Here is a 57,671-nt window from a genome sequence, read left to right as displayed (position 1 = left end):
ATAAGGCCCCGGCCACATCAAATAACCCGCTTTTGAAGATATGATAAGTTCGTCTCGATGCGCTGCAAAGTCTTTTTTAAGAAGTATCCCGAAGTTTTCTTCCGCAGACCCTGGAGGCGGGCCATAATTGTTGGCTAAGTCAAAATGAGTAATACCCGCATCGAAAGCCGCTCTTAAAATGGCTCGATAGTTTTCAAAAACATCAACCCCGCCAAAATTATGCCATAGCCCTAGCGAAATAGCGGGTAAGCTCAGGCCACTTTTGCCACACCGACGATAAGTCATGTGGTCATAGCGAGTATGATTAGGAAGATAGGTCATAGGTTAATCTTTGTTATTTTTAAGAACTTCGTTTTTATACACTTGATTGTTACCCCTCAAAATCGTTTTTGAAAAGCGCGTGTATTTTATTCAAATTTTTTACCTACTGTTTTTCCTGCCCAATTGTCGGTTCGAAAAGGGCTAGCCGGGAGTCCTTCGCTGTTGAAAAGATTGGCATCTTCTGGGGCATCTGCCCATGAGTAGCGCACAGCAATAGGTTTTTGACCTTTGGGATGATATACTTCTACTTTATCACCGATGATTTCGGCTTTGGCATAATAAAATACCTTGTCTTCCCCCGCAATTTCAAAGCCTTTTACGTACCCAAATTTATCTTTGACGCTCAAGCCGTCACCCGCAAAATTGAAAGAAATGATAGCCTTATCTTCATCAAACTGCACCGACTCATACATAGGTCCCGAATGAAGTACCTCTTGCCCGTAGTCAAACTTGAGGGCATTGAGTGCGAGGCGATGCCCTACGTCTTGTTTGTTGGTAGGGTGAATATCCTTGGGATTTCCGACATCAATCGTCACGGCCATGCCTGTTTTGGGTACCGACAAAGTCATGGTTTGAGCTTCCCGAAGCTCGGCCCAGCTACTACCATTGTTGCTATTTTGATAGGCCCCAAAGCTTGATAATTGTACAAAATAAAATGAAAACGTGTCATTCCATTTTTTGCGCCAATCCTGAATCAGCAGTGGGAAAGTTTGGCGATACTGGTAAGCCCGTCCTGCGTTTGATTCCCCCTGATACCACAAGGCTCCTCTTATACCAAATGGAAGAAGCGGTTCTATCATCGCATTATAGATAGTAGTACCGACATTGTTGCTGCTATGATTGTAGGTGTGAGGCTCTGCAAAAGACGGCATCAAATACCATCCCGATGCCAAGCTTACTTTTGTGTCTTTGGTACTTACATACAAATCGTCGGGACTGCCATTTACTCCCAAACCATACCACGGAAATTGTACCATATTTCCGAATTTGACCACCAATTGATTTTTGCCTTTTTTCCAACTTTGTGCAGGAATTGTAATCTTGCGTGTCCCTTCTACGATTCCTTCCGAGACCAATTGCCCATTGATGTAGATTTCGTTGAAACTATCTTGAATTCCGAGTCCTAGTGTAGTAGGCTGAGAAATCATCTCATCAAAAACCTCTACCTCACAAGCCATAAAACCTTTACCTCTAAACATCCAAATGCCTTTCCAATCCCACTGCCCCAAAGGGCTTCCTGCTTTTAGCCACTTTGAAAAATCATATCCCGCTTCAGTGTAATTTTTCTCGTCAGCTGGAGTGGGAACCCCTTCGCTTCCGAGCAATTGTTTACGCGTTTTTTTGTCCAAAATCGCATCCGCTTCTTCCCAAGTTTTGGGCAATGCCTGGGCATAGGCTTTTAGTTCATCATTTGTAAGCATGGCTTCTTTGCTAATCCATCCCTCTACCTGCGAGCCCCCCCACGACGAATGTAGTAATCCAATAGGCACTTTAAGTTTTTGGTACAATTCTCTCGCAAAAAAGAACCCTATCGCCGTAAAATTCCCGACGTTTTCTTCATTACAGATTTTCCATTCACCCGCTGCCAATTCTTTTTGGGGAGTAATCGTGACTTCATGCCCCACAAAAAAGTGCCGTATTTGGGGAAAATCAGCGTTTTTCTTTTCTTCTTTATAATTATCGGCCTGCTTCACGGGCCATTCCATGTTGGATTGCCCCGAACACAGCCATACTTCTCCCATCAAAATATCTTTCACTTCGATTTTTTCAGATTTGGTCGTCACCACCATTTGGTGAGGCCCACCTGCCTCCATAGGCGAAAGTTTTACTGTCCACTTCCCTGTAGCATCGGCTGTTATTATTTGTTTTTGGCCTGCTAGGGTGATGGTTACTTTTTCTTTGGGCTTAGCCCACCCCCACACAGGAATCGGTTTTTGACGCTGCAATACCACATGGTCAGAAAAAAGACGCGCAAGCTTGAGTTGGGCAGAAGCAGAAAATTGAATAATAAAAAGGCCAAAAAGTAGAAGTTTTTTCATTGATGGTAATGTATAAAATGATGCCTTTATGAGCAGAAGGCACTGCCTAATCATTTATTATACTCTAAAAGCACTTTTTTGAAATATTTTCCTTGTCTTGTAGGCGTAAAATCCCAATCTGAAAACATACGAGGCGCCCAACGATCATCAAAAACCCACACTACCCAGCTAATTCCAAGCTCTGCGGTGTATTTTGTGATGGCATCTCCATAAGACTCATCGCTTATTACAGGTACGTGAGCGCCTGCTTCGTCGGCAGTACAAAAACCAATTTCAGTCAAAATAAGAGGATACTTTTGGGCTACAAATCCCCAATCAGCAGTCCACTTTTCTTCCCAAGGTTTTTCTCTTTTCATGGGGTAAGGATGACTCACATAGCCAATGCCCTCGGCTTGAATCGGATTGTCTTTGACGGGCGTGAGGTCATAGGCCCAATTGAACCCTGCTACCAAGACCACCGTATCGTTGCCATGCGCCCTGATGATACCAATCATCTCCTCGTTGAGTTCTTTCCACTGCGCCCACGAGCAGGTCCCTAGCTGTCCTTTAGCGATGGTAGGCTCGTTGAAAAGTTCAAAAAAAGCAACCGTATTGTTTCCCTTATAATGCTGCGCCATTGTCCGCCAAAACTCAAAGGTTTCTTTTTGGGTCGTTTCATAGTTATCAGATTGGTACATTTCGGTCCGCAGATTCCCGATTGTGTGCCAATCAATGATGACATACATTCCCAATTCGGTCGCCCATTGTACGCCATCATCAAGCAATTTTAAATAATTCTTTTTGCCATGGCGCCGCCAAGCAGAAGGATGCACCGGAAAGCGGAGTACATTCGCTCCCCAATTTTTAGCCTCCTGAAATATTCTTTTGTCCCAATGCCCGCCGCTAAAAAGTTTGTCGGGGTCGCTCATATTTAATCCACGAAATACGATTGCTCTGCCCTGCTCTGTTACAAACTGATTTCCCTTTACTTTTATTTTTGGCAAAGAAGATTGTGACTGTGCGAGGTTGGAAAAACAGGCAAAAAGCAGTAAAAGGAATAATAATTTTTGCATCATTCGGCATTTAATTTTGATTCGATTTTTTTGAGTCTCATCAAGATTTGCATACAAGCTCGGGCATTGTGATAAGGGCATTTCCAAAAACCCATGCGATCTTCCTCCTTCATAGGCGACATATCAGGATGCACTCCCCAATCCCACTCACCTTGCTCTGTATTGATGAGATGATTTTTTGCAAAATCCCAGAGTTTTTGCACATACTCCCAAAAACGGGTGTCGTTGCTTATCATAAAAGCATTGAGATAGCCTACCATACCCTCCGCTGTCACCCACCACTCCCGGTGAGCGTCCCAATGATTTGTTTCGGGGTCGTATTCATGATTTAAACTACCGTCCTGGTTCCTCCCTTCGATAGTAGCGGCGGCCAAGGTAAGGGCGATTTGCTTCCACTTATCTACCAGAGGCTTATCGTCCACTATTTGGGCGGCTTCGTACAATAGCCACGAAGCTTCAATATCATGCCCAAACGAAATAGCTTGGGTTTGGGGCTGCCAAGCAGCATCAAAAAAAAGACGCAGGTGTTTGCTATCAGGCGATAAAATATACTGCTCAAAAATCCAAAGAAGATAACGAATGCGTTGTTTTACTTTGATATTTGGCCAAGCTCTATAAAGATTGACATACGCTTCTACAATGTGTAAATGCGTATTCATGGTTTTGGGGTCATTGCGGTCTTTTTGGCTGAGTCGCAAGTCCTCCAATCGCTGCCAATCTCGGCTAAAAGCTTCGCAATATCCTCCATTGACAGTATCAAAGCTATGTTTTTCGATAGTCTCAAACAGTTCAATCGCAAATTCTAGTGCCGCTTCCTGTTTAGTAGCGCGGTAGTATTCACTTACGCCGTAGAGGCCGAAAGCAAGGCCGTATATTTGCTTTCGGGTAGCAGAAGCGCTACCATCGGCATTCACAGCCCAATACACTCCTCCGTAGGTAGTATCACGAAAATGAGCAAGGAAGTATTCAAAGGCACGGGTAGCCGTTTGGAGTAATTCCTGTGAAGATATTTTGGAAAATTTATGATCAATACTCAATCGATAAGCCGCCGCAAACGTCCATAAAATACGAGCATTGAGTACGCCTCCTTTGAGTGCATCAGTATGCTTTTGAGCGTCATAGGTCATTTTTCCAATAAAACCCCCATGAATAGAATCAGGAGCATTTTTGAACCAAAACTGGAGAATATTCCCCAATTCTTCTTCTATTTCTTGGAGGAAATAAAACTGCATTGTTTGTTAACTACCTGTTTTACCAATAAAAGACAAATTGCTATTAATCAAACCCTTAACTATCTCGACAGACGTAGCTGACCGAAACCCATCTGAGGGAGTATGGGTACAGTAATCCAGTAGTTTTTCGATGGTACTTGTTGCTACATGCATACGGGTATCAGAAGAAGCATAGTAAACAAAAACCGTACCGTCGTCGTCCAAAATCCAACCATTAGAAAACGTCACATTGGAAACATCTCCTACTCTTTCTTCGCCTTCAGGTGCGATAAAATAACCCGCAGGCTTGTAGATAACTTTGGTAAGGTCATCAAGAGAAGTCATAAACATATAAAGCACATAACGCAATCCAGCGGCGGTATTGCGCACTCCATGCGCTAAATGCAGCCAGCCTTGAGGGGTCTTAAGGGGCGCAGGGCCTTGTCCATTTTTGACTTCATATACGGTATGGTAGCGTTTTTCGTCAATAATAAACTCTTTATCAATCACGGCATTTTCCATAGAATCGGTAAATCCTAAGCCAATCCCTCCTCCTGCCCCTGCCTCAATAAACCCATCCTGCGGGCGGGTATACAAGGCATATTTTCCATTCACAAACTCTGGGTGTAAAACCACGTTTCGTTGCTGAGGCGAGGGTGTTTTGAGGTCTGGCAGGCGCTCCCAATGCGTCAAGTTTTTGGTACGTGCGATGCCACATTGAGCTACCGCCGCGCTTTCGTCTCCTTTTTGGGCGTAGGGGTCTTTGCGCTCGGTACAAAACAATCCGTAGACCCAGCCGTCTTGGTGCGAAATCAAACGCATATCATATACGTTGCCATCGGGCAGGTCTGTTTCGGGCATGGTGATAGGAAAATCCCAAAAGCGAAATTGGTCAATTCCATTGGGACTTTCGGCAATGGCAAAAAAAGACTTGCGATCACTTCCCTCCACCCTTACGGCCATCAAGTATTTCCCTTCCCATTTGATAGCACCGGCATTGAAAGTAGCATTGAACCCAATACGCTCCATCAAAAATGGATTGGAGAGAGGATTGAGGTCATATCGCCAAAACAAAGGTATATGCCCCGCCGTCAAGACTGGATTTTCGTAGCGATCATATATGCCATTTCCCAATTTTTTGGGGAGATTTTTCTTAGAAATCAACTCTTGATGAGCCTCCTCTAGCAAAGAAAGGCGTTCGTTAAATGTAGTCATCTCAATAAATATCTAAAGTTACTGTTAGAGCAAAATCATTTTTGTGATTAAGTAATTGCACCGCAGCAAGCACTTCAATAGTTTTTGGGTAATTCAAATGGGGTAATACTTTAGTTTTGAACAACTAATCGAAACATTGGGGGCGATTAAAATACTTCACTGCTGTCACTTAAACTTTGGGTAGCTTTTGGTACCAAGTTTTCCATAAAATACCCACACTCACCGCCAATACCACCGCCGTTATTAAACTATGCGTGGGCATCAGCAATACCACGTATACTGGCAGAGAAGTAATGGCCGTTTGAGCTACAATGCCAATGAAAACATTGAACATATCTAAACCAAAATTTTTATTGGGTTTAAAATCAGGTTCTTCTTTTACTATTTCCTGATGAATGGGTTCCCAAAAACCCCACGGACGTACATCTCGGTAAAATTTCTTGAGAACTTGCCTATCGGTAGGCGGTGTAAGAAGTGCCCCTCCCACTGCCCCTATAAACGACAACACCAGAATCAATGGAAAGTAAAACAAAGGCAGGGTATTAGGAAAAATATAGGGCAAGGCCATCGCCGAAACAATGCCCGCCGCCATTCCCCAAAAAAATCCAGAGCCATTGAAGCGCCACCAATGCCATTTTAGTACATTGGCTGCTACGTATCCCCCATACAATGCCCCCACAATCCACTGTAATACACTATTGACATCTTTAGCAAAAACCCCAAAAATGATGCTAATTCCTACGAGCACAATTCCTATCATATAATTGGCACGACTCACCTCTTCATTGGAAGCTTGGGATTTGATTGATTTGAGATAAATATCATTGACAACGTATGCCTGTGCGGCGTTAAGAGTGCCAGCAAAACTTCCCATAAAAGCAGCCAACAATTCGACCAAAAACAACCCTAATAAACCAGCAGGGGCAAATTTGAGAATAGTGGCGGGCAAAATTTTCTCAAAATCTACGCCTCCCTCTAACGAGTGAATATCAAGCTGATGATAGTATAAAAGCCCTAGCACCGTGACCCCGATAACCATAAAATAACGCGTTGGCAGTAATACTACATTGACAAACATACTCATCAAAGAAGCTTCCCGAGGCGAACGCGTCGAAAGGATTTTTTGCATATCATAGTTGGGAGCAGGGCCCGCCAAACTTGCCAATATGCCCTTAGTCAACATCAACGAAAAAAACATACCAAAAGGGCTATATTTATCGTCCACTATTTTTTGATTAACTTCAGAAATAATACTTGACCAATCCAAATGTAAGTCCCACCCAAAGAAAAGATTAGACCAATCCGCTGGTACAGGAAGGGTATGCCCCGCCAACTCACTCATGGCTACAATCCCAATCGCTACCGCTCCAATCGCCATAAGGCTATATTGTACCACATCGGCCCATACGATACTCGACATCCCTCCCATGACTGAGTAAAAGACCGCAAAAAATGTAAAAACGATACCATACAAATGTGGCACAAACTCAGCTGAAACCGTAAATGGTAAGTAGGGCGCAATCGATGAAAATGGGATAAAAATCTCTACAAACTTGCCTAATCCAATAAATCCATAAGCCATAAACCCAAAACAACTCAGCAATGCAAAAGCTATGATGATTTTGTGAGCTAATTGGGCATCTTTTTTATCACCAAACCTAGTTAGCATCCACTCAGCACCTGTAGCTGCGCCTGACTTCCGCAACCAACTAGCCAAGTAAACAAACATAAAAACTTGATTAAAAACAGGCCATAGCCATACAAGCCAGATACTTTTGAGACCATACACAAACATGATCGACACCATCCAAATCGTACCTGATATGTCAAACATTCCAGAGGCATTTGAAATACCCAACATCCACCAAGGCAGGTTGTTTCCGCCAAGCATGTAGTCTTTTTTACTTCGTTGCGCACGCTTTTTTGTAATTACTCCAATGGATGTGATAGCTACCAAATAGAGTACAACTACCAAAATATCAAGTTCTTTAATTTTCATTTAAGTCGGCTAGGGAGCAGCAAGGCATTATATTGAAGGTCATTTTTATTGCATCATACAAAAAGCTTTTAGTTGGAGGAAAATAGCAGAATATGCCATATTTACGTTTCTACAAAGTTCGCTTTTTGAAGCTAAGAGTATATAATACTATTTTGCTCGTTTTTTGCATTTTTTCTACAAAAATAATTTAAAAAAGGTGTGGTAAATTTTGTAAAAGACCTCTACCACCCCCACTTCAGTTACTTCTTATTAGGCTAATTATTCTTTCTTATAAATCGATGATTTACCCGAATTAACTCCCACAATCAACTGTTTTCCAGCCATTACCACCGAGCGAGCATCCCCTCTCACATACAATCCCGATAGATAGGGAGGTATGTATTCGAAACCACCTTTTTTATTATTCATAAAAATCTGACCAAAATTAGCATCTATGTTGCCAATTCTGACCCTTGAGTGAGTTTGATTTCCAGCCAAAACCAAATCTTTAAAACCATCTCCATTTATGTCTTCGCACAAGATGGCATAAATGGGCGCAAATTGGGCTTCGATAGGGAAAGTTTTAGGCGTAAAACGCCCATTGTCATTGACCAAATACAGGGTAGAAAGTGTCGTAATTTCCCGTTTTTCGGGTGTTTTATCTTTAAAAACAGCCAAAATATCCTCTGTTGTAGCGATGGAATACTTTTCATGATTATTGTACGCTTTTTTGAGCGGTACCAACTGATCCGATAACTCATCTTTGCTGTAAGCAGGATAACTCTTTCCTTCAATAAAATAAGAAATGAAAGGATCTATTCGGCCATTTCCGTCAAAATCATCAGTGTAAAGTGTCATTGGTTGCGTAGCGGAAGCTTTCCATTGGGAGTTTAAACCATAATTTCCCACCACTAAATCTTTGTCTCCGTCGTTGTCAAAATCGGCGGCTGATACACTTTGCCAAAGTCCCGTTGTTTTGTCTAGCTCATCCGTGACACGTTTGAAAGTACCTTTTTCGTTTTTTAAGCGTACGATACCTGTCCACTCCCCTACTGCCACAATATCCTCATAGCCATCTTTGTCCATGTCAAGCACACAGGCATCGGTGATAATTCCTAAGTTTTCGAAGGCTTGATTTTCAACTTTGGTAAACTTACCGTTGTCGTTGCGATACAATCTAGAAGGGTTAAAACGAGGATACTCTTGAGGCACTACCCCACCCGAAACAAACAAATCCAAATCACCATCTTTGTCAAAATCAAGAACTTCGACGTCGTTATCGGCAAAATTTTCGGCTACCAATGCATCAAAGTTTTTGGTAAATCCTCCCTTACCGTCATTGAGATAAAGACGATTTTGAAGCATCAAATCATTGGGCAAATACTCATAGCCTCCACTCGTGACGTACAAGTCCAAATCCCCGTCTTTGTCAACATCAAAAAATACAGCATCAGTATCTGTACAAAGCTCGTCTTGTTTGAATACAGTTAGTTCTTTTTTAACAAACTTACCCCCTGCCTGCTGCAAAAACAATTGCCCTGCTTGGCCTTTTCCCCCTCCCAAATAAATATCGTCAAGGCCGTCTTTGTTGACATCCCCTTTGGCCAAACACGGCCCTTGATAAGAGTACATATGAGGTAGCAGCAGCTGCCGACTGAAATCATTGAACGGAATTTGCTGATGTTCAAAAACAAGATTGTCAGAAGGTTTGAAGAGCGGCTTGATGTTAGGTTTTACTAGGCTGTGATTCGGACTATATTTGATTTCTAATAGTTGATTGGAAGCGACTTTGGTCAACTTTTGGGCTTTTTGATCTGGCCATATCACCACCACACTGTCTATTTTAGGGTAAGTTCCTAACCCAAAATGCAGCGGAATCATCATGCTGCTTTGATAACCATGCGTAGGCGTAAAAGCCCGGTATTGTTCCAAATCATTACTATAAACATACACTTTCGTTCCAATTACTGACTTAGTTGGCATGCCTATCAGCTTTACATCTAAGTAATTAATCTTCCCTTCATCGTTGGACAAATTCTGATAAAGGGAAGCTGCCTCGTTGATGTTGTTGGTGATGATTTCTAGGTCGCCGTCGTTGTCCAAATCTGCATATACTGCCCCATTTGAAATCACGGGGCTATCAAATCCCCAATCGGCCTGTTTGTTAGAAAATGTCAAATCATGATTGTTTCTAAAAACATAGTTGGGCGTTTTGGTAGAAGGCATTTTTTTGATGACCTCCATTACACTTTCTTTATTGTTTTCGCCGATTTCGGCATAGTATTTAATAAAATCGTTGTTGGTATAATCGCGCAAGTAGCCATTGGTCACAAACAAATCCTGAAAACCGTCATTGTCATAATCGGCGAGCAAAGCCGACCAAGACCAATCGGTATTGGAAATGCCCGCTAGCTGCCCTATTTCTGAGAAAACTGGTATAGAAGCCTTAGGATTTTTGGGGTTTGAAGAGACTTGATTTCCAATGTTTAGCTGTAGCATATTCCGCATGGTTTGGTTGTGTAAGCCATAGCGAAGCATCGAAAGATAAGCTTCATATTTGTCGGGTCCAAAGAGCAATTTTTGACGTTTGTTATCTTCTGGAAGCATATCCATGGTGATAATATCAGGCAATAAATCATTGTTGACATCACCCACTTCATTGCCCATCGAAAAATAACTCACGTGATTGGTCGCTTGGGCGATTTGATCCGTAAAAGTCCCGTCTTGGTTGTTGAGATAAAAATAATCGTTTTCGATATAATCATTGGATACATAAATATCCATCCAACCATCACCGTTGAGGTCTGCGGTGCTAATTCCGAGGCCAAATCCAATAGGGTTTCCTTTGATACCTGCATTGACACTCACATCTACAAACCTCCCATTGTCGTTGCGTAGAAGTCTATCGCCAGCCAACGAATCTCTCATAAAATGTACCGCTTCTACATCAAAACGTTTAAAATCTTTGACGTTGTGATTTAGCACATAGGCATCTAAGTCACCGTCGTTGTCATAATCAAAAAACGCCGTTTGAGTAGTGTAAGTAGGTAAGTCTAGGCCATATTCTACCGCCTTTTCTATAAACTTAACATCGTTTTTGTCTTTGGTTTGATTGATATAAAGTTTGTTTTTTCGCAATTCAGGACGATCTATATTACTTGATACCGACACGTAAATATCTTGCCATCCGTCATTGTTGATATCTACCACAGTCACTCCCGTTTTCCATTCGCCTTTCCACTCAATTCCCGCACTTTGGGTAATATCTTTAAAATGTAACTTTCCTTCATTGAGATAAAGTTTATCAGAGCCTTGGTTGGCCGTAAAGTACAAGTCTACTAGGCCGTCGTTGTTGAAATCTGCTGCTGCTACCCCTCCTCCATTGTAGAAATACTCATAATTAAGCACATTATCTTGCTCAGTTTCTTCGATTTTATTGACAAAATCTAAACCTGTCTTATCTGATTCTAATTTTTTGAACATAGCAGATTGCTCTTTACAAGCGCTCAAGCCCAAAATTCCTAACAAAATAATTCCTAAATTTAATTTTAACATTTTAATGTGTGTAATGTCTTTTCTCATAAGGATTTCTTTAATTAAGCTACCCCCAGCCGTTGCCGGGGTCAAGTTAATCAAAAAAGGACACCTCTTTAGGAAATGTCCTTTTTTGATAATCATTGAGCCTAGCCTTATTTATTGTTTATCCCACCATACCCGAGTGGTAAACAAGTCAGCACCTTGACGTGCTACGGCAGCATCGATGTTAGGATTGACTCCGTATTCGCCTTGCGAATAGCGCAAACGACGCGGAATTTGTCCATTGGTTTCATTGCCAGGATAGTTGACAGGTGTCAATTTAGGATAACCCGTTCTGCGCCAGTTAGCCCATGCTTCGATATGTTGTAACAATGAACCAGTCGACATCCAGAATTCGGTATGAATGGCATTCATTTTAGCATCAAGCGTACCAGCCGTTGGATAAGGGTTAGCAGCCAAATAGGTTTCTGCATCGGCATCGGTGAGGGTTCCTCCGTAAGAATTGATTTGTTTGATACCTGCTTTTACGCCGTTGTCATAAGCGGTTTTGGCAGTACCAGTGACCCAACCTCTTTCGATAGCCTCAGCTTTGAGCAACTCTGACTCAGTATAAGTCATTACAAATTGCGTATTGCCAAGGTTATACATATTAGGTGCAGGACGTGAATAATTGGCGCGATCATTTAGCGGAGCCGACAATGCCGCAAGCATCGTAGCATCGGTGCCGATTGGCAATCCGATTTGTTTATCGGGGGTTTTATCTCCTGATTTAAGTGCCGATACTACGCCCAAACGAGGGTCTTTGCGTGCTTTCATAGCCTCAATGTAGGTTTTGCCCCACTGAATATTGTCAGCAGTCACAATACCACGCCCCCCTGGAAACATATTCCAAGAGTTAGGGTTGGCGTTGTTTCCAGCACCAGTATTAGCAAATTTTACCCCGAAGCTATCATCGATGCTTGTCATCAAACCACGGTCAGCGGCTTTTTTGGCCCAAGTCTGAGCAGCCGCAGCGTCTACTTTTTGCATACGCATTGCAAAACGAAGCATCAAAGAGTTAGCAGCACGTTTCCATTTGTTGATATCTCCTCCAAACACCAAGTCGGCAGTAGTAGGAATGTAAGCCGAAGCACTCAAAGCATTTCCAGCTTCTTCGAGTTCTTTGAGCATATCCGCATAGATGTCTTTTTGGGCATCATATTTAGGGGAGAATGTACCCGTCAAAGCAGCATATCCCGCTTCTGAGTAAGGGACATCACCATATACATCCGTCAATACCCCAATTTCAATCACTCTCAAGATACGCGCCATCGACAAGATATTTACTTGTTTGGCATCAGCTTTAGAAAGTTCAATCAAATTGACTAAGTTTTTGATAGAATTTGGATAAGCTCTTTCAAACCAAGCGGCACTCAAATCTCCCTGAAAAGTGTAGACAGTACCACGGTAAAAACCTACTTCTACCGACGACATATGTTGCATCATCATAGCAGCGTAGATAAAATTGGTACGCCACGAACGATAGCCCGGGTCGCCACCTTCTCCCGTAATGAAGAGGGTCGATTGGGCTAAAAGGTAATCAAGAGGTACTGAAGAAGGAGCGTTGGGGTTAACGTTGATGGTTTCAAAATCTTTCGTACACGACCCCAAGGTACCTATTAGACAAAGAATTAATGCTATTTTACGTATCATGGTCAAAATTTCTTTTAATGTTAAAACTTCAAGTTAAGGTTTACCCCAACTGTTCTGGTAGCGGGTACACCTGCCAATTCAAGACCTTGCGCATTTGAGTTGTTGTAAGTAGACTCAGGGTCAAGGTTAGGAGTGTGTTTCATCAAAATAAGCAGGTTACGTCCTACGATAGAAACCGACGCACTTTTGAACGGCGAACGGCCCAACACTTTCGAAGGAATGCTGTAATCAATGATAATTTGGCGCAACTTGAGGAAATCTGAACTATAGACGAAAGGAGTAGCGATGTTGTTGGCAATACGGCTTGCGTAATCTTGGGCAGATACTTTTACGGTATTAGGCTCCCCTTTTTCGTTAACACCTTTACCCACTAAGCCACCTTCACGTCCTTCAAGCGTTTCGACTGTCAAACCTCTACGATAAGCAAACGCATTTGTTCCTGAGAATAGATGACCTCCAAATTTACCATCAATCAAGAAGCTCAATCCTACGCCTTTGTAGCGGAAGGAGTTGTTGAGACCCAGTGTAAGTGGCGCTACCCCAGTACCATAGTTAATAAGATTTCCTTGAAGAGGAAACCCTTGAGCATCATGCACGATATTTCCAGCGGCATCTCTCTTAAAATCAAAGCCTTGTACTTGGCTATAAGGCAATCCTACCACATGATTGATGTAGGCTGTTCTGGTGCGGTTTTCATCCACCCGAATCGTGGCTAAATCTTTATAAAGCGTCACAACTTTGCTATTGTTGTAGCCCATGTTGTAAGAAAGATCCCAAGTAAAATCTTTTTTCTTCAACACGTTGAAATTAACCAACAATTCAATCCCTTTATTTTCAATTTCCCCTACGTTGAATAAAGCACTGCCATAACCCGAAGTAGCCGAAATAGTAGCACCTACGATATCGTTGGTGGTTTTACGAGTGTAAAATGCAAAATCAATACCTACCCGATTGTTGAACAAACGGGTATCAAATCCAGCCTCAAAAGTAGTTGAAGTAAGGGGTTGAAGCGATGCATTAGGTACTTGGCTAGTGCTAATTTGAGCCAACGGCGCACCTAAGTGAGCTCCTGAAAGACTATAATACAATGAAAGGTTGTAAGGGTCGGTATCACCACCTGCCTGCGCCCAAGAAGAGCGTAGTTTTAGGTAGTTGATGGCCGAAGGCAACTTCACTGCTTCTGACAATACAAAACTAGCTCCTACTGAAGGGTACAAAATGCTGTTGTTGCCTGAAGCTAGTGTAGAAAACCAGTCGTTACGACCTGTAGCAGTTACGTATAAGTAGCCATTGTACGAAAATTCAGCAGAACCATATAATGAATTGATACGTTTGCGTACGAGTTGTTCGCTTAGACCACGTCCTGCGGGATCGCTATTGGAGATATCATAAAAGAAGGGGATATTGAGCGCTCCACTACTATAGTTTGAATTGACGTAGGTTTGTCTCATTTGGTTACCTCCTAAGAGAACATTGAGACCGATTTTCTCAGAGAGCTTTTTATCAAAGCCCAACATCAAATCTGCGTTGGTTTCGGTGAAATTACGGTTGTTGACGCCATAGCCACCACGAAGGCTAAATGGAGTTCCGTAAGGGGTAATTTCTTGATAACGATAGTTGAAATTATCGAATCCAAGGCGTCCTTTGATATATAGCCAATCGGTGATATTGAAACGAGGCTCAAAAGTACCGATAATACGATTCTTCTTATCAGAGTTTTTCCATTCAGCTGCCGCATAGTAAGGGTTCTGAATGTAAATATTGTCAGACCAAGTGAGTTCATAGTTTTGGGGTGTCACTTGGCTTTCTTGCAAAGCAGCCACGCTCAAAGAGGTAGGCATGGCATTGATTGCATAAGTAGCACTTCCTGGAGAGTCAGACAAACGAGGGCGATTGGTGGCTTTTTCGATGATGTATTTTACATTCGATACAAACGACAGTCTTTTTCCTAAGTTGCCATTGACATTCAAAGCAAAGTTGTTTCTTCTTAGTCCCGAGTGAGGAATGACACTTTTGCTGTTGAGGTCATTCATTGAGAAGCGATACGTAACACTTTCAGTTGCTCCTGTCAAAGCAACAGAATTTGTGAAAGTACTTCCCAACTGATAGAAGTTTTCTTGATTGTCTTTTACAGCCGAATAAGGACGCGACTTACCGTCAAACTGAATCACGCTTGAACCATCAAGCTTTGCTCCCCAGCTATTAGAAGTCAATGCTTCCTGCACAGTAGTAGGTTTGAGGCCATTGTTCCCTGCACCGTATACGTACTGATAATTCTCAAACTTTTTGATAAGTAGGTCTTCTGCTACAAAATTGCTGTTGACTTCTACTCCGATGCCTTTACCCGCTTTACCTCCTTTGGTAGTCACGAGAATCGCTCCGTTTGAGGCACGTGATCCATAAAGAGCGGCAGCAGTAGCTCCTTTCAATACACTTATGTTTTCGATTTCGTCGGGGTTAAGGCTTGAGATACCATCTCCGCGGTCACCACCGCCCCACATACCCGCGTTTCCGAGGTTGTCGTTGTTGATAGGAATACCATCCACCACAATCAAAGGTTGGTTGTTTCCTGAAATAGAGCCATTTCCCCGAATCACAATCCGCGTAGACCCCGCTGGTCCCGAAGCAGGGGCCGAAATATTAAGACCTGCCACTTTTCCTTGCAAAGAGTTGGCCATGTTGTTGGTACGGGCTTGTGTCAAATCTTCTCCTTTGATTTCTGACACCGCATACCCCAATGCTTTCTTTTCCTTTTTGATACCCAAAGCCGTCACTACGACTTCATTCAATACATTGTCTTGGGCTTCTAAAGCCACGTTAATAACTGAACTGTTACCGACAGCTACTTCCTTGGCTGCAAAACCAATATAGCTAAAAGTCAGAGTAGCGCCTTTCTTTACATTGATGCTGTAGTCCCCCTTATCGTTGGTTACTGTCCCCTGATTCGTACCCTTGACTACAATGTTGACGCCATAAATTGGCTCTCCGTTACTGCTCGTTACTTTTCCCTTTACATCCACATTTTGAGCAAAGCTCAGCGTAGAAAGGAAAGAAAGTACAAGCAACTTAAAATAGAGTAGCTTTCTTTTCATTTGTAATAATTAGTTTAAATTAAGAAATAAAAAACGGAAAATATATTATTGCAAAGTAAATATTATTTTGGACAAATCGAATAGTACAATTTTTACCATTTATGATACTATAATTTCAAAAATGATATAAATTATCAAAATTGTATCCTTTCATTTGGGTTTTCAAACGACTTCAATCTTTATTTTAAAGGATTATATCTACAAACAAAAGGGATTAATCGCAAGCACAAGTGACCTCATACCTACTTTCAATCCCTCAACAATAGTAATACAATTTAAACCTACCCTATTTGATTATAGGGGCACTAGCAAAGCAGTAAAGTGACGTAAAAGGGGAGCTTCGTATGCTATTTTATAGCCTTTTATGTGTTGTTTTTTGCGGTAAGTTTCTATAATAACCTCCGCTACATAATCAATATGACTCTGGGTATATACCCTTCTCGGGATTGCCAATCTGACAAGTTCTAGAGGTGGTGCCACATGCCGCCCCGATGCATCATATTTGCCAAACATCAATGAACCAATTTCTACCCCTCGTACCCCTCCTTCGAGATAAATTTCGTTGCACAAAGCCACTCCTGGAAATTGGTGCGGCGGAATATGGGGCAGAAAAGCCTTTGCATCCAAATAAACAGCATGCCCGCCCGTAGGCATCATAATAGGCACTCCTGCATGGTGAATTTTTTCGCCTAGGTACTCAATGCTTCTAATACGGTATTTTAAGTACTCTTCGTCAAGCACTTCTTCAAGTCCTTGGGCAATCGCTTCTAAATCACGCCCTGCCAACCCTCCATAGGTCGGAAACCCTTCGGTCACTATCAACATGTTTTTGGCTTGCTGCGCTAAGTGGGTATCATTTAGAGCCAAAAAACCTCCGATATTGACCAAAGCATCTTTTTTGGCACTCATCGTGCAGCCGTCGGCATAACTAAAAAGCTCTTGCACAATCGAAACAATCGAGGCATTTTCGTAGCCTTTTTCTCGTGTTTTGATAAAAAAAGCATTTTCTGCAAAACGACACGCATCTATAAAAAAGGGAATACCATAGCGACGACACAGCTCGCTCGTTTCTCTAATATTTTGCATCGATACTGGCTGCCCTCCTCCCGAGTTGTTGGTCACGGTAAGCATACACAAAGGGATATTCTCCGCTCCTTTTTCTGCAATGAAATAAGCCAAAGCATCGATGTCTATATTACCTTTAAAAGGAGCTACTAATGCGGGGGTTTTGCCTTCTAAGGTCAAAAAATCTACCGCTTCGGCACCCGTAAATTCAATGTTGGCGCGAGTAGTGTCGAAAAATGTATTACTGACAAAATATTTGCCTGCGCCTCCCAATAAACTAAACAGAATCTTTTCGGCGGCCCTGCCTTGGTGAGTTGGGATTATAAAATCAAATCCTGTAAGTTTCTTGACCGTATGCTCAAATCTAAAAAAGCTACGGGAACCCGCATACGACTCGTCGCCGTCCATGATACCCGCCCACTGCTTGGCACTCATGGCCGACGTACCGCTATCGGTAAGTAAGTCAATAATTACACCTTCGGCTTTGATTAAGAAAGGATTGTAGCCCGCTGTCTCTAATATCTGCTGACGCTGGGCACGGCTAGTGAAGTAAATCGGCTCTACCGATTTGATTTTGAAGGGTTCAATGATGGTTTTCATTGTGATTGAATTTGAATTAATAAACTAAAATACCTGCCCGTTACAGGGCCGCATTCGTCTATAACGAGCTTCCTCGGTCTTTCAAAATCACAAACAAAAGCCACATTTCGTAACTCATAGATACCTTCGTTGGAACCGCAAAAATAACGAATTTTACTTATTTTAAAAGATGACAAAATCTGGTAGTCGATGCGGAAATATATCTGCAATTATCTATCTTTGGTTTCCTTACCTTTCGATGTGAAATGCCATTATGAAAAAACTGCTCTTTTCTATCTTCGTCTTGTTGTTGAGTATTGGAGGTCTCCAAGCTCAAACCAAATTGGATACCCTACTGCCCGTGCGAGGTTTTTGTATTGCCGCCCCGGAAAGCAATGAAATAGAGAATTTTATCAAGTTTATTAATGAAGAGCTAGCGCCGCGCCAAGTCAATACCATCATTTTGAGGGTTGATTACAATTATGAATTTAAGAGTCATCCTGAAATAAGGGATAGCTTGGCGTTGTCTCGAAAAGACGTAAAAAAATTGGTAAAAGCTTGCCAACAACACAACATTCATCTTATTCCTCAAATCAATCTTTTTGGGCATCAAAGCTGGGCGACCAAAACCTACAGTTTACTGAGGGTATACCCAGAATTTGACGAAACACCTCATGTCAAAATGCCCGCAAAATATGCTTGGCCCAACGATGATGGGCTTTACTGCAAAAGCTACTGTCCGTTGCATCCTGAAGTTCATAAAGTAGTACTAGCGCTAGTAGACGAAATTTGTGACGCGTTTGAAAGCAAAGCATTCCATGCAGGAATGGATGAAGTATTTTACATTGGTCACGACAAATGCCCTCGCTGCAAAGGCCACGATAAAGCAGAGCTTTTTGCGGGGGAGGTCAATCTTATCCGAAATCATTTGGCTCAGCAAAATCGGAAACTTTGGATTTGGGGCGACCGCCTCATCGACGGCAAAACCACGGGTATAGGCGAATGGGAAGCTAGTATGAACAATACCCACCGTGCGGTAGATTTGATTGCGAAAGATGTAGTAATCTGCGACTGGCACTATGAGCGCCCCGACCCCACTGCTGTCTATTTTGCTATGAAGGGTTTTAATGTAATCACCTGTCCTTGGCGCAAGCCCAGAATAGCCGTCACCCAAACCCAAGACATGCTACGTTTTAAGGAGATTGCCCCCAAAGATATGAAACCCCGTTACTTCGGGATGATGCAAACGATATGGTCGTCAAACAAATCGTTTTTGGAAGAGTTTTATGGTATAAAAGTAAACGAAAAAGCGGGAGAGAATACCTCTGCTCAATGTTTTAGGGCCATGTTTGACGAAATTAAGAAAGTAAATACTCCTTAAATTTGACTTACTTTTTGTCTTAATTCACTCAAGGTTTATCTAACTCCTAACCCATTCTTTCTGTGCAAACACCCCCTCTCAAGCGCATTCAATCTGTTGATACTTTTCGAGCCCTCACGATGGTTGCCATGATTTTTGTCAATGATTTTTGGACACTCACGGGCATTCCCTATTGGCTCCAGCACGCCGAAGCAGACGTAGATTTCCTGGGCGTATCAGATGTAGTTTTCCCTTGTTTTTTGTTTATTTTGGGCATGGCTATTCCTTTTGCGATACAAAATCGCCTTGCCAAAGGAGATACGCACCCTCAAATTCTTGTGCACATTATCAGTAGGTCGTTGGCATTGATTATCATGGGATTATTTACGGTCAATGTCCCCGACATCAACGAAGAAGCCACAGGCATGAGCCAAGAATTATTCAAAATTTTGATGGTAGTGGCGTTCTTTTTAGTATGGAATCTCTACCCTAGCCAAGAGCCTTCTCCCAAATACCTATTTAAGGGGTTTCAAGTGCTTGGCTTGGGCATTTTGATATATTTAGCATTTATTTTCAAAGGAAATTCTGACGGTAAACTGGTAGGTTTTGAAACCAAATGGTGGGGAATTTTGGGACTCATTGGCTGGACTTACCTTAGCTGCGCTATCATCTATCTATTGGCTTTTCCTAAACCCATTGTATTGGTAATTTCATGGGTAATCTTCAGTTTTTTACCCATTGCGGGTCATGCAGGTTGGCTCAAAAATCTCTGGCCTAGTGGCCCTCAAGATTGGATTTTGGCCAATGGAGCTTTCCATAGTTTTGCCTTTATGGGCATTATGGCCACTTTATTGTTAGAATGGTTTCAGGCAAAAAACCGAAAAATACAAATACCTTCGGTGTTTACCATCATCGGAATTGGACTTATCGTGATTGGCATTTTGCTGCACAACTTTTTTATAATTTCCAAAATCCAAGCTACTCCTACTTGGGTTTTCTTGTGTAGCGGTATTGCATTCATTCTTTATGCTTCGCTATTTTTTTTGTTGGATTTACAAGACAAAGGTCGTTGGTTCCAATTTATCCGAACTGCTGGTACCAGTACTCTTACCTGCTATGTACTTCCGTATGTATACTATAGTGTAGTAAGTTTTATACCTTTTCGTTTACCCTCCTTTTTGACGACGGGTAGTGTGGGATTGGTAAAATCCTTTTTATTTTCGCTAATGATTGTCGGCATCGCGACTTTGCTAGGACGTCTACAAGTAAGATTAAAAATATAAAGGTGTAGCAGCGTTGCAGTGCAACGATGTCATTCCGTAACAGCGTTGCCATTCCGTAACAGCGTTGCCATGCCATTCCGTAACAGCGTTGCCATTCCGTAGCAGCGTTGCCATGCCATTCCGTAACAGCGTTGCCATGCCATTCCGTAACAGCGTTGCCATGCCATTCCGTAGCAGCGTTGCCATGCCATTCCGTAGCAGCGTTGCCATGCCATTCCGTAGCAGCGTTGCAGTGCAACGCTGCTACACCTGTTTCAATCCATCTCTTATTGGAAATTGCTCTGGAAGAGATTACGCAAACCAATGGAGAATGGGACATAGACATGTTTCAATCCATCTCTTATTGGAAATTGCTCTGGAAGAACTACGTCAATTGAGAGGGCATCATATTGACTTAATGTTTCAATCCATATCTTATTGGAAATTGCTCTGGAAGACTCTTCTCCCATAAGCAGCCAGTCAAGACTTACATTGGTTTCAATCCATCTCTTATTGGAAATTGCTCTGGAAGCTTTATTTCTTTCATTATCTTTAATAACTTCGATTCGTTTCAATCCATCTCTTATTGGAAATTGCTCTGGAAGATGAAGACGGCGTAGGTGGTGGAGTTGTTGATATTCGTTTCAATCCATCTCTTATTGGAAATTGCTCTGGAAGTGGCCATGTACTGGTGCTGTGCATCTTGCCATATGAAGTTTCAATCCATCTCTTATTGGAAATTGCTCTGGAAGCCGTCAGCTTTGCTAATGACCTGATTACAAATATAATAACTGCATTTTGCTTTTGCTCCTTTTCTTAAAAATAGTACGTCAATGAACGCTTTTTTTGCCATTTTTTTTACTTTTTCCGAATCCATAACTCACTTACTATAAATCACTTACTCTTTATTTTTGAGCCTCTAAAAATAAATTCCCGCTCGGACTTCCCCGTCCCTATCGAATACACAAGTTTCGGTAGGTACATTCCACACAACGAGCTTTGTACTTTGTCGCTTTGGGGTAAAAATTGTTACCAATAATATGTTCTATTGCTTTGGCGGCCTCTTTTACGCTTTGAATATTTTCTTCCGAAATAGGTACTTCCACCAATTTATTTCGACTGCGGGTGTAAACTAAATACCCTTTCTCAACTTTCTTCCCAAAGTTTTCTTCAATCAACCACGCATAACAGTACAATTGTGTTTGGTAGGTTTCATAGACCCTATCTTTGTACTCGGCAAATTTGTAGTCCAATGGAGTCATTGTTCCGTCAGCCAATTCCAGTACTTCATCTACCCTACCACGTATCAGATCATTGGTAAGATACTGGTCAATGTATTTTCCTACTGCACCAATACGTCGTCGCAAATAGTCCTTGTTTTGCTCCAATTTCAAATCGTGCAACTCACGCCCTCGCATCACTTTGTAGTTTTTCTCCTCATATTGCGGAATCGCCAGCACGTACTCAAAATAAGTAAATCTCGGACAGTAAAGATACTCAATAATATGAGACGGTGTCAAGGTCATTTTGAATTAGCCGCCGCTGCGGTCAAGTTTTAAAGTGACGAATATCGAATGAATCCAATTTGCCTTCTTCACTCAAAAAAACAGTGCTCTCACTTGGTCTGTCACAAGGTCTTTGTCAAAGGCTTGTCCCAACAAATCCGTTGACCGAAGTTCGTCTTTGCTCATCGGAAAAATATACACCTTGTCTTTGACTTCATCTATCAACTCCTCAATTTTGAGACGTAGTGTGTCTTTTTCGTTGGCCGTGAGTGTTCCTAAAAAACACGAATACTGTACTCGGTACAGACCCGCTTGCTCGCAAAGTTTGGCTACTTTGGTGCGACTGCGGTCTTTTTCGATGTCATACAAAACCCAAATAATCATAAATAAAAGGAGTTTATAGGTCCCTCTCCAGTGAGGAGAAGGCTAGGATGAGGTTATTAAGGCATTAGCAAAATTGTGTGCATCAAGTTGGATAATGTGGCTTCGAACCAGATTTCGCCCACGGTATCTGATAGGCTCATCGTCCACAAATTTGGAAAAACTCATCACTAATAGTTCTTTTCCCGTTTTGTTGAGACTCACACCGTTTTGCAATTCGTCCAAATGAGACTTGTTTACTTTTTTGGCCGAAAACAACCGAAATACCACCTCATCTGCAAAAGCACGGTATGGCTCAATAAAGTCAAACACCATGCTGAGTTGGTTGTAATCGTCGCGGTGCATAAAACCAACGTACGGATCCACTCCTGCCACAATCAACGCTTTTTCGATTTTGCTGTACAAAATTCCGTACGCATAGTTCAAAAACGCATTGAAGGCATCTTTGGCGGGGCGCATGCTACGCCCATTGAAGGTATTTTCTTTGGGCAAAACGTAACTCAACGTCTCAAAATACAACCGTCCTGCCGTGCCTTCCAAACCACGTAACGTATCTGCAATCTCGCTAACCGCTGACGCATCCAAACTTGAAATAGAAACCGAAAGAGCCTCAATACGAGTCACTTTATCATTCAGATAATCAAGATGTTGGGGGCGGTGTTTTTTCAAATCTTTGATAAACAATAACTGGTTATCCAACTTCGCCATGAGCCAACTTTTCACCCACGTCACCCCTTCTTTCCCCAGACTTGCTTCCAGTTGTCGCTTTCGGATTTTGGTCGTACTGCCTAGCTTACTGTGCCATACCCTACCAATAGGGTCACCCGATTGTTCAATAAACAAAATGTCCACGTTGTGCATCATCGCCAGTTTGATGGCATCAGTACTGAGCGCTGAACCAATCGCCAAAACAATCCCTGTCACTTTCAACGCCGAGTAATGCTTCTTTTCAAGTTCGCCTTTTTCATTCTTTTTCCGAATCTCAAACATATCGTCTTTGACGTGGACGTAGGTGCCGTAGGTATTGATGTGGAGTTGCATATTATTAATTGAGTAAGACTTGTGCGGGTATTCCAAGCCGTTCGTGAAACAGTTTTGCCAGTTTTAATGTCAGCGGTTTTTTACGATTTAGTAAGGCTGACACATAACTTTTGCTTCCAATCCAGTCTGCTAAGTCTTTACTTTTCAGTCCCCTTTCTTCCATTTTTAACTTTATAGCATCAATCGGGTCAGGAACAGGGATTTGAAAATGAACGTCTTCATAGGCCTTCACCAACAGCAAGGCTACCTCCAGACGATCTCCTTCAGTCGTATTGAGAGCAGGTTTACTGTCAAATTGCTCATCAATCCACTCCATCATTTGTTCGTATTCTGCGTCATTTTTAATCGGCTTGAGTTCCATAGTTCAACAGTTTCAATTCTTATTCTAGTGGAATGTGTTTTTAAAGTTTTTTTTCATTAGCAAATTCTCCAAATCTATCTCTTTGTTTCAATCCTTATTCTATTGGAAGTTGCTTTGAAAGCCTTAAAGCCCGCCGTTAGAAGAGCGGGGGTAATTTGTTTCAATCCTTATTCTGAATTGAAACCAAAAGGGCAATTTTGGATGTACATTGGATTAATATATTACTTTATTTAGCCTTGAATCTTATCGTTTTTACGTCTATTAAATCGTATTCGGTATGGGTGCCAAACCACTTTATCTGAATGACTTTATACTCAAAAACAATCCTGACCACTAGCCGATAATGGTTTCCCATAATGTTAAAAACAACGCGGTCATCACCCACTAAACTGGCATTTCCGTAAACCGTCTTCAATTCCTGAAAGTTTTTGAACTCATACAGAATCATTTCATTGTACCATTCCTGCAAAGCATTGGTAGCTTTTGGATACAGAAGACAATAAGTAAGTAACGTTTTACGTGCAATGATATTAAACATATCTATTTGTCTAAAAGCCAAAAATACAACAATGTTCTCTAAAAGTGAACTTTTGTTGCTTAAAACTAAAATCTGCTGATTGTTCCAAACCCCCGCGCTACCGATTTTCCCAATCCAATACCATCGGGCAGGGTGGCATTTACCACAAAATCGCCCGTAAAGGCCAGCATGGTTTGGTTTTTAAATTGTGTGGTGGTTTGACTCTGAACATTGAGCAAAATCATGAGTCGTGGCAAATCGGGTTGATACGCCCCTACTCCTTTCAGAAAAGCCAAAATATTGTTTTGTAAAATTCGCTGCAACAACGCTTGCTGCGCAGGTTCGTCGGCATTCAAATACTCAGTATGATTGGCCTGATTGAGGGGCATCCAAAGTGTCTCGAAACGGTATTTGGTAAGCACATTACCTACGTCGATGGAAACTTGTTGGTGGTTGATGTGCTTAGACAAAATTGGATATTCTCGCCCGTCAATGTCCAACGTTCTGATTTTCAGGAATAATTCCACCAACAGTTGCGCTCCTTCGCTCAAACCCACCAACGTAGGTACACGGTTGATGACTTTGTACTGCACCAAAGGATAAGCATATCGTAGGCGACCGTCGTCGTAATGATTGTGCAATAAAGGAGAATGTTCCTTAAAAAAATCACCAAAATACCCCCGCAATTTATGGGCGTCCCGCGTGCGCAGGACTATTTCGGGGAAGGTGACGGTGGTGATGGGGATTGATGAATCAGAAATAATTTTCATCGTCTTTCCAATTTTTAGGATTATTGATGATGTAATTTTGGATGTTATACAATTCTTGTTCGTTGCGGATTATTCGGTCATAGAATTTTGGTTGCCAGGCAAATGCTGTTGCATCGTTGCACTGCAACGATGGTACGCAGTGCAACGATGCAACAGAGGCCACAGGTGATATAATAGCCAAAATCCCATGAATATGATTAGGCATGACCACAAATTCGTCCAAAACGATATGCGGTGAAAACTGCGGTATTTTATACCAATTATCGTGTACAATCTGCCCGATGTCAGACAATATCATTTGATTGTCAACGATTTTACCAAAAAATGGCAATCTGTCTTTGGTACAAATCGTCACAAAATACATTCCTTCATTGCGGTAATCATACCCTTGCAACCGAAACGATTGACGCCGATACTGAGAATAGTCATTGGAGTGAGGCATAGAAATAAAAGGTTTATGCTTAAAAACACGGTTTGCTATCATCAGTTGAGACGTTATTGGGTTGATTTGGTATCTTTTGGTCGGGGTATTATCACGTTTTATAATGGTCTTATTGACATCATTTCATTGTTTCAACATGTAGCATCGTTGCAGTGCAACGATGCCATTGCGTTGCATTATTGCCATTGCCTAACATCGTTTCAACATGTAGCATCGTTGCAGTGCAACGTTGTCATTGCGTTGCATTATTGCCATTGCCTAACATCAATGCCAGTCCGTTGCATCATTTGCCATTCCATAACAACGTTTCAACATGTAGCAACGTTGCAGTGCAACGTTGCTACAGCGACGGCCATACCCCCAAAATATCTTGTGTATGTAGGGGGCTTTGAAGGTGAGGTTATGGCATTACACATTTACCTCGGTCAGAGCCCTTTTTTAAAAACTTTAGACCTGTTTCATAATTATACTCACAATCAAAATAAGTAAACCATTTATCTTTTTCACGTTTTGGATCTGCCCAAATCTTTTTCTTTCTAATTGAAACCTCATGTAAGCTTTTTTCAATATCTGACGCTTTTATAAGCGATTCTTTAAACTTCAAAGGAATTATATTTACGGAATCTAAGCCTTCACGGGTATAAGTTTCCGACGAGCCGTCATTATCCTTAATATAATGTAAATGCCCATTATCACCTATTTGTATTCTATGATAAGCATTTAATCCCTCTTGATATGCTTTTTCTAAGGTTACATCATACTTATCATAAACTAAATTCACCAAGTTGGTTAATTGCTGTTCGGTTAATTTTTGCCCTTTATGAAATTTCAATATCTCAAAGGTCTTATTCAAAAAGTCTTCTTTGTTGTAAATCCAATCTTCTGACTTCTGCTGATGCTTGAATACAATTATTTTAGAATCAACCTTTTTTCTTTTTCTATTTACTCGTCCGGCACGTTGAACGATGGCATCCATCGGAGCGTTTTCCGTAAACATTATATCAAAATCTATATCCAAAGAAACTTCAACTACTTGGGTAGCAATTAGTAAAATTGGGCTGTCATTACCCTCAATCGTGGTAATTTCCTTTTCTTTACTGATACGGTCTTTTTGGATGAATCGTGAATGATAGCAGATTACGTATGCTTTTTTACCTTTGTAATGTTCATACAACCTTATGGCTTCATCTACGGTATTTACTACCAATAAAACTTTATTGTATTTGTTAAGTGCCTCAATAATTTCACTCTCCAATTCATCTACCAACTCTTCCCGAACCTCAAAACGATTTCGAGTTTCGTTTAGTAGTTGTCTGTCTTTGATGAGAGACTCATCACCAATTTCAAGCGTCTGTTTTAACAATACCTGTAAATTTTGAGGCATTGTAGCTGTCATTATAAAAAACTCCGTTTGAAAATCTCTTTTGAGATATTTTATTGTAGTGATAATCAAACCTAATGTATAAGGTTCATACAAATGAATCTCGTCAATAATAACTTTGGCTTTGAACAAATGGAAGGTTTTTATTTCCCAAAAACCCAGATTAAATCCCTGTGTAAGCACTTGATCAATGGTGCAGATGTTTACATTTTTGAAAAACGTTTTGTCTTTTAGATAGTCTTTTTTCTCAAAAGTGTCGTCTAAATTTTTCTGATACAGATAGGCAGACGAATGGACCACGGCACAATTTTCTTTTCCAAAATAATTGATAAGTCGTTGATAAATAGCATTGGAAGTAACTCGTGTAGGAAGCAAGTAAACAATTTTATCAAACTCATTTTTCTGTGAAGCCCAAAGTAACGCCGCTTCTGTTTTGCCGCTACCCGTTGGCGCAATTGCTAAAACAGAGCCTGTTTTGAAGCTTTCTAACTGAAATATCCTAAACCCTTGAAAATTCTTTTTGGCTTGTTGCTTTATTTTTTCCTCTAAATCTGTTCGAGTATAAATATGCCCTTTATTTAGATTTCGATGCTCTAATGGTGCGGAGGCAGTCCAATCAGCGATATTGAGTAAGGCTTTATAGAAAATGTACCTTGTGCGAATTGACTTTGAAATCTCATTTGCTTTGTATTTGTTGAAAAACTGCTCAAACCCTGTATATAGGTGATTAACTCCGTTTTCAAGGTTCTTCTCAAAAAGCCTTGATAATTGTTGCCCCAAATCAGTTCTTATAACATTTTGATTATTCGCTTTCAGTTGCTTATTATACCAGTCAATCAATACTTTTAAATTTTCTTCGGACACAGTAATCGACGCAAAACTATCTTGAGACTTAAACAGTTCATCAGTTAATGGCTTATGGTGGCTAAATACTGCAAATAAGCTTTCGGGTTCGGCTTTATATGCTGATTGTCCATAAAGCAATAGTACCATTCCCGATAAAAATTCATGTCTGATGTAGTTAGAATCGTAATCCTTTTTCTTAGAAAGGACATCCTGAAAGTTATCTGCAACTTTTCCGAGGTCGTGAAATAAGACGCTTAGATATGATTTTACCCAAAAATCATCTGAAAGATTAAGCTGATGGCCGTACCTAATTCTAAGTTGTTCCCAAATTTTTATCACGTTTTGCGTATGCGTAACCAACGACTCTCGTGGTTCTGACTTTGCTAATATCTTTTCCAGCATTAAATCAAAAATTTATGGGGAATACAGGAATAAAAACTTCGCTTAGTATTTCGTCTTTTGGTTGATAAATAACACCCTCCTTATTGATGTTCAGCTCAAAAGGTTCGCCAATAAAAGACAAGGTTTGTCGTTTGGTTACATTTCTCATGCCGTAATCTGAGGCGTAGTTAAACTGTATAGGCAAATCATAAGTGATTGGTTCAGAAGTAGAATACATTGAAAAACTCAGCCCGTTTCCTGCATTTTTTAAGACTTCTCCAACTATATCCCCGGCAACAAGACAATGTGAAATCACTTTTTTCTGTTGGGTCTCTGAAATCTGCTTGGTACTTACAACCTTTGCCAGAGAATCGCTATTACCCATACTTAGGGCATAGATAGGATTTAGAAACGCCTGTTCTAATTCAATCATTTTTGTCTTGTCGTCCGAACCAAATACTACCACAAAATGATTGTCAAAAAGTATTTCTTTTTTCAATATGCTGGTAGGATTCTTGTCTTCTAAGGTTCGGTACTTCCATAGGTCTTTTGTGTATCCTAAATTTCGACCATAAACACCTATTTGTAAAATGCTGCCTTTGCAATATAGTTGAGCAGATTTTGGACTCAAACCCAAAGCTGCCCCCACCAAGCCAATCAGCGTAGTAGGGGGTGGAAGTTCAAACGATTTATGGAAGTTTTGAAACTCTGGGTTTCTAAACGTTGCCGTTTGATTCTTGATTTCGATGGCACAATAATACATAGTGATTTATCAGTAAAGTATTTGTAATCATTCTGTTATGCCATAGTATCTTTTTACCCAAGATTCGATTTTAGAAAACCCGTTTTTTAGGTTTGTTACACCTTCTCCTAAGCTAAAAACCGCCTCTTGTGCTGCGAATACTGAATCTTCTATAAATGATTCATAGTCAGTTAGTACAGAGTTTAACTTATCAAAGTTAATTTGGCCATTTTTATCAGCATTGACCGCTTCTAAAAAGATAGGATTTTTTACTTTCATACAAGCCGCCGCTATGAACTTAGGCGAAATGTCTGCTAAGAAACGTGTCTGTCGCCCACTGCTCCACAGGTTTCGAAAGGCATTGAGAAAAGCTAACACACGCTCTGATTTTTGTTTGTTAGTTAGTTCCCCTTTTTCAAACCCCTGCCCGGAACCAATACGGTCTAACTCAATCAAAATCGTACCTCTGTAAATACCAGAATGGATTTCAGTTTCAAAAATATTAGGCTGAATGTCTTCCCCATTTTCTTTTTTATGTCCTTTTCCCATAAAATTGGTTGCATAATCCAAGTCACCTTTATAATTTGTCAACGCAACCAGTGATTCTACTCGAATTGGCGAGGTCCTTACTACCGAAGTTCCCTTACCTTTTTCTTCCTTTGATGGCGCGGCATCCATGTAGCCAAACAAATCATCATCAATAAAATCTACAGGTCGTATTTGTGTTTTAGGCGCTCCTTTCTTTGCGCTCGCTTCTTGAATTGGTGACAGTTCGTAACCTATTTCTTCCAACCTGTCCCGCAATGCCCTACGTAAGGCTTGTGATGAAACGTAAGGTAACTCTTCCCCATTGGCAAGGGTTATTTTTTTGATGGGATTGATGTTATCAACCTCTTTATCAGCGCCATTTAAACTGGCAAACGATACTTTTGATAAGTAAGTAATAGTGATACTGTTAGTTTTCATTTTTGGGTTCGTTTTGGGGTTTTAGGGCAAAATTGATTTTACTTAATGCACTGATAATTGTGTATTGTTTGATGAAAACGAAGGTATCATCGTTAAGACCAGATTGAAGTTCTTCGGCCATTCCTACATCATATTTGTTCAAAATCCGAATGATAGCCTCTCTAAATTGTTCGGCTGTGCGGGCTTTATGCAGACCGATAATGTAGGTTCGAGCATCTTTGGCATTGGCTTTTTTAATTTCAATTTTGTTTTCAGGATTTTCGAAGTCGAGAATAGCCCAGCCAATACTTTTCCCGAGATTGATAGCTCGGTTTTGCAAGGTTTGAAATTGTTCTTTGTCCATATTTTGATTTATTATTGGTTCATATATTTCAAGAAATTTTACTAACATATTATAGTCTTTGTACCCCACATTTTCATCAGGCTTGAAGAGGCAAATGAAACAGTCGTAAAAAAGAGTTTTTATTTCGTTAACGACTGATTTTTGTTTCAATACTTTGCATAGCACTTCGTTTCTTAGTTGTCGTTCAAGGCGACATTTATCTCCAAAGCCTCTACTCGAATGCTGCATTTTCTGAAATTTTAAACTTCTTAGGAATTGATTAAAACTCAATCCATTTTTTTCGGAATAAGCAATAAATTTAACTATGAATTTAAATTGATTAAACGTTTCAAAGGAATTAGCCCTAAAAGTCCCGCTGAACTTATCAGCTTGAAATGTCATGATTTGAATACTATAATTTTCTTTCTCAATAAAATTGAATAAATCATTTAATACTTCATTGTCAGGATTTTGTCTATTGAAAAGTATTTTCTTGTAGATAGTGTAAATCAGCATAAATAGCTTTTCATGTCTTCCGATGAAGTCATCTTTTATGACCGTATTATCATCTTTTTTAGGGCTACCAAATTGATACGGTTCAAAATTTGATATATATAAATCTGCTTGTAATTTCAGAGAAGGTTTGAAAAACGATCCATAAATCCGATAGTATTTTTTTAACGCTAAAAGGTCATTGGAGTAGAAAAAGTAACAAACAAGCTGCTCATATTTCGAAGACAGGTAATGGTAATAGCAATATTTAGGTGAAAACCGCATCAAAATCATGGACTTCCAACTAACTTGTAAATCCTTTGATTTTGAGAAAGAATTAAAAGATTGGTCACCTTGTAGTGATGCAAAAGCTAAATTGTTTCCAATATCTATCAACTTATCAAACTTTTCACCTGTTAAGAAGCATGGCACAGCTTTCTCTGTTGCTTGAAGATATTTATCGTCGAATTTAATTAATCTGGGAATTGTAGTATAGGGCTCGTTAAAATAGATAACACTACCTATATCCAATTTTTTTTCAGTAAAAGTTTCTTCAAATTTTGAAGCGAGTACTGGGTTGGATTCTCTTAATTTGGCGATTGTTGACTGATTGCTTTCATGGATTGTATTTTTAGGTCGTCCATTTGTAAGCAATAAAGGCAGTCCATAACTTTTGATTTTAGGAAAAGGGAAAACTTATCTTGTGTAGCATCGTAAAAGAGGTTACATTTTATTGAATTTTGGGCATTTTTGATTTGTTCTGACGTGACTGTATCATAGACCTCCCGTCCCATTACATAATATACCTCCTCCAAAATTTCTAAAAGTTTTGGGCTGTTTACAATCAGTTTATGGACTTGAAGTTCAAAATAAAGTTCGTTATCGGATAAGCTTTGTTCTTCTTTATATCTATTCAAATAATGCTCCAAGGCAATAATACCTGTATTTAAGAATACGTTGGATGTGCGGTTGAATTCTATGGTTTGCATAAATCTATTCCTTTTATCTGCCCCAAAGTAACAAACTCCTATTGTCAATTAATGACAATTGTTATTTTTCTGTCAAAAATTTATCTAGTGGTAAAATTAAAGATACACTTTGGATTGTGTAAAGCATTAAAAAAAAACTAAATACTCACTAAATAGACAAAAAGCCCAGCCCCACCAAACACCCTCTCGACCCTCAATTCAACAGCGTAGAAGAATCCGCAAAGGCCAAAACGGAGTATTTGGTGAAGGCGGTTTTGAAGGGAGTGGATTTGTCAAGTTTGAAGAAGTAGGTGTATCTTCCCTTCTTTAAGTTATATTTTTGGAAATTTATTACATATTTGGGAATTTATTTCCCGTATTTGACGTATGGTTATTATCGCTAAATCTGCTTTAGTGAAGTTTGGTGAAAAGCACGCAGATGCCATTGTACCTTTGTTAGAATGATATGACAATGTTTTGCAGGCAGATTGGGCACATCTTATGGATGTAAAATCCACTTTTAATTCGGTTGATTTTGTAGGAAATGACCGGTTTGTGTTCAATATCAAAGGGAATCGTTATCGCTTAGTTGCTTTAATTCACTTCTCAATCCGTACCGTTTATATAAAATTCATTGGTACTCATGCTGATTATAACAAAATAGATGTTTCAACCATTGACTACAAACCATGAAAATCAACAACGAAGCAGACTACAAAAAAGCGTTTGAACTGTTTGATGCTTTAACGGCGGTTATGACTGACAATCCCCAAAAGCAGGCCGAGGCTCGTTTGATAGCTGAAGCAATTCAGGCCTATGAGCAGGAGTTTGTGATGTTTCCGCGCCCTTCTACACTTTCGGGAATGATTGAACTCAAAATGTACGAGATGAAACTCAAACAAAAAGATTTGGCGGAGCTTTTAGAAATAGAGGCATCACGGGTATCCGAGCTGTTGAGCGGAAAAAGGAGGATTACGCTTGATTTAGCAAAAAAACTTCACGAACGTCTCGGTATTGATGGCAATTTTATCTTAGAAGTTGCCTGAAAATACCAGTTTCAATACCCCATCCCCGCCACAATATCATTCAAATAATCTTTTAGCCCTTGCGGCTGCATGACTTGAATATGTTTGTGAAGTCCTAAGATAAAACGACCTAAGCCCCTAAAATCCCGAATTTCTACCCCTAATCGAAAGGTAAAAGGTTCTTGGTTTCTGAGCCGCTCCATGTACGAGCGCGTTGCGGGGTATTCTTCCACCAAAAGCTGATAAGCCGTAGAAGTCAAGTGCAATTCCACAAAGATGGGTTCGGGGCCTGTCCACCCAAAAATGTCTATCTCTGCCGAAACTGAGGTGTTTTCTTGTTTCTGCCGCAGTAATTCTATGTCTTCGATGCGGCTTGTTTTGAAGGTTTTTACGATTTGACTTTGGGGCTCGTAGGCATTGAGTTGTGAAAAATCATCCGTAAAACTCAACGGCTCCACCAAGCGGTCGGTGACGGTATCCGAGTGTGAAGAATGATAGCGTAGCAGCCGCACTTGTAGTTTGGCTTTGATGGCTTCGTTGAGTTGGGTGACGATTTGGGCACGATGTCGGTCGAGAAGCTCCGCCGCAAGTGGCACTAGCTCAGAAGTCAAATAGATTTTACGCTCAATACTGGCATAAAAAGGGCTGGACGTTTTCAGTCCAGCCAATAAGGGTCGCAACAAAGCCGTTTCTTCCAACGTGAAGGTAATTTTGGAAGTCTCGGCTTCAAAAATCCAATAGCGGTTTTGGTCGTCGTGATCGAGCAAATACCCCAATTTTTCCAACAATTTCAAATACCGATACAACGAACGCGGCGAGGTATTGACGGCCCGCGCCAATTGCGGCACCGTCCGTGGGCGCTCTTTGAGCAAGCTGATAAGGCGCAATACGCGCTCTATTTTGGCCTGTTCGGTGTTGGGTATCTTCTTTTGAAAAAACGGACATAAATACGATGATAGAATTAAAGGGTACTTTCTAAAAAAATGACTTTCCAAGTTTCTTTCTACTCGCAAGCTAAACTTGGAAAGTCTGACTATGTCCTCAAAAGTGACTTTCCAAGTTTTTTTCTACTCGCAAGCTAAACTTGGAAAGTCTGACTATGTCCTCAAAAATGACTTTCCAAGTTTCTTTCTACTCACAGGCTAAACTTGGAAAGTCTGACTATGTTTAGAGTAACGTCTTTATTTAGCGTTCAATTTTTCTTTAAACAACTTCAAAATCCGCTTGTACTCGTCCATCCAGCTCGTGGCTTCCACAAAACCGTGGTCTTCCATTGGATAAGAAGCCATTTCCCAATTTTCTTTTTTGAGCTCAATGAGGCGTTGTACCAAACGATACGAATCTTGAATGTGTACGTTGACATCTACCATACCATGACAAATCAAGAGGTGGTCGCGTAGGCCCGCTGCATGATAAATCGGCGAACTACGACGATAAGCCAGTGAATCGGTCTGTGGCTCGTTGAGGATATTTGATGTATAGCCGTGATTGTAGGCCGCCCAGTCGGTCACGGGCCGCAGTGCCGCCCCTGCTGCAAATACACCCGGCTTGGTGAATAGCGCCATCAAAGTAATAAACCCACCATAAGAGCCACCGTAAATCCCTATACGTTTGGGATTGATGCCGTGTTTTTCGACCAAATATTTAGCTCCGTCCACGTTGTCATCCAAATCTTTGCCTCCCATAAAACGGTAAATACCCGTACGCCAATCGCGGCCATATCCTGCCGAAGCTCGGTAGTCCATATCCAAGACGGTATAACCTTGATCGGCAAGTAAGTTGTGAAACATATATTCACGAAAATACTGACTCCACCATTTGTGAGCGTTTTGGAGATAACCAGCCCCGTGTACAAACACCACTGCGGCACCATTTTTCTTTTTAGGAACGTACAATCGCGCATAAATTTCGGCACCGTCCGCCGCTTTTACTTTCACGATTTGGGGCTCACGCCAAGCATAAGACTTAAACTCACTGCTCAAAGAACTAGTAAAAGCCTGAGCCGTGGCATTGGGCTGATTGTCTTGCAAATACAACTCCCAAGGCTTGGTAGCCGAAGAGTATCGAATCAACAATTTTGACTCGTCGGGCGATAATGCGGCGTCGTTGGCACCGACCATAGTTGTCAGCCGAATGCGGTCGCCACCCGTTGCTGCCATTTTATAGAAATGTTGTTCGCCAGGATGTACTTCGTTGGAAGTAAAATAAATCGTCTTTTTATCTTTGGAAAGCTCGGCTTGTTGTACCTCAAACTTGCCAGAAGTAAGGGCTTTGCGCTCTCCTGTACGGACATTAATGGTATACAAATGCGAGTAGCCTGTGGCTTCCGAATGAAATATAATCGTCTCTTCATCCAACCAATCGAGCCAATAGCTACCGGGGCCTCCTACCCACGCTTCATCGCGCAAGCGATCCAATACTTTCAATTTCACGGTAGTGGGGTCAAGGAGCGCAATCCATCTGTCTTTGTTGTCTTGCGCACGGACAATCACCACTGCATATTTGCCATTTTCGGACCATTGAATACTCGTAAACTGGACCTTGCGGGCAGTTGCTTTTTTGGAAGTATCAGCTTTATAGTCTTTCACGTAGTCGGGCTTGTCGGTGATTCCCGCCAAATCTTTGACAGAAGCCTCGCGCACCGTATCTTTCTGAATATCGTATACAAACAATTGTGCATTCATTAAAGCAGCCCCTACCTTGGTTCGAGCCGGAATATCTTCCGTAAATCCTGATTCAGTGACATAATTTGGCACAATGGTATTTTTTGCATTGCCTACTGCTTTTACAGCTCTATAAATAACAAAATCCCCCTGAGGCGAAAGCATCACATTGTCGATATTAGCGTCGTTGGTAGAGATTTCCTTGGGGCGTTTGGGCTGGTTACTCTTGGCAATCTTATCGCCTTCTTTTTTCTTGTCGGCGCGTTCTTTCAAAATCTCAAACATCGCCAATTGATCATTTTTGAGCCATTTTTCTTGCTCACTAGGAGTCGCTTCTGGTTTTTTGGAACCCGCCACAAAATTGGTAAGTTGTACCAACTCGCTCGTAATCAGATGCAGCGAAAAAAGATTCAATCCTCTTTTGAAAATGGCCCGACTTTCATCACCGCTAAATTTCACATTTGATTCCACTTCAACTGTGTTGGTCAACCGTCGCGTTTGTCCAGATTTGAGTTCCATCCAATACAAGTCTCCATTTTTTTCAAAAAGCTTTTGGGTACGCGCCTTATTATAATCGCCGCTTCTTCCGGGCAAGGCAAGACGCTCAGTAGGAGTGACTTTACGGGTTTGTTTGGTTGCGAGGTCGTACACGTAGAGCGAATCGCTAGTGGCATTGTCGGGATTCCAACTAAAATACACCTTTGTGCCGTCTTCGCTCCAATAAGGACTACTTGGAGCTACGCCTATCCACTTAGGGTCGCGCATGATTTTTTCGACCGTAAGGGGAGCTAAAGTTTGTGATTGTACATAAAAACGACTTAAAAAAAGGGGAAGAATGGCCAAAATTACCCTCCAAGTTGGTTTATATAAATGTCTCATAAATAAGGGTGATGAAGAGTTTAATCGTTAAAGATAGTGTTTGAACTCCAAAGAAAATGAATCCTTCGCACAAAACTATATATAGCGGCTATATCCTTTATTTGAATAGATAAAAACTGGAAAAAATGAGTGACTGCGTAGAATTAAAACTTGCCAAGTTTATGTTTTCTAGCTATATTGAAACTGCATTATGACGGTTGTCATTTTTTGCTTTGCCCCTAACTTTTAGCATTGCGTCTTATCAATATTCTCGCACCATGCGTCCAAAAATTAGTTATATTTCTCCCCAAGAAGCCCTCTCTTGCGTTGAATCAGGTCAACGCGTTTTTGTACAAGGAAGCGCCCAAACGCCCACTTTTCTATTGAAACATCTCGCCCAAGAAGCCCCGCGTCTACGCGATGTAGAGATTGTCTCGATTACGGTTTATGGCGATATTTTTGTGGATAAACCTGAGTACGAAGGGCATTTTCATGTCAACTCGCTGTTTGTATCACAGAGCATTCGCAAAGCCGTCAATGAAGGTCGCGCCGACTATGTACCGGTATTTTTGAGCGAAATCCCTCAGTTGTTTGGTCAAGGTATCTTACCCATTGATGTGGCTTTGGTACATGTCTCTCCTCCCGACCAACACGGTTATTGTTCTTTGGGGCTATCGGTCGATATCGCCCGCTCTGCTATCGACAATGCCCGTTTTGTGATTGCGCAAGTCAATCCCAATGTACCTCGTACGCATGGTGATGGCATCATTCATGCCAGCAAATTCCACGCGATGGTATATTGCGAAGATGCCTTACACGAGGCTAGTTTTGGCGGTACGGTTTCGGATATTGACCAAAAAATAGGGCAATACGTAGCCGAACTTATCGACGATGGCAGCACCCTTCAAATGGGAATTGGATCGATTCCTAATGCGGTGTTGCAATGTCTTCATAATCACAAAGACCTTGGCGTGCATACTGAAATGTTTAGCGACGGGCTAGTTGATTTGTTTGACAAAGACATTATCAACAATAAACATAAAGTCATTTATCCCAACAAAACAGTGACGGGTTTTGCCCTTGGTACCAAACGCCTCTACGACTACGTCAACGACAATCCCGCCTTTGCGTTTCTGGATATTGATTTTGTAAATGAGCCCCACATTATCAAACAAAACCCCAAAGTAGTTGCCATCAATAGTGCCGTAGAGGTGGATGCTACGGGCCAAATATGCTCCGATTCGATAGGCACGTACCAGTATTCTGGTGTGGGGGGGCAAATGGATTTTATGCGAGGAGCAGCGCTGAGCAAAGGTGGTAAACCTATCATTGCCCTGCCTTCTCGCACCCAAAAAGGCATTTCCAGGATTGTTCCATATCTCAAACAAGGCGCTGGCGTAGTCACTACCCGAGCACACGCACACTATATCATCACCGAATATGGCGTAGCTTATCTCTTTGGTAAAAACCTCCGTCAACGCGCCAAAGCACTCATCAGTATCGCCCACCCTGACGACCAAGAAGCCTTAGAACGCGCTTGTTTCGAACGCTTTAAGTCATTTTAAAGTACCAGAAAACCTTCCTCAATGTTCGTAATATTTCATTGATAAAACTGACCTTTTACCCAGCAAATGCTGGGTTTTTGCTTAAAAAAGCAACTTTTTGTATGCACTTGTAAACTCAATTGCATCCCAAAGGGTTAATAAAAATAATCATACCTTATTAGTAGTAATTATGTAGGAATACCTCCGTAATTACGCTAGTCATCAATCAATATCATTTATGCGATACCGAAACATTACCCTTTCATCACAAAAAACAGAAGAAACACTTAAATTATCGATCGTCACCTTTGGAGCTTGGGCAGCAGGTGGCTGGATGTGGGGCGGCACCGAGCGTAAAGACGCCGTAGACGCCATCCGCCAATCACACGATGTAGGCGTCACCTCAATCGACACCGCTCCTATTTATGGACAAGGCACCAGTGAAGAAATCGTGGGAGAGGCTATCAAAGATATTCCGCGAGACAAAGTCCAAATTCTAACCAAATTTGGGATGCGTTGGGATTTGGCAAAAGGAGATTTTGCGATGCACAGCAAAAACAACAACGGCCAAGCAATCGACATCTACAAATATGCCAGCAAAGAAAGTATCATCCAAGAGTGCGAAAATAGTTTAAGAAGATTAGGAACTGATTACATAGATTTGTACCAAATTCACTGGCCCGATAGCACCACGCCCATTGGCGAATCAATGGAAGCCGTGGCGCAGCTCATCGAACAAGGTAAAGTAAGGTTTGCAGGCGTCTGTAATTACAACGCCCAGCAAATGCAAGAAGCGGAGCAATACGTGTCTTTGGTTTCAAATCAAGTCCCTTATAGTATGGTCAAACGAGATATAGAAACCGAAACGGTATCTTACTGCCTCGAAAATAAAAAGGCTATTTTGGCATACAGCCCTTTAGAACGTGGTTTGTTAACGGGCAAAATGAAACCAGGCCATACTTTTAGTCCCGATGACCACCGTGCCAACTTGCACTTTTTTAAGGATATAAACCTAGATAGGGTGAATGCTTTCTTGAAAAAAATCACTCCCCTAGCCCATGACAAAAACGTATCGCTGGGTCAGCTTGTACTTCGATGGACAGTAGAGCAGCCAGGCATTACTATCGCGCTCGTAGGTGCCCGCAATGCCAAACAGGCCCTACAAAATGCAGCTGCAATGAACATCAAACTCAATGAAACTGAAATAAATTTTATCACTGGGCATTTAAACCAATTAGAATTGGTTAAATAAGGGAGATGTTCTACCTTTTTATCTTTTATTAAACTAACAACTCATTTGTTTTTCGTTTTTTATGAAAAAAAACACTTTTTCCTTCAAAAAAAGCCTTCCAGTTTTGGCAGGGGGCCTACTGCTAACGGGGTCGATGGCGCTAATGAGCCATTCTACATCGACTCCCACCGAAACCAAATCCGCAAAGAAAATCACCGAAGCAGACCTCAAAGTCGAAACCGTAGTAGAAGGGTTGGAAATGCCGTGGGCTACTGCGTTTTTGCCTAACGGCGACTTGCTCGTCACTGAGCGCGTGGGCAAATTGCGCTTGGTAAAAAATGGCAAACTTGACCCGCAAGAAATCAGCGGCTTGCCTTCTATCCTTTACAAAGGCCAAGGAGGTTTGCTCGACGTAGCTCTGCATCCTGATTACAAAAATAACGGATGGATTTACATCAGCTACGCCTCGCCCAAAGCCGACGGCGAAGAAGGTGACGACGGTGGTGCAAACACGGCCTTACTACGTGCCAAACTAAAAGACCATGCTCTTACAGACGTACAGGTAATTTTTAAGGCTATCCCCAATGTAAAAGCCAATGTACACTTTGGCGGACGGATTGTGTTTGACAAAAAAGGCTACGTGTTTTTATCGCTTGGTGAGCGCGGCCAAAAAGAAAACTCCCAAAACCTGAGCAAAGACCAAGGAAAAGTAGTGCGCTTACACGAAGACGGCAAAATCCCAAGCGACAATCCTTTCGTCAAAACCGCGGGGGCGCGTCCTGAAATTTGGACATATGGTCACCGCAATCCCCAAGGAATGACCATTCACCCCACTACGGGCGTAATATGGGAGCATGAGCACGGCCCTCAAGGTGGAGATGAGCTCAACATCATTCAGCCTGGCAAAAATTATGGTTGGCCGTCGATTACTTTTGGTATCGACTACGACAATAGCATCATCTCCAAAGATACTGCACGCACGGGCATGGAGCAGCCGGTAGTTTACTGGAAACCGTCTATTGCTCCTTGCGGAATGACTTTTGTAACGAGCAACAAATTCAAAGAATGGAATGGTGACTTGCTCGTAGGTTCGTTGAAATTTATGTACCTCCAACACCTCGTCGTGAAAGGCAACAAAGTAGTAAGCCGCGAAATCCTTTTTGATAAGCTTGGACGCGTAAGAGATGTACGCCAAGGCCCCGACGGTAATATTTATGTGGTATTAGAAAACTCTGGTAAAATCGTCAAAATTAGCCCTAAGGCCTAAACATTTTTATGTAAAACAATGCGGGTTCATCTCATCCATGACCCGCATTGTTATTTTTATAGCCTCCCCAAAACATTACAATTGCATGAAAATCATTTTGTTTTTATCTCTCACGCTAGGAGTTTGCAGCGCTTTTTTACCAGACGATGAATTGACCAAAAGCATTGCACGAGGTAAGGATATTTATGCCGAAAACTGCGTGACTTGCCATATGGGCGCGGGCGAAGGCGTAGCGGGAACTTTTCCACCCCTTGCCAAATCGGATTATCTTCTCAAAACTCCCGAAAAGGCCCTAAAAGCCATCAAGTTTGGACAACAAGGCAAGATTGTAGTCAACGGAGTGACCTATGAAGGCATGATGCCCAATCCAGGTTTAGACAATGAAGAGATTGCGGATGTGATGAATTACATCCAAAATTCATTTGGCAACTCCAGCAAGACCGTTGTCACCGCCAAAATAGTAGAAACTATCAAGCAAAAAGAATAAATCTCCAACCTTGGCAGCACTCCGCGCAACGCAGGCAGGGTTTTGAACCTGCCTGTGTTTCATGCCCGCATTTCAATTTCTCCCAGCAAAAATAGTAGAAGCGATCAAGCAAAAAGAATAAACTTCCAACCTTGGCAGCACTCCGCGCAACGTAGGCAGGGTTTCGAACCCTGCCTGCGTTTCATGCCCGCATTTCAATTTCTCCCAGCAAAAATGGTAGAAACTATCAAGCAAAAAGAATAAACCTCCAACCTTGGCAGCACTCCGCGCAACGCAGGCAGGGTTTTGAACCTGCCTGCGTTTCACGCCCGCATTTCAATTTCTCCCAGCAAAAATGGTAGAAACTATCAAGCAAAAAGAATAAAACTCCAGCCTTGGCAGCATTCCGCGCAACGCAGGCAGGGTTTTGAACCCTGCCTGCGTTTCAATTTTCTCTCAAAAAATCTTTCAACTTTTCGATTTCCCAATCTTCTAAAGCAGGGAAATTAGCTATTCTGAAAGTTGTATTTTTCCATTCTCCATAGCCATTACCAAGTGTAATTCCTGCTTTTTTAGCGTCGCTTTTGATGCATTGAATTTGGGAAGGGTCGCCTTTGATAGCAATTACAGTATCTGAACGAGTATTTGGATTTTGGACTAAGGGCGTCCATTTGGTTTCGTTTTCAATAAATGAATACCACTCTCTCGCTCGCTGCTCAACGATCACACTTACCTCTGCAATAGGAGGCAATTGCTGCAATACCCTCATCAAGAGATAAATCCCTAAAGTATTAGGCGTATAATGCGTTTGGTATTTTTCGAAGTTTTCGTGGATAAACAATAGGCTATTGTAACGCAAAATATCGTTTACTTTTTGGGCTTTGGCAAGGGCTTTGGGCGAGCATACCATTATCCCCAAACCCGGTGGTAGACCGAGGCATTTTTGCACGGAAGCAAACCACACATCTCCCAATTGCCAATCAAAATGGGATCCCCCCAACGACGATGTTGCATCAATGGCCACCAAAGCGGGCGTTAGTTCACGAATTTGACGCAAATCTTCCATTCGGATTTGGGTACCGTTGGAAGTCTCACTGTGCGTAAGGCACAGTACTTCATACTCTGCAAGTCTCTGACGGTTGAAATCGACCCTTGCGTCATCTTTCTCATACTCAAACAAATGATAGGGTAATGTATGCTCAATAGCAAACAATGAACCCGATGTTTGCGGAACGATATGGGTAGCGTAGCTAAACCATTTCTTACCAAATGCCCCATTATAATGATGTGCACTATGATGAGAAGTAAGCGACTGCGCGATGATTTCCCATGCCTCCGTAGCCGATGAAACCAAATAAATCGAGTAATCGACAGGGATATTGAGCTTTAGGTGCAACAGGCGTATCGTTTCGCGCAGTACTTCCATAAATCCTTCACTGCGGTGATTCATGCTCAAAATACCCGTTTGAAAAGCATCTTGCAAATAACCCTCTACTTGGGGGTAGATTTTGGAGGGGCCGGGGTAAAAGGTAATCATGGCTTTACAAATCAAAAATAAACGACTATAAAAAATAACGAACGGCTAGCTCGTAGCCTTTTAACCCCAACCCTACAATCACTCCTTTGACACGACTACTCAAAAAACTATGGTGGCGAAAAGACTCACGAGCGTGTACGTTGGAAATATGCACTTCTACGGCAGGGGTAGTTACTGCCGAGAGTGCATCGGCAATCGCTACCGAGGTATGTGTATACGCGCCAGCATTGAGGACGATACCGTCAAAACTAAAACCTACTTCGTGGATTTTATCAATCATCGCGCCCTCATGATTGGACTGAAAATAATGAAGTTCTACCTCAGGAAAAACGCTTTGGAGCGTTTGGAAATAGTCTTCGAATGTTTGGCTACCGTAAATAGTAGGTTCACGTTTACCCAATAGATTGAGATTGGGACCATTAAGGATAAGAATTTTTTTCACCAGTGTCGGGGGTTTAAATTTTGGGCGCAATATTACAACCTTCTGGCTTTATTTCCTCCCTTGTTTTAGAAGAACATTCATAATAAAATGTGCTTTTGGAGATGTAAAACCAAAAGCACATTTTTCAAAAATAAAACTTAACAAATACCCGTTTCCACATCGCAAGCTTCTCCTTGGGCAGGGGCTTGCATAGGGGCTTTGGCAGCAATTTCTGGCAACGCCTCCAAAAACAAATCGGTAGGCTGTGCTCCCGAAATAGCGTACTTATCATTGATGATATAATACGGCACTCCGCTGATTCCCATGAGACGATTTTGGTATAAAAGCTGATCTATTTCGGCAGTTCCAGCATCAGATTGCAATATCGCCTGCACATCTACGGCTAATAAACCCACGCTTTCGGCAAGGCGGATTACTTCTTGGTCGTCAGCAAGATTAACGCTGTCTTCAAAATATGCCTTAAACAGTGCTTCTACTAGCTCCAACTGTTTCCCCTGCTGCTGAGCAAACAATACAACTCGGTGCAAGCGATGGGTGTTGGGAGCGACTTGTTGATTTTCCAAATCAAAGTTTAATCCTTCGCCAGCGGCAACTCCTGATACTTGACGTAAAAGCTGATAATACCGCTCCTCACTGCCAAATTTTGCCACCAATTTTTCCTTGTTGCTTTCTCCTTCTACGGGAGTTTCGGGGGCAAGTTGAAAAGGCAAATATTGAATATCAAAAGTGTATTTGTCTTTCAATTGCTCCACAGCTTTTTCTAAGCGACGCTTTCCAATGTAGCACCAAGGACATACCACATCCGACACGACGTCTATTTTGAGATAAGGTTTCATTTCGATGATGAGTAAAAAGTTTCTGTATCACTTTATTACTTTCAAAACCCTTTCTCGCTGGTTATCGTTCATTTTTAGGAAATAGCTCCCCGAAGGCAATCCAGGCAATGACAATTTGGTTTCAGCCTCAATTGCGTGAAAAGCTTGACGAAGAAAAACCTTACCTGATACATCCACCAATTGAATCTCTACTTTTTTGTTCTTAAACTCTTGCCCCCAATACACGGTCAAGGTCGACGAAACCCCTATGGGATTAGGATATATATAGGCCTGGGGTTGAAAATAACCCTCGCCTCCCGCACTCATAATAGGGTATCGGCTGCGAGCTACATTGGTAGCTGCCTCAAATGTAGGAATGCCATACCCATACCGAGGAGAAGGTGACGAATACCGATCTCCCGCTCGTCTGATACAATCAATCACCTGAACTGCTGTAAGAGCGGGCTGTGATTGCCAAAAAGCTGCCACTAGTCCAGCTACCAAAGGGGAAGAATAAGAAGTACCATTGCCAGCGGTGATGGTACCAGAAAAACTTGAATACACCGTAAGTTGTCCTTGGGCGCAGACATCGGGCTTTACGCGCCCGTCGGCGGTAGGTCCCCATGAGCTAAAAGCAGTAATGACTTTTTGACTGCTAACCGCACCAATCGCCAACACCGAATCAGCATCTGCCGGAGCAGAAATATACTTCCAAGGAGCATCTCCGTCGTTGCCTGCAGCTACCACCACTAGCATTCCGGTGGCTGCGGCCCAATTGGCCGCTCGGGTGATAAGCGCGGTTTTGCCGTCCATTTGGGAGTATAGATAATCGTCTGCGGGATTGTCAAAACCCCAACTATAACCTAAGGAAGTATTGATTATATCCACGCCTAAACTATCGGCGTATTCGGCGGCAAAGAGCCAGTTGGCTTCTTCGAGACGGGTTTCAGTAGCAGCATCTTCAGTGCGAAGCAACACATATGAAGCACCGTAGGCAGGGCCTATCAAACCTCCTTCCTGAAAACCAGCCATGATTGTAAACACATTGTGTCCGTGAGAATCATCTTCATAGACACTGGTTTCATTTTTTACAAAATCATAAGTGCTGACAACCCTTTTCTCATCAAAAATATTCTTAAGGGCGGGGTTTGTATTTGAATTGCGAAAACCTCCGTCAAAAATTCCGATCAACATACCCGCGCCATTATAATTTTGGTCGTGCATTTTATCGACACCCAGCATCTGAATTTGATTTTGGGAAGCGCCATAACTTAACGCCTCCGTCCCAAACTTCCGTTGGGGAGCTTGTAGCTGACTTTCGGCGGATACACGTGCATTGGCAAGAGCACGGTTAAATTCCAAACCTCTTACAAAAGATAAATTCCTAACACTTGCTAGTTGTGTAGTGGTAGCCTCTATCAGTACGGCATTGAGCCAGCGCGAACTATACCAAACTTTGGCTCCGGTTTGACGGATTTGGGCAATATAGGTAGGATTTACGGGTAAATCTCTGGAGGTCAACTTAATACCTTGCCTTGTACGCCGCTCAATAGCACGTGTACTCAAAAAATCACTCGGTTTGTCAATCGAAAAAGGTGAGCTATTTTTATCTTTTAACAATACCAAATATTTTGCGTTTTGAGCGTATACCTCAAATCCCCCCACCCATACCAAAACTAATAATACCCCTAACCTCATACTTTTTCCTAATTTCTCTTTAGCTTTCATTCATTTTGGTATTGAAATATATAACTAGCTACTCATTACAATGTTTGAAAGGTAATTTAAAAATTTTTTCTGATTGTTAACCACTTACTCCATTTTCAAATTACCAAATTATTTAATTAACAACCTACTTATTCTTTTCCGGCATTTTTATATTTGATATACTGACGATTACCAAAGTCAATTTGGGCTTTTCCGACACAAGCAGCCGACGAAGAGCAAAACTGCAAATTGATACGTTCACGATACACAAGCCCCACTCCAACGGCATATACTTCTAAGCGTTTGTCTTGGTTGACCAGCGTAGAATCATTTTGCTGAATTACTGTAGCAGTTTGTGCAAACGACTGTTGACCTACTTTAAAATCTTTTCCAACATTCTTCAGCTCATAATTATCTTCTCCAACGCTATTGTAAATATTACCATTCCAAACCAGTTTTTCAGTTGGCGGAAATACCATCTTTACGTACTCATTCCCATTTTCGTTGCGAATCGCCTGGTCAGCTAGCAGTCTGACCGTGATAGTGGAATCGGGCTGCCAACGCTGTCCTTCTACTCCTCTACGATAGCGTTCGATGCGGTATGCTTCGCGGCCGCTTGGGTCTTGGTATTTTTCGGCGATTAGTTCTTTTATTTGGTATTGCTGAGTAGATTTAGGCCGACCCAAATTAAACTCTTCTTCATAAACATCATATTCTATATATCTTCCCACTTCTAAGGGAAAAAACGTTTTGCCGTCGATTGCATTATTACAATTATCACACTTGGGGGTGCATCCTTTACATAGTGCTATAAAGAAAACAATCTGTATAATACGATTAAAAAATATTACTTTTCCACCAAACTTAAGATTTATAGTTTTCATTCAACTTACTTTTATCAAAAAACTGTTTATAATCTGTTTCTTATATCAAATTAGAATCCGATTAGAATCAAAAAAACTCGGAACAAATATAAGTCAGAAAAGCTTTTTATGTTGATGCAAATAGTCAACAAACTAGTTGGTAACGTCATTTTTATGAATATTAAACTTAAAAATAACATTGTGAATGCACCCGTGAAACGATAAACCCGCTATAATTACAAACCTATATTGCATACTGTAGGCTATATTATCGCTTATTATTGGCTTTAACAAACATATAATTATAGGTATAGTACACACATGTCATGCCAATCAAACGTATGTTTAATAAACAATTAAAGCTTAAACCTGTTATCATAAAACGTATAGAGGTAAGGTACCCCTTAAATCACAATTATCAATGAATTCTCAATACATTTTACAGATTGTAGAACAACTTGCCTTTGCTACTGGACAACCCATGGTAGCGAGCAAAAATAAAGCATCCTTACTCGAACACTCCACTGATTACAAGACTTCTGATATTCATCTATTTATTGAAGATTTGAGTAAATCAGCGAAACTACATGACCTCACTATCGTAGTCAACAATATCCCCAAAGAACAATTCAAAGACTTTATCAATGCCTCTCCTCATCCTATTTTGTACTTTGAGTGTAATTCGCAGGGGCTTACGCCCATGATAGTGGGGCGGAATTTCAAAGAAAAAAAAATCGAGTGGTCGCCTGTTCTTACCAAAGAAAACATGGAGGTAAAACAGCCGCTTTTATTTGAAAATCAAGCAGATGAGTCTATCAATGGGCAGGTATTGTATGTAACGGCCTTTCCGATGCAGCCCCTTGTAAGTGAAGACACCACCCTTCATCAAGCAGAGAAAGAACCTCTTACGCCTGTTCAACGTCTGGTACGCCTCCTACGCAATGAGCGCAAAGACATTGGTTATATCTACTTTTATGCCGTTGTGGTAGGGCTTATCAGCTTAGTTTTACCACTTGGGGTACAAGCCATTTTTAGCTTAGTTTCGAGTGGGTCGGTGTTTAGTTCGGTCTATGTATTGATGGGCTTAGTAGTAGTGGGATTGGTGGGAAGCGGAGTGATGCAGATTATCCAAATTTCGCTCGTTGAAACACTACAGCAACGGATTTTTGCGAAAGCGGCTTTTGAGTTTACCTACCGCGTGCCTCGCCTCAAATATGAAGGACTCCACCACGACAACCCCACCGAGCTTATGAACCGTTTTTTTGATGTATTGACGGTTCAAAAATCACTCCCTAAATTTTTGATTGAGCTTAGTGCAGCACTACTACAAATCATATTTGGGTTGTTGTTGCTGTCTTTTTATCACCCTTTCTTTATTGCATTTACCTTTATCATTTTTGCTTTTTTCTTGGCTATTGTGCGTATCAATGGTAAAAAAGGGTTAGAAACTAGCATCAAAGAATCTAAATACAAATACCGGGTGGTAGCTTGGCTCGAAGGCATGGCGAGTGCTTTGTTTTCTTTCAAAACAGCAGGCACTACTAATCTTCCTATCCAACGTATGGATGGACTGGTGAGCAATTATCTTACTTACCGCACCAAACACTTTCGTATTTTAGAGGGATTCTATTACTATGCCCTGTTTTTCAAAGCATTGGTGATTGGAGGGTTGCTGATCTTAGGAACCTATTTGTTGGTCAATCGTCAAATCTCTCTTGGTCAGTTTGTGGCTTCCGAAATCGTCATTGTGTTGTTGACGGGTGCTGTCGAAAAGCTTTTTTTGAGCATTGATGTAGTATTTGATCTGCTTACTTCTGTCGACAAATTAGGGTACGTAAGTGATTTACCGCTTGAAAAAGAGAGTGGTTATAAATTTACTCCTGACTCAAATAGTAAAGGTTTATCCCTAAAAACACGAGATTTGACTTATTACTATACCGAAAGTACCAAAGCAGCTTTTAAGAACATCAACATAGATCTTAAAGAAGGCGAGCGAGTCTGCTTAACAGGGCAGAATGGCTCCGGCAAACATACGCTCCTCAAAGTTTTATCGGGTGGCCTGACCACCTACGACGGTAGTATTATTTACAATGGTATCTCATTGCGCGATTTAGACATGCCTTCACTGCGTTCTTATATCAGCATGAATTTTCCTAACCAAGAAATTTTTGACGGTACCATACTCGAAAATCTAACCATGGGACGCAGTGGCATCACCCTCCAAGACGTACAAGCTGCGCTCGAAAACGTAAACTTAACCGACGAAATTGCCAATCTACCCGAAGGGCTCAGCACTCCTATAATTTCGGGAGGCAAGAGGTTTTCGCTTAGTTTTGTTACCAAAATTGCCTTGGCGCGATGTCTACTTATCAAACCTAAACTTATGTTTTATACGGATGCCTTACGCGACATCGAACGCAACGAGCGCCTCCGTATCATCGACCTTCTGACAGCCCCCGAAAATCCTTGGACGTTGGTAGTATTGTCAAACGACCCCGCTTTTATGGGTGCTTGCGATCGGGTAATTGTCATGGAAGAAGGTACAATCATTGCGAACGGTCCCTACAAAACAGTATTAAAAGAAGTGGCTAAGCTCGAAAACTAACCGTACATGGCTCTATGTTTTTGGTCACTAAAGACACAAAAAATATTTCTCAAAATCATAGAACATCCCTTTTTTATTAGACGAGTTTAGGTACAATAAGACCCTTAACAATTTTCAAATTCGCACATTTTCAAATTTGCACATTTACTTATGCTTAACTTATCAAAACAAAGAGTCAATGTGAAAGCCATAGAAGAAGAAGTGAACTCTTTACACACCCTCCACTCCCACAAAACTGCCCGCGTGGTATATCGCTGGATACTTGGCATCGTAGGCGCACTGCTGCTAGTAATGTTTTTGCCTTGGCAGCAAAATATCCAAGGGAAAGGCTACGTCACGGCTCTTACCCCACAAGACCGCCCCCAAAATGTCCAAAATGCCGTAGCGGGTCAAATCCGCCATTGGAATGTGCGCGAAGGAGATTTTGTAAAGGAAGGAGATACGCTTCTTATTATATCTGAAATCAAGGATGAATATTTTGATCCCCAAGTCTTGCTACGTACCCAAGAACAAATCCAAGCCAAAATGGACGGAATAAAGGCGTACAAAGCCAAAATTGAAGCCTCAGACAATCAGATTGCGGCACTCCGACAAGCGCTTCAATTTAGTTTAGAGAAAACCCGAAACAAGCTTATTCAAGCCCAACAAAAAGTAAGAATTGATAGCGCAGATTTTGTAGCCCTCAATCGTGGCCTCGAAATTACGAAAGAACGACTTGACCGTGGCGAAGTAATGTACAAAGACGGTACTATCTCGCTGGTAGATTTGGAATCTCGTCGAGTCAAATTTCAAGAAGACCAAGCCAAAGTGATTTCCCAAAATCAAAAGCTGGGCATATCACGTAATGAACTCATCAATGCCCGTATCGAACTTAGCTCTGTACAGGCTGATTATCAAAAAGAAATCGCCAAGGCACTGTCTGACCGTAGCTCGGCGCTGTCGAGTTTGGCAGAGGGCGAATCTGAGCTATCAAAGCTCCAAAACAAATACGAAAATATCCGAATCCGGCGTGATCAATACGTAGTTAGGGCACCACAAAGCGGCTACATTGTAAAATCTCTCAAAGCGGGGATTGGCGAAACTATCAAAGAAGGAGAGTCAATTGTAACGCTCCAACCTCAAACCCCTGATTTGGCGGTCGAACTTTACGTAAAAGCAATGGACTTGTCGCTCATTGCACCGGGCCGTCACGTCCGATTAGAGTTTGACGGTTGGCCTGCTTTGCAGTTTTCAGGTTGGCCTGGCACTGCCGTAGGTACTTTTGGTGGTACGGTTGCCATCATCGACCGTGTAAATAGTAAAAACGGCGAATATCGTTTACTTATCAAACCAGACCACCGAGGCAATGAAAATGAAAAATGGCCCGAACAATTGCGGATTGGGTCGGGGGTTAATGGGTTTGTGATGCTCAAAGATGTACCTATTTGGTGGGAAATATGGCGTCAGTTGAATGGCTTCCCGCCTGATTATCTCAACGGCATCCTTCCTCAAGAAGAAGAAACTAAAGATAGTAAAAAATAACAATCAATAGACTGTTGGGAATTGCCATCCATCAAACTAACAGTATCCAGGGTATGGATTGCTCACTAAAGACAGGGCAATGGCCAAAGAAGGTATTTCCCCGTCTTTTATTTCATTCTAAAAGTTATGAAATATATCGTTTTTATATGCCTTTTTTTTGTTCAGCAAGGGTTTAGTCAATCTGATACGGCCAAGGTTTTTTCTTACCAAGACTTTTATGACTTGGTAAGCCGCCATCACCCTATATTCAAACAAGCCAATACCCTTTCTGACCAAGCAAAAGCCGAATTGTTGATGGCTAGAGGTGGCTTTGACCCCAAACTAGATGTAAATTTTGACCGTAAATTTTTTGACAATAAAGCCTATTTTAATTTCTGGGACAATCAGCTCAAAGTGCCTGTTTACTGGGCAAATATGGATGTCAAAGCGGGATTTGAACGAAACGTAGGAGATGTACTAGGAACCGACATTCGTACTCCGATTGACGGCCTTAGTTATGTAGGTGTTACGATGTCAGTCTTGCAGCGTTTTTCGATTGACGAAAGGCGTGCTACGCTACAAAACGCTCGTATTTTCCAAAACATTGCTGAAGCAGAACGTGTCAAAATGGTCAACAAACTGGTTTTATCAGCTGCCAAAGATTATTGGAATTGGTATTTTGCGTACCAAAATTATTTATTGCTTAAAGACTTTTATAACTTAGCTGAGCAGCGTTTTGACTTGGTTCTGAAAAGAGTAGCGCAAGGGGACCTACCAGCCATAGATACCTCAGACGCACAAGTTACGCTTTTGGACCGGCGTGTCATGCTTGAGCAAGCCACTGTCGATTTCCAAAATGCCCGCTTGATTTTATCTAATTATCTTTGGGATGCTGATGGCACTCCTCGTGAATTGCCTACCAATGCCACCCCTCAAGTTGCTCCCGCCCAACTTGTCACGCCAGAGGTATTGTCAAGCTTACTTGAACAAGCCCGACAAAAACATCCCGATATCCAAAAACTGGATTTAAAAGGGCAGCAATTACGAGTAGATGAGCGTTTGGGACGCGAAATGCTCAAGCCAAAACTTGATATTGGGCTATCGTCTCTCAATTATATGCACCGCTACATGACAGGACTCGAAATCCCTAAAACGGGTCCTTTTCCCCCATTTTACAAGCTCAATGTAGACTTTTCGATGCCACTTCTTTTTCGAAAAGAGAGAGGAAAATTGCAAACTGTCCAAATTAAGCAACTTCAAAACAATCTCGAATTACAACAACTAAGACGAGAAATCAACAACGAAATTCAGACCTCTTACAATGAAGTCAAAAACCTTGAGCTTCAGATAAGAGAGCAGCAGTTGGCTATTGTGCGTCAAACCCAAGTCTTACGTGCCGAAGAGCAGCGCTTTAGCATTGGTGAAAGTCAATTGTTTTTGGTAAACCAAAGAGAAACCAAACTCAACGAACTGAAGGTCAAACTAGAGTCCATGAAATCCAAATATGAAAAAGCCAAAGCTACTCTGCTTTTTGCAGCCGGTAGCAGCGAATGGTAGCCTCAAAATGGATATCCAATTCCAATGTTGAGAACAGGATAATTGGGACTAGAGCGACGAAAAGAAAACTTGGGTAATAGGTATCGTTCGTCGATAACTGTTGTTTCTCCATTTTGTTCTTTGATTGTAAACCGACGACTCGGGTCGTATACTTTTATCCCTAAATCGAGGCGAAATATAAAATACGACATGTCGTAGCGAAGACCAAATCCTGTACCTACCGCAAATTCTTTGTAAAACCGATTGAAGTTAAAGACTCCATTCAAAATGTTTTGGCTAGGAGTGGTGGTATTGTCGAGGCGTAGCCTCCATACATTTCCTACATCCAAAAAAACCGCATAATTGATATCTCCTACAAAACGAAACAAATGTCCTCTTAGCTCCAAATTGGCTTCCATCAAAACATCTCCTAACTGCTCAAAACGGTATTCGTAAGCACCATATTGGGTCACTCCAGGGCGAAGTGTAGGTAGTTCATCGTCCCTAAAAATAGGGCTACCCGTCTGTAAATCAACATTTGGGTAAGCTGTCCCCAGCCCCAAACGCCTTGGCAACCAAGCTCTTAAACTATTACTCCCACCACCTGTTAGGGATTTTTCGTAAGGAGCTACCCGTCTAGTATTATAGTTATAAATCAATCCAGTATTGACTCTTGCCACCAATGTACTCTTAGGACCTAACGGGCGATAGCTACGATATTCGGCATGGCCTTTCAAAAACTTATACAATTCAAATCCTTGCAAACCGAGCGGAAGTCGTTGCTGCTTTAGTAAATTCAGGGAAGTACCGCCAGATTCGGCAAACAACCGTAAATAATGAGCTTTACGATTTTGCCCAATCAGATTGTTGTTGAAGACATACGACAAACTTATACTTGAAATAACCGCTGGCTCGAAACTAAACTTCAGGGGGTTTCCGGCTTGTAAATACAATGAATCGAGCTGTTGGGCAAAGCTCCTACTTTGACGACTTTGGAGTATGCTAAAATCAACTGCCGTAAAGCTAAAATATTCAAATTCACTACGTTTCCAATTGTAACGCAAACTTGCTTGAAACCCGCTCCGAATAAAATCAGGATCGGACCCCAAAAAGTCACGGTTGGTGTAGTTATAACCCAAACTGACAATGGTGCGGGGAGTGCGTCGATTGAGCGCAGTAGCCAATTTCCCCGGAAATAAAATACGAGGAAAAATCAAAGCCGTGTTTACCCCAGTTTCGAAGGTACGAACCAATTGGGCATTGTTGTTGCTCAAACCAAAATTGGCATCCAAAGCGCCCCGTAAGGTTACCTCAAAGTTTTCGAGGCTACCAAAAATGTTTCGTACCCTAAACGTGCCATTCAAAAAAGGGCCGGGTAGATTTTGAACCACATTGACACCTCCTTCACCCGTCACTTGATATTTGTCAAAAGGAAACATCCGAATCAAAGTGCGGATTTGTCCTGCAATGGTATCGGTTTCGATATTTACAAACCGGAATTGATCCAATAAACTAAGCTGCCGGGAGGTTTCATCCCAGTCTTGCTTTCGGTACAAGGCCGCCGGTCGAATGAATACCTTACTATCAATAACTCGCGGCGAATAAAAACGGTTTTGGGGAAAAGAATACGATATACCTCGATAAGACAAAGTATCACGATTATTGGAAGGAGCATCCCCTGGCAACCCCTCTATTCTCACCCCTACATTTTGGAAATGATACCGCGTATGATTGTCTTGATTTCGGGGATAATTTACTTGTAATCCTTTGATATCTACCAAATGCGCTCTGCCCCTGTAGGAGGAATCCACTACGCTCGTATCCACTATAAAACCGCCTTTTCTCTTCCCTAAGCTATTTTGTAATGGACGTAAGTAGTTACGGTCAAATCCAAAATAGCCATTGTTGCGCATCAAAATCTCAATACGCTCTACTTCACTGACTACGTCACTATATCTAAAATTACGGCCTGATTTGAGAAACGAGCTAATCCGCGTATTTTTCAGGAGGCTATCAATATCAGTATCAGTGTGGGTCAAAATATCTACATTGCGGAGTACATGAGGCAAGCCTTCTTGCACCACATAAGTAGTTTTGATGCGTCCCAAAATAGTATCAGTCACGTAGCTTACTGAGGCGTCACGATAACCTTCGTTGACCAAATATCCCTTGATTTTGGTGGCATTAAGCTGGGCGTTTTTTTCAGAAAAATAAACGGGAGGCTCTCCAAATGTTCGCATCCACCAGTTTCCACCTTCTATTCGAGCAGCATATTTGTTGGAAATACGCGTATATCTTCGACGTAGTTTCGAAAGTTTACTCGGCTCATTGGCATACAACTCAAACTGCGTTTCGTAATATCTCGTAAGCGAATCTAGTCGTTTGCGCTGCGTCTCACGGTCGTATCTTTTCTCCAATCCTTGATAAATCCAAAGAGATAACGTAGCACCCGGAATCCCCAAAAACTTTTTGTTGGAGCGTTCGGGCAAGAGCGTTTCTAAAGCCGTTGTCTTTACGGAAGAATTTCCTCTAAAAATCTGATTACCAAGCAAATACTCTCCTTTTTTTAAGTTACTTTTAGGAACACATCCTCCCAAAAAAATCAAGAAGAATATCCATATCCATGCTTTTTGGCAAGAAGCTATTGAAGCCAATACGCACGCTTTTTCATCTTGATAAGTATCTTTGTGAATTGAAGGCAACGCCCCCTGCCACTGCCAGTGGCTTACTTTTTTTGTGATACCTTCAATGACGCTATTGCTCATTCACTATTACTTTTGAAAATTATTGTTTTGTCCCAATGCTATCTAAAAATCAATCGAAATATCTAAACTCACTTCAACAAAAAAAATATCGCCAAGAATATGGTCATTTTTTGGTAGAAGGAGGCAAAAGTGTGCTAGAACTCTTAGACGCTGATTTTCAAATAGAAACAATATTTGTTACTGACAAATTTTACAAAGAAAACACCCAAAAATTAGAGAAACAACCTTTTAGGCTGGAAATCGCAACCGCCGACGAGCTTGCCAAGGCGGGTAGCCTCCAATCCAACGACACCGCCATTGCCGTTGTAAAAACGAAACCCAATGATTTTTTGTATGCTGATACCAGCGAATATGTGCTCATTTTGGACGACATTCGCGATCCGGGCAATCTTGGCACCATCATCCGTATTGCCGATTGGTATGGTATTACCAAAATCGTCTGCTCAATCACTACTACCGACTGGTACAACCCCAAGGTGATTGCCGCAAGCAAAGGCTCATTCACGCGCGTGAGAGGCTATTATACAGAACTAGAAGATTATCTTGAAAATATAAAAAGTACCGAATCTAAGATTTACGGTACTTTTTTGGAGGGGGAGACTATTTACAAAACCACTTTTGGGCAAACAGGCTACATCGTCATGGGCAATGAATCGAATGGTATTAGCCCACAAGTAGAAAAGTACATTACCCACAAAATCACCATTCCACGCTTCGGAGGTGCTGAGTCGCTCAACGTAGGCATCGCCACGGCGATTGTCTTGGACAATTGGCGGAGGGGGTAATTCTCTAATATTCTTATTTATTCAGGAATTAAAACATATCTATTTATGGTCTCCCCTGTTTTCGGATTAGGAGCTGTATTCAGCAAAATCAATCTTCCAATTTTCATTTCTTCCACTTTAAAAACAAAATTACCTGCATAAGGCGCAGGATTTAGTTGATTTAATGTAAGCAGTGAATTGGAAGCCGAATAATTCCATTTTCCTTCGAATGTTTCCCCGGTATATTCTGTAATTCGGACTGATTTAGCGTTAGGCAAAAACTCCAAACGAAATCTTGAATATCCAGGTATAATATTATTTGTAGCCCCCAATGTATACACAATCGTACTCCCTTCTTTAACTTGTTCCGCTTTAAAGATACCTCTAAAAATTTCTTCGTCTGGTCGTACATTGCCTTTTCTACATCCTCCCAAAACAACAATAATCAACAGGTTTAAAATTGCAATTCGTTTCATAAAGCTTATTGTTTATAAATTTTAATAGATGCTGAGGCAAATTCGTCCTTTATTCTCATCAAGTATATTCCTGAAGGCAAATCTGAGATATCAAAAGATAATTTATTTGGAGAAATCCATTCTTTTACTTGATTCCCAACCATCCCAACTATCTCTACTGATACAATGAGGCCTTTTAGTCCCTCTATGGTTATATAATCTACGCAAGGATTAGGATATGCTCTCACCACACTTTTCATTGGTACGGATATACTACTTATCAAAGGAGCCACTGTTTCAAGAACGTTAGAATAGTTCGAAAATAAAGTATTTCTAACAGCCCGCACTTTATAGTAATACTTCTGACCCGACCGAACAGGTTTATCAACATATTCGGTTGTATTAGGGACAATATCACTTTTAACTATGTTCCAATTGACGCCGTCTTGTGATCTGACCAGTTCATATCCTGTTTCATCAACGGCATTATCATTCCACTCCAAACCAATTTGGTTAACTGTGATTGTTGATTTTAATCTCAAATTAGTTGGAGCAGCGAGAACGGTCACGGGCGGAGCTTGCGTACTAGCATCTGCCATATTGGACCAATCCGATACCCCCGCACTGTTTTTGGACCTGACTCGGTAATAATACTTCGTCGAGGCCGACAAACCCGTATTTTGAAACATAACTACACCTGCACCTAAGGATGTCAAGCCACTAAAATTAATACCGTCAGTGCTGCGCTCAAGGTCAAAGCCCGTTTCATTGTCGGAATTGTCAGTCCATTTCAAGTCGATTTGACTACTGCTCACTGCCGTTGCCGTCAAACCTGTGGCCGCTTTGGGAACGGTCACGGGTGGGGCTTGCGTGCTAGCATCGGCCATATTGGACCAATCCGAAACACCAGCACTGTTTTTGGACCTGACTCGGTAATAATACTTCGTCGAGGCCGACAAACCCGTATTTTGAAACGTAACTACACCTGCGCCTAAGGATGTCAAGCCACTAAAGTTAATACCGTCAGTGCTGCGCTCAAGGTCAAAGCCCGTTTCATTGTCGGAATTGTCAGTCCATTTCAAGTCGATTTGACTACTGCTCACTGCCGTCGCTGTCAGACCTGTGGCCGCTTTGGGAACGGTCACGGGTGGGGCTTGCGTGCTAGCATCGGCCATATTGGACCAATCCGAAACACCAGCACTGTTTTTGGACCTGACTCGGTAATAATACTTCGTCGAGGCCGACAAACCCGTATTTTGAAACGTAACTACACCTGCGCCTAAGGATGTCAAGCCACTAAAGTTAATACCGTCAGTGCTGCGCTCAAGGTCAAAGCCCGTTTCATTGTCGGAATTGTCAGTCCATTTCAAGTCGATTTGACTACTGCTCACCGCCGTTGCCGTCAAACCTGTGGCCGCTTTGGGAACGGTCACGGGTGGGGCTTGCGTACTAGCATCTGCCATATTGGACCAATCCGATACCCCCGCGCTGTTTTTGGACCTGACTCGGTAATAATACTTCGTCGAAGCCGATAAACCCGTATTTTGAAACATAACTACACCTGCGCCTAAGGAACTCAATCCACTAAAATTACTGCCGTCAATGCTGCGCTCAAGGTCAAAACCCGTTTCATTGTCTGAATTGTCAGTCCATTTCAAATCGATTTGACTACTGCTCACCGCCGTTGCCGTCAAACCTGTGGCCGCTTTGGGAACGGTCACGGGCGGCGATTGCGTGCTAGCATCTGCCATATTGGACCAATCCGATACCCCCGCGCTGTTTTTGGACCTGACTCGGTAATAATACTTCGTCGAGGCCGACAAACCCGTATTTTGAAACATAACTACACCTGCGCCTAAGGATGTCAAGCCACTAAAATTACTGCCGTCAGTGCTGCGCTCAAGGTCAAAACCCGTTTCATTGTCTGAATTGTCAGTCCATTTCAAGTCGATTTGACTACTGCTCACTGCCGTCGCTGTCAGACCTGTGGCCGCTTTGGGAACGGTCACGGGCGGCGATTGCGTGCTAGCATCTGCCATATTGGACCAATCCGATACCCCCGCGCTGTTTTTGGACCTGACTCGGTAATAATACTTCGTCGAGGCCGACA

At 41.7% G+C, this 57,671-nt stretch carries 46 protein-coding genes (1 of these 46 only partly in view); 13 read left to right on the top strand and 33 right to left on the bottom strand.

The genetic code is table 11. The features are described 5' to 3' along the window. The 10 genes from mgrA to P1X15_RS13390 form a co-directional block, all read right to left on the bottom strand. Positions 1–321: the 5' portion of an L-glyceraldehyde 3-phosphate reductase gene (gene mgrA / locus P1X15_RS13435; RefSeq protein WP_277338644.1), read on the bottom strand. Its footprint begins 672 nt before the window's first position; only the first 321 of its 993 coding nucleotides appear in the window; its start codon is at positions 319–321; its stop codon lies beyond the left edge, outside the window. A gap of 86 nt (positions 322–407) precedes the next feature. After that, entirely contained in the window at positions 408–2,360 is a 1,953-nt protein-coding gene (locus tag P1X15_RS13430; protein ID WP_277338643.1) for a sialate O-acetylesterase, read from the bottom strand. A 50-nt stretch (positions 2,361–2,410) separates the two neighbouring features. Continuing rightward, on the bottom strand, positions 2,411–3,415 hold the full coding sequence (locus P1X15_RS13425; RefSeq protein WP_277338642.1) for a glycoside hydrolase family 5 protein: 1,005 nt from the start codon (positions 3,413–3,415) through the stop codon (positions 2,411–2,413). Beyond that, positions 3,412–4,644 carry an AGE family epimerase/isomerase gene (locus tag P1X15_RS13420; protein WP_277338641.1) on the bottom strand — a complete coding sequence of 411 codons (1,233 nt, stop codon included), beginning with the start codon at positions 4,642–4,644 and terminating at the stop codon, positions 3,412–3,414. Before P1X15_RS13420 ends, P1X15_RS13425 begins: the two co-directional genes overlap by 4 nt. A 6-nt stretch (positions 4,645–4,650) precedes the next feature. Further along, entirely contained in the window at positions 4,651–5,838 is a 1,188-nt protein-coding gene (locus tag P1X15_RS13415; RefSeq protein WP_277338640.1) for a glycosidase, read from the bottom strand. Positions 5,839–6,007: 169 nt separating this feature from the next. Continuing rightward, on the bottom strand, positions 6,008–7,837 hold the full coding sequence (locus P1X15_RS13410) for a sodium:solute symporter family protein (RefSeq protein ID WP_277338639.1): 1,830 nt from the start codon (positions 7,835–7,837) through the stop codon (positions 6,008–6,010). Between the two features lie 258 nt (positions 7,838–8,095). Then, a complete protein-coding gene (locus P1X15_RS13405) occupies positions 8,096–11,299 on the bottom strand; it encodes a VCBS repeat-containing protein (RefSeq protein WP_277338638.1) in 3,204 nt (1,067 codons plus the stop codon). Positions 11,300–11,509: 210 nt separating this feature from the next. Beyond that, positions 11,510–13,045, bottom strand: coding sequence for a SusD/RagB family nutrient-binding outer membrane lipoprotein (locus tag P1X15_RS13400; protein WP_277338637.1), 1,536 nt, complete (start codon positions 13,043–13,045; stop codon positions 11,510–11,512). Positions 13,046–13,065: 20 nt separating this feature from the next. Beyond that, complete coding sequence (locus P1X15_RS13395) at positions 13,066–16,137, bottom strand: SusC/RagA family TonB-linked outer membrane protein (RefSeq protein WP_277338636.1); 3,072 nt, start codon at positions 16,135–16,137, stop codon at positions 13,066–13,068. A 294-nt stretch (positions 16,138–16,431) separates the two neighbouring features. Then, positions 16,432–17,802, bottom strand: coding sequence for a tryptophanase (locus tag P1X15_RS13390; protein WP_277338635.1), 1,371 nt, complete (start codon positions 17,800–17,802; stop codon positions 16,432–16,434). 253 nt (positions 17,803–18,055) lie between these two features. On the opposite strand from P1X15_RS13390, the gene P1X15_RS13385 reads away from it, so the two are divergent. Continuing rightward, positions 18,056–19,162 (top strand): family 20 glycosylhydrolase, encoded by a 1,107-nt coding sequence (locus P1X15_RS13385; RefSeq protein ID WP_277338634.1) that lies wholly within the window; start codon positions 18,056–18,058, stop codon positions 19,160–19,162. Positions 19,163–19,224: 62 nt separating this feature from the next. Then, positions 19,225–20,424, top strand: coding sequence for a DUF5009 domain-containing protein (locus tag P1X15_RS13380; protein WP_277338633.1), 1,200 nt, complete (start codon positions 19,225–19,227; stop codon positions 20,422–20,424). Positions 20,425–20,690: 266 nt separating this feature from the next. Here the strand turns inward: P1X15_RS13380 and P1X15_RS32580 are convergent, their stop codons facing one another. Beyond that, positions 20,691–20,978, bottom strand: a complete 288-nt coding sequence (locus P1X15_RS32580) for a hypothetical protein (protein WP_409049683.1) — start codon at positions 20,976–20,978, stop codon at positions 20,691–20,693. 11 nt (positions 20,979–20,989) lie between these two features. Here P1X15_RS32580 and P1X15_RS32575 point away from each other — a divergent pair, with 11 nt between their 5' ends. Beyond that, on the top strand, positions 20,990–21,223 hold the full coding sequence (locus P1X15_RS32575) for a hypothetical protein (protein ID WP_409049682.1): 234 nt from the start codon (positions 20,990–20,992) through the stop codon (positions 21,221–21,223). 133 nt (positions 21,224–21,356) lie between these two features. On the opposite strand, the gene cas4 is transcribed toward P1X15_RS32575, so the two are convergent. The 12 genes from cas4 to P1X15_RS13320 form a co-directional block, all read right to left on the bottom strand. Further along, complete coding sequence (cas4, locus tag P1X15_RS13375) at positions 21,357–21,929, bottom strand: CRISPR-associated protein Cas4 (RefSeq protein WP_277338632.1); 573 nt, start codon at positions 21,927–21,929, stop codon at positions 21,357–21,359. A 72-nt stretch (positions 21,930–22,001) separates the two neighbouring features. Continuing rightward, the gene (gene cas2, locus P1X15_RS13370) at positions 22,002–22,292 is read right to left on the bottom strand and encodes a CRISPR-associated endonuclease Cas2 (RefSeq protein ID WP_122934725.1); all 291 of its coding nucleotides are present in this window, start codon (positions 22,290–22,292) and stop codon (positions 22,002–22,004) included. A gap of 42 nt (positions 22,293–22,334) precedes the next feature. Next, positions 22,335–23,330, bottom strand: coding sequence for a CRISPR-associated endonuclease Cas1 (cas1, locus tag P1X15_RS13365; RefSeq protein ID WP_277338631.1), 996 nt, complete (start codon positions 23,328–23,330; stop codon positions 22,335–22,337). 4 nt (positions 23,331–23,334) lie between these two features. Continuing rightward, the gene (locus P1X15_RS13360) at positions 23,335–23,691 is read right to left on the bottom strand and encodes a type II toxin-antitoxin system HigA family antitoxin (RefSeq protein ID WP_277338630.1); all 357 of its coding nucleotides are present in this window, start codon (positions 23,689–23,691) and stop codon (positions 23,335–23,337) included. Between the two features lie 226 nt (positions 23,692–23,917). Continuing rightward, the gene (locus tag P1X15_RS13355) at positions 23,918–24,229 is read right to left on the bottom strand and encodes a type II toxin-antitoxin system HigB family toxin (RefSeq protein WP_277338629.1); all 312 of its coding nucleotides are present in this window, start codon (positions 24,227–24,229) and stop codon (positions 23,918–23,920) included. 65 nt (positions 24,230–24,294) lie between these two features. Further along, on the bottom strand, positions 24,295–24,978 hold the full coding sequence (locus P1X15_RS13350) for a CRISPR-associated endonuclease Cas6 (protein WP_310586018.1): 684 nt from the start codon (positions 24,976–24,978) through the stop codon (positions 24,295–24,297). Next, positions 24,962–25,420: a transposase gene (locus P1X15_RS13345; RefSeq protein WP_277338628.1), complete on the bottom strand. Its 459-nt coding sequence runs from the start codon at positions 25,418–25,420 to the stop codon at positions 24,962–24,964. The genes P1X15_RS13350 and P1X15_RS13345 overlap by 17 nt, the downstream gene beginning before the upstream one ends. A 400-nt stretch (positions 25,421–25,820) precedes the next feature. After that, positions 25,821–28,049: a CRISPR-associated helicase Cas3' gene (gene cas3, locus P1X15_RS13340; protein ID WP_277338627.1), complete on the bottom strand. Its 2,229-nt coding sequence runs from the start codon at positions 28,047–28,049 to the stop codon at positions 25,821–25,823. Between the two features lie 4 nt (positions 28,050–28,053). Beyond that, positions 28,054–28,791 carry a CRISPR-associated protein Cas5 gene (cas5, locus tag P1X15_RS13335; RefSeq protein WP_277338626.1) on the bottom strand — a complete coding sequence of 246 codons (738 nt, stop codon included), beginning with the start codon at positions 28,789–28,791 and terminating at the stop codon, positions 28,054–28,056. A 27-nt stretch (positions 28,792–28,818) separates the two neighbouring features. After that, positions 28,819–29,736, bottom strand: coding sequence for a type I-B CRISPR-associated protein Cas7/Cst2/DevR (gene cas7i / locus P1X15_RS13330; RefSeq protein WP_277338625.1), 918 nt, complete (start codon positions 29,734–29,736; stop codon positions 28,819–28,821). Beyond that, positions 29,726–31,204, bottom strand: coding sequence for a hypothetical protein (locus P1X15_RS13325; RefSeq protein WP_277338624.1), 1,479 nt, complete (start codon positions 31,202–31,204; stop codon positions 29,726–29,728). Before P1X15_RS13325 ends, cas7i begins: the two co-directional genes overlap by 11 nt. Beyond that, positions 31,138–31,539 carry a hypothetical protein gene (locus tag P1X15_RS13320; protein ID WP_277338623.1) on the bottom strand — a complete coding sequence of 134 codons (402 nt, stop codon included), beginning with the start codon at positions 31,537–31,539 and terminating at the stop codon, positions 31,138–31,140. The genes P1X15_RS13325 and P1X15_RS13320 overlap by 67 nt, the downstream gene beginning before the upstream one ends. Positions 31,540–31,995: 456 nt before the next feature. On the opposite strand from P1X15_RS13320, the gene P1X15_RS13315 reads away from it, so the two are divergent. Both P1X15_RS13315 and P1X15_RS13310 read left to right on the top strand, forming a co-directional pair. After that, entirely contained in the window at positions 31,996–32,211 is a 216-nt protein-coding gene (locus P1X15_RS13315) for a type II toxin-antitoxin system HigB family toxin (RefSeq protein ID WP_277338622.1), read from the top strand. Then, on the top strand, positions 32,208–32,564 hold the full coding sequence (locus P1X15_RS13310; protein ID WP_277338621.1) for a type II toxin-antitoxin system HigA family antitoxin: 357 nt from the start codon (positions 32,208–32,210) through the stop codon (positions 32,562–32,564). The genes P1X15_RS13315 and P1X15_RS13310 overlap by 4 nt, the downstream gene beginning before the upstream one ends. 11 nt (positions 32,565–32,575) lie before the next feature. Here the strand turns inward: P1X15_RS13310 and P1X15_RS13305 are convergent, their stop codons facing one another. Beyond that, positions 32,576–33,538 (bottom strand): YafY family protein, encoded by a 963-nt coding sequence (locus P1X15_RS13305; RefSeq protein ID WP_277338620.1) that lies wholly within the window; start codon positions 33,536–33,538, stop codon positions 32,576–32,578. Between the two features lie 186 nt (positions 33,539–33,724). Then, positions 33,725–36,085, bottom strand: a complete 2,361-nt coding sequence (locus P1X15_RS13300; protein WP_277338619.1) for a prolyl oligopeptidase family serine peptidase — start codon at positions 36,083–36,085, stop codon at positions 33,725–33,727. 257 nt (positions 36,086–36,342) lie between these two features. On the opposite strand from P1X15_RS13300, the gene P1X15_RS13295 reads away from it, so the two are divergent. From P1X15_RS13295 to P1X15_RS13280, 4 genes are all read left to right on the top strand, one after another. Further along, entirely contained in the window at positions 36,343–37,629 is a 1,287-nt protein-coding gene (locus tag P1X15_RS13295; protein ID WP_277338618.1) for an acetyl-CoA hydrolase/transferase family protein, read from the top strand. 217 nt (positions 37,630–37,846) lie between these two features. Further along, positions 37,847–38,860 carry an aldo/keto reductase gene (locus P1X15_RS13290; RefSeq protein WP_277338617.1) on the top strand — a complete coding sequence of 338 codons (1,014 nt, stop codon included), beginning with the start codon at positions 37,847–37,849 and terminating at the stop codon, positions 38,858–38,860. 61 nt (positions 38,861–38,921) lie between these two features. Next, positions 38,922–40,106, top strand: coding sequence for a PQQ-dependent sugar dehydrogenase (locus P1X15_RS13285; RefSeq protein ID WP_277338616.1), 1,185 nt, complete (start codon positions 38,922–38,924; stop codon positions 40,104–40,106). A gap of 85 nt (positions 40,107–40,191) precedes the next feature. Next, positions 40,192–40,593 (top strand): cytochrome c, encoded by a 402-nt coding sequence (locus P1X15_RS13280; protein WP_277338615.1) that lies wholly within the window; start codon positions 40,192–40,194, stop codon positions 40,591–40,593. A gap of 424 nt (positions 40,594–41,017) precedes the next feature. Here the strand turns inward: P1X15_RS13280 and P1X15_RS13275 are convergent, their stop codons facing one another. The 5 genes from P1X15_RS13275 to P1X15_RS13255 form a co-directional block, all read right to left on the bottom strand. After that, positions 41,018–42,109, bottom strand: a complete 1,092-nt coding sequence (locus P1X15_RS13275; protein WP_277338614.1) for an aminotransferase class V-fold PLP-dependent enzyme — start codon at positions 42,107–42,109, stop codon at positions 41,018–41,020. Positions 42,110–42,134: 25 nt separating this feature from the next. Further along, on the bottom strand, positions 42,135–42,551 hold the full coding sequence (gene aroQ / locus P1X15_RS13270) for a type II 3-dehydroquinate dehydratase (protein ID WP_277338613.1): 417 nt from the start codon (positions 42,549–42,551) through the stop codon (positions 42,135–42,137). A 137-nt stretch (positions 42,552–42,688) separates the two neighbouring features. After that, positions 42,689–43,387 carry a DsbA family oxidoreductase gene (locus P1X15_RS13265; protein WP_277338612.1) on the bottom strand — a complete coding sequence of 233 codons (699 nt, stop codon included), beginning with the start codon at positions 43,385–43,387 and terminating at the stop codon, positions 42,689–42,691. Positions 43,388–43,414: 27 nt separating this feature from the next. Beyond that, a complete protein-coding gene (locus P1X15_RS13260; protein ID WP_277338611.1) occupies positions 43,415–45,094 on the bottom strand; it encodes a S8 family serine peptidase in 1,680 nt (559 codons plus the stop codon). Between the two features lie 128 nt (positions 45,095–45,222). After that, complete coding sequence (locus tag P1X15_RS13255) at positions 45,223–45,957, bottom strand: hypothetical protein (RefSeq protein ID WP_277338610.1); 735 nt, start codon at positions 45,955–45,957, stop codon at positions 45,223–45,225. A gap of 400 nt (positions 45,958–46,357) precedes the next feature. Between P1X15_RS13255 and P1X15_RS13250 the strand changes: the two genes are divergently transcribed. From P1X15_RS13250 to P1X15_RS13240, 3 genes are all read left to right on the top strand, one after another. Further along, positions 46,358–48,541 carry a peptidase domain-containing ABC transporter gene (locus P1X15_RS13250; RefSeq protein ID WP_277338609.1) on the top strand — a complete coding sequence of 728 codons (2,184 nt, stop codon included), beginning with the start codon at positions 46,358–46,360 and terminating at the stop codon, positions 48,539–48,541. A gap of 150 nt (positions 48,542–48,691) precedes the next feature. Beyond that, positions 48,692–50,062: an HlyD family secretion protein gene (locus P1X15_RS13245; RefSeq protein ID WP_277338608.1), complete on the top strand. Its 1,371-nt coding sequence runs from the start codon at positions 48,692–48,694 to the stop codon at positions 50,060–50,062. 126 nt (positions 50,063–50,188) lie between these two features. Further along, positions 50,189–51,598, top strand: coding sequence for a TolC family protein (locus P1X15_RS13240; protein ID WP_277338607.1), 1,410 nt, complete (start codon positions 50,189–50,191; stop codon positions 51,596–51,598). A 2-nt stretch (positions 51,599–51,600) separates the two neighbouring features. On the opposite strand, the gene P1X15_RS13235 is transcribed toward P1X15_RS13240, so the two are convergent. After that, positions 51,601–54,342, bottom strand: coding sequence for an outer membrane protein assembly factor (locus P1X15_RS13235; RefSeq protein WP_277338606.1), 2,742 nt, complete (start codon positions 54,340–54,342; stop codon positions 51,601–51,603). 35 nt (positions 54,343–54,377) lie between these two features. On the opposite strand from P1X15_RS13235, the gene P1X15_RS13230 reads away from it, so the two are divergent. Then, complete coding sequence (locus tag P1X15_RS13230) at positions 54,378–55,127, top strand: RNA methyltransferase (protein WP_277338605.1); 750 nt, start codon at positions 54,378–54,380, stop codon at positions 55,125–55,127. 17 nt (positions 55,128–55,144) lie between these two features. Here P1X15_RS13230 and P1X15_RS13225 read toward each other — a convergent pair whose 3' ends face one another. Together P1X15_RS13225 and P1X15_RS13220 are read right to left on the bottom strand one after the other, a co-directional pair. Further along, complete coding sequence (locus P1X15_RS13225; protein WP_277338604.1) at positions 55,145–55,582, bottom strand: hypothetical protein; 438 nt, start codon at positions 55,580–55,582, stop codon at positions 55,145–55,147. 5 nt (positions 55,583–55,587) lie between these two features. Further along, positions 55,588–57,671, bottom strand: a 2,084-nt coding sequence (locus tag P1X15_RS13220; RefSeq protein WP_277338603.1) for a fibronectin type III domain-containing protein, incomplete at its 5' end; no start/stop codon positions are given.

Source organism: Runella sp. MFBS21, assembly GCF_029433105.1.
Taxonomy (GTDB): domain Bacteria; phylum Bacteroidota; class Bacteroidia; order Cytophagales; family Spirosomataceae; genus Runella.
Note: the sequence above shows the minus strand (reverse complement) of the source record. Positions and strands in the feature narration are given on the sequence as shown.

Excerpts from the sequence above, each read along its gene's own strand:
- P1X15_RS13265 (WP_277338612.1), bottom strand. The coding sequence starts at position 43,387 with ATGAAACCTTATCTCAAAATAGACGTCGTGTCGGATGTGGTATGTCCT.
- cas5 (WP_277338626.1), bottom strand. The coding sequence starts at position 28,791 with ATGTATTATTGTGCCATCGAAATCAAGAATCAAACGGCAACGTTTAGA.
- P1X15_RS13360 (WP_277338630.1), bottom strand. The coding sequence starts at position 23,691 with ATGGAACTCAAGCCGATTAAAAATGACGCAGAATACGAACAAATGATG.
- P1X15_RS13345 (WP_277338628.1), bottom strand. The coding sequence starts at position 25,420 with ATGCCTCACTCCAATGACTATTCTCAGTATCGGCGTCAATCGTTTCGG.
- P1X15_RS13245 (WP_277338608.1), top strand. The coding sequence starts at position 48,692 with ATGCTTAACTTATCAAAACAAAGAGTCAATGTGAAAGCCATAGAAGAA.
- P1X15_RS13225 (WP_277338604.1), bottom strand. The coding sequence starts at position 55,582 with ATGAAACGAATTGCAATTTTAAACCTGTTGATTATTGTTGTTTTGGGA.
- P1X15_RS13320 (WP_277338623.1), bottom strand. The coding sequence starts at position 31,539 with ATGCAAACCATAGAATTCAACCGCACATCCAACGTATTCTTAAATACA.
- P1X15_RS13250 (WP_277338609.1), top strand. The coding sequence starts at position 46,358 with ATGAATTCTCAATACATTTTACAGATTGTAGAACAACTTGCCTTTGCT.
- P1X15_RS13415 (WP_277338640.1), bottom strand. The coding sequence starts at position 5,838 with ATGACTACATTTAACGAACGCCTTTCTTTGCTAGAGGAGGCTCATCAA.
- P1X15_RS13290 (WP_277338617.1), top strand. The coding sequence starts at position 37,847 with ATGCGATACCGAAACATTACCCTTTCATCACAAAAAACAGAAGAAACA.
- P1X15_RS13275 (WP_277338614.1), bottom strand. The coding sequence starts at position 42,109 with ATGATTACCTTTTACCCCGGCCCCTCCAAAATCTACCCCCAAGTAGAG.
- P1X15_RS13355 (WP_277338629.1), bottom strand. The coding sequence starts at position 24,229 with ATGTTTAATATCATTGCACGTAAAACGTTACTTACTTATTGTCTTCTG.
- P1X15_RS13390 (WP_277338635.1), bottom strand. The coding sequence starts at position 17,802 with ATGAAAACCATCATTGAACCCTTCAAAATCAAATCGGTAGAGCCGATT.
- P1X15_RS13295 (WP_277338618.1), top strand. The coding sequence starts at position 36,343 with ATGCGTCCAAAAATTAGTTATATTTCTCCCCAAGAAGCCCTCTCTTGC.
- cas3 (WP_277338627.1), bottom strand. The coding sequence starts at position 28,049 with ATGCTGGAAAAGATATTAGCAAAGTCAGAACCACGAGAGTCGTTGGTT.
- P1X15_RS13300 (WP_277338619.1), bottom strand. The coding sequence starts at position 36,085 with ATGAGACATTTATATAAACCAACTTGGAGGGTAATTTTGGCCATTCTT.
- cas1 (WP_277338631.1), bottom strand. The coding sequence starts at position 23,330 with ATGCAACTCCACATCAATACCTACGGCACCTACGTCCACGTCAAAGAC.
- P1X15_RS13280 (WP_277338615.1), top strand. The coding sequence starts at position 40,192 with ATGAAAATCATTTTGTTTTTATCTCTCACGCTAGGAGTTTGCAGCGCT.
- P1X15_RS13285 (WP_277338616.1), top strand. The coding sequence starts at position 38,922 with ATGAAAAAAAACACTTTTTCCTTCAAAAAAAGCCTTCCAGTTTTGGCA.
- P1X15_RS13400 (WP_277338637.1), bottom strand. The coding sequence starts at position 13,045 with ATGATACGTAAAATAGCATTAATTCTTTGTCTAATAGGTACCTTGGGG.
- P1X15_RS13350 (WP_310586018.1), bottom strand. The coding sequence starts at position 24,978 with ATGAAAATTATTTCTGATTCATCAATCCCCATCACCACCGTCACCTTC.
- P1X15_RS13310 (WP_277338621.1), top strand. The coding sequence starts at position 32,208 with ATGAAAATCAACAACGAAGCAGACTACAAAAAAGCGTTTGAACTGTTT.
- P1X15_RS13255 (WP_277338610.1), bottom strand. The coding sequence starts at position 45,957 with ATGAAAACTATAAATCTTAAGTTTGGTGGAAAAGTAATATTTTTTAAT.
- P1X15_RS13430 (WP_277338643.1), bottom strand. The coding sequence starts at position 2,360 with ATGAAAAAACTTCTACTTTTTGGCCTTTTTATTATTCAATTTTCTGCT.
- P1X15_RS13395 (WP_277338636.1), bottom strand. The coding sequence starts at position 16,137 with ATGAAAAGAAAGCTACTCTATTTTAAGTTGCTTGTACTTTCTTTCCTT.
- P1X15_RS13420 (WP_277338641.1), bottom strand. The coding sequence starts at position 4,644 with ATGCAGTTTTATTTCCTCCAAGAAATAGAAGAAGAATTGGGGAATATT.
- P1X15_RS13405 (WP_277338638.1), bottom strand. The coding sequence starts at position 11,299 with ATGTTCAAAAAATTAGAATCAGATAAGACAGGTTTAGATTTTGTCAAT.
- P1X15_RS13230 (WP_277338605.1), top strand. The coding sequence starts at position 54,378 with ATGCTATCTAAAAATCAATCGAAATATCTAAACTCACTTCAACAAAAA.
- P1X15_RS13235 (WP_277338606.1), bottom strand. The coding sequence starts at position 54,342 with ATGAGCAATAGCGTCATTGAAGGTATCACAAAAAAAGTAAGCCACTGG.
- P1X15_RS13260 (WP_277338611.1), bottom strand. The coding sequence starts at position 45,094 with ATGAAAGCTAAAGAGAAATTAGGAAAAAGTATGAGGTTAGGGGTATTA.
- cas2 (WP_122934725.1), bottom strand. The coding sequence starts at position 22,292 with ATGATTATTTGGGTTTTGTATGACATCGAAAAAGACCGCAGTCGCACC.
- cas4 (WP_277338632.1), bottom strand. The coding sequence starts at position 21,929 with ATGACCTTGACACCGTCTCATATTATTGAGTATCTTTACTGTCCGAGA.
- P1X15_RS13410 (WP_277338639.1), bottom strand. The coding sequence starts at position 7,837 with ATGAAAATTAAAGAACTTGATATTTTGGTAGTTGTACTCTATTTGGTA.
- P1X15_RS13425 (WP_277338642.1), bottom strand. The coding sequence starts at position 3,415 with ATGATGCAAAAATTATTATTCCTTTTACTGCTTTTTGCCTGTTTTTCC.
- P1X15_RS13240 (WP_277338607.1), top strand. The coding sequence starts at position 50,189 with ATGAAATATATCGTTTTTATATGCCTTTTTTTTGTTCAGCAAGGGTTT.
- cas7i (WP_277338625.1), bottom strand. The coding sequence starts at position 29,736 with ATGAAAACTAACAGTATCACTATTACTTACTTATCAAAAGTATCGTTT.
- P1X15_RS13385 (WP_277338634.1), top strand. The coding sequence starts at position 18,056 with ATGAAAAAACTGCTCTTTTCTATCTTCGTCTTGTTGTTGAGTATTGGA.